The organism is Pseudomonas sp. 02C 26, assembly GCF_002843585.1.
GTDB classification, from domain to species: Bacteria; Pseudomonadota; Gammaproteobacteria; order Pseudomonadales; family Pseudomonadaceae; genus Aquipseudomonas; species Aquipseudomonas shirazensis.
On the sequence record NZ_CP025262.1, the window covers coordinates 2555369 to 2613039 of the forward strand.

Genomic DNA, 57671 nt, shown 5'->3' on the forward strand with positions numbered 1-57671 from the left:
AATTGCGGGGTGATCAACTGGGCGGTAGCAAACTCCAGCACCAACGCCTCACTGCGCAGCTGGCCGCTGAGCACTGTGATCAACGCGCCAACGGCCAACACCGCCGCCACCGCATAGCGGGGCTGCAAGCGCCGCATCAGCACATAAGTGATGAACATCGCCACGACCAGCGTCGGTTGCACCGGCAAGGCGCGAAACACTTCAACGCCAAAGCTGAACAGAATGCCGGCCTGCATGCCTGCCGCAATCGAGCCCGGCAGGCGTGCGATCAAGCCGTCGAACGCACCACTCAGGCCAATCAACAGCAAGATCAGATTGGCCACCAGATAGGCGCCGACCGCTTGCTCGAGACCAATCTGCGGCAACGCAGTCACCAGCAGTGCCGAGCCTGGAATCGACCAGGCGATAACTACCGGCACCCGATAACGCAGGGTCAATACCGCGCCAAGCACGGCGCTGCCCATCGACACGGCCCACACCCAAGACGACAATTGGCCGTGGGACAGGCCCGCAGCCTCGGCAGCATGGAAGATGATCACCAGCGGGCCGGCGTAGGAAATCATCGTCGCCAGCAGGCCGGCGACGATGGCAGACAACGAACAATCCTTGATCAGGTCTTTCATGGGACCTCTGGCCAGACCGGGGCCGGACGGGATGTCCGGCATGGGTTGTTCAAGCAACGTCAATTGAGGGCGATTACGCCTGCTGCAATGCCCGCGGCCGACCGCTGCGTTGCTCAGCCTCGCTGTCCGGCGCGCGCTGCAGCTGGAAGTCGAAGCGCAGCTCGGCATAGCGCCCGCTCACGCCCCGCGTGCCGTCTTCGCGCATCTGCACTTCGCCGACCAAGCCGTCACGGGTGGCGTAGGCGAAGTCGTCCCACAGGTACTTGTCGCCAGCCAGGTTGATCTGCGTGGTCAGGTGCCGATAGCCCGGCGCCGAGATGAAGAAGTGGATGTGCGCCGGGCGTTGGCCATGCCGGCCGAGCAGGTCCAGGCACTCCTGGGTTGGGCCTTGCGGGTCACAGCCGTAACCCGATGGCACGATCGAGCGCGCGCGGTAATAGCCCTCGGCATCGGTGACGATACGCCGACGCAGGTTGTATTCGGACTGGCTTTGGTCGAAGAACGAGTAAGTGCCACGGGTGTTGGCATGCCACAGGTCAACCGTGGCGCCGGGCACAGGCTGGCCAGCCGGATCGAGGACCTGGCCTTCGAGGAACATCACCGTGGCTACGCCCTCCTCGCTGCCATCGTCCATGCGCACCTGGCCCGCGGCAATCGGCGCGCCGGCGACATACAACGGCCCTTCGATGGTGCGCGGAGTGCCACCGGCAAGGCCGACGGCGGTGTCCTTGGCGTCCTGCAACAGGTCGAGGAAGTGCTCGATACCCAGGCCCGCGACCAGCAACCCGGCCTCACCACGACCGCCCAGGCGATTGAGGTAGTCAACGGCGTGCCAGAACTCGTTCTCGCTGATCTCAAGGTCCTCGATCAGGCGCGCGCTGTCCTGCAGGACGCGCAGGATGATCTGCTTGAGCCGAGGGCTGCCTTCATCGTTACCAAACCCTGCGGCTTGTTCGAAGAACTTGGTCAGTTCGTCAGTGTGGGAAATTTTCACGGTCATGTTTGCTTACCTCTAATAATTGTTCTTGGGTGAGTCAGGCTCGATCAACGGTCGTCGCTGTGGACTGACGAGGGATGCCGGCACAGGCCGGTCACTTCGATGGCCATATACGGGAACAGCGGCAACTGCATCAGGGTGTCGTGCAGCGCCTCGACACTGGGCACGTCGAACACGCTGTAGTTGGCGTAGTGCCCGGCAATGCGCCACAGGTGACGCCAGGTGCCGTCGCGTTGCAGGCGTTGGGCCAGCTGCTTTTCGTCAGCCTTGAGCTGGGCGGCCCGGGCCGGGTCCATGTCAACGGGCAGGTTCACGGTCATCTTCACGTGGAACAGCATGGGTTTCTCCTTGGGTAGGGTCGCAATCAGCGCCGGGCGAAACGCGCCAGGCGGGCTTCATCCAGCTTCAGGCCCAATCCGGGCGTGCGTGGTACATGCAGTTGGAAGTCGCTGTAGCGCAGCGGCTGCTCGACGATGTCTTCGGTCAGCAGCAGCGGCCCGAACAACTCGGTGCCCCAGGTCAGCTGGCGCAGGGTCAAAAAGGCGTGGGCCGAGGCCAGGGTGCCGACCGCGCCTTCGAGCATGGTGCCGCCGTACAGGGCGATGCCGGCGGCTTCGGCGATCTGCGCGGTACGCAGCACGGCGCGGGGGCCGCCGTTTTTGGCGATCTTCAAAGCGAACACGCTGGCAGCGCCATCGGCGGCGAGGCTGAAGGCGTCTTCCACGCTTTCGATCGACTCGTCGGCCATGATCGGCGCCGGGCTGCGCTGGTTAAGACGGACTTGCCCGCTGCGGTTGATCCGCGCTATTGGCTGCTCGATCAGGTCGATGCCGTTGTCGCCAAGCACCTGGCAGGCACGCAAGGCTTGCGACTCATCCCAGTACTGATTGACGTCGACACGCACGCTGGCGCGCTCGCCCAGCTCACGCTTGATTGCCACCACATGGCGCAGGTCCTGCTCCAGCGGGTTGGCGCCGATCTTCAGCTTGAACAGCCGATGGCGGCGGATCTCCAGCATGTGCTCGGCTTCAGCGATGTCGCGGGCGGTGTCGCCACTGGCGAGGGTCCAGGCCACTTCGAGGCTGTCGCGCACCCGGCCACCGAGCAGCTCGCTGACCGCCAGGCCCAGGCGTTTGCCCTGCGCGTCGAGCAAGGCACTTTCGATGCCCGACTTGGCGAAGGTGTTGCCCTTGGCCAGCTTGTCCAGCTTGAGCATGGCGGCATTGATGTTGTCGGCTGGCAGGCCGACCAGCGCCGGGGCCAGGTGCGCGTCGATGTTGGCCTTGATCCCTTCCGGGCTCTCGTAGCCGTAGGCCAGGCCACCGATGGTGGTCGCTTCGCCAATGCCTTCGACGCCGTCGCTGCAGCGCAGGCGCAGCACCACCAAGGTCTGCTGCTGCATGGTGTGCATCGCCAGCTTGTGCGGGCGAATGGTCGGCAGGTCGACGATGATCGCCTCCAGCCGGTCGATAGTCGGGCTTGTCATGCAAGGCCTCCAGTTACGTCAGTCAAAGGGTTACGCCTGTGCCAGCGCGGCCAGGCCGTGGCGCCGGCTGCTGGCCAGGTGCACGGCCATGGCCAGCGCGGCAACCGCGCCGGGGATGGCAAAGGCGATGAAGTTGAGTTGCAGCGGCAGGTTGATGCCCATCAGCGCGCCGCCCAGCAGCGGGCCGACGATGGCGCCGTTGCGGCCGATACCGGACGCCCAACCAAGGCCGGTCGAGCGCATCGACAGGCCATAGAGCTGGGCCGCGCCGGCATACAGCAGGATTTGTGTGCCGATGGTGGTGGCGCCGGCAATGAAGATCAGCAGGTACAGCACGGGCATCGGGCTGTTCACCCCAAGCAGGCTGATCGACAGCGCCGCGGCGACAAAGAAAGCGATCTTGACCTTGACCAGGTTGTAGCGATCACCCAGCCAGCCGCCGAGAATTGCCCCGGCCATGCCGCCGAAGTTCAGTGCCAGCAGGAACGACAGGCTTGAACCCAGGCTATAGCCGGCGTTGGCCATCAGTTTTGGCAGCCACGAGCTGAGCGCGTAGACCATCAGCAGGCAGCAGAAAAACGCCAGCCACAGGGCCAGGGTGCGCACTGCCAGGCCGTCGCGAAACAGCTCCAGCACCGAAGCGCCCTTGCCTTTGCGCTCGCTCGCCTGCAACACATCGTCGGCCTGCACGTCGCAGTCCGGATCAAGCCGTTTGAGCAGGGCACGGGCTTCGTCGCTACGGCCCTGGCGCACCAGAAAACCAATCGACTCGGGCAGGTAGTAGAGGATCACCGGCAACAGCAGCAACGGCAGCGCTGCGGCAAAGAACATCGACTCCCAACCAAAGCGCGGCAGCAAGAAGATGCCGACACCTGCCGAAAGCATGCCGCCCAGCGAGTAACCGCTGAACATGATCGCCACCAGCGTGCTGCGCAGGCGTTTGGGCGCGTACTCGTTCATCAACGCCACGGCATTGGGCATCAAGCCGCCGCAGCCAAGCCCGGCGATGAAGCGGTAGATGCCGAACTCGCTGGGGCTGCTGGCAAAGCCATTGAGGATGGTCGCGCCGGAGAACAACGCGAAACAGATGGCGATGCCCTTCTTGCGCCCGATCCGGTCCGCCAGGCTACCGAACAGCAGCGCACCGAACATCATGCCGAACAGCGCGTAGCTGCCCAGCGCGCCGGCTTGCAGCGGGGTCAGGCCCCACTCCTTCATGATTACCGGCAGCACTACGCCATAGATGAACAGGTCGTAGCCGTCGAATACCAGCAGCAGGCCGCACCAGGCCATGACCATCCAGTGGAATGGTGAAAAGCGCGCGTTATCAATGATCGGGTGAACATCCAGGGTTCGCATGGCATCGGTCTCTGTTGTTTTTGTTGTGAGAGGTAAACGCAGGCTGGGCGACTGTCAGCCGAGGTCGCCGCCGCCGACCGGCAGGGTCACGCCGGTGATGTAAGAGGCCTCGTCGGAGGCGAGAAAGAGAATCGCGTTGACCTGTTCGTCAATGCTCGCGTAGCGCTTCATCAGGCTGCTGTCCAACGTCTGGGCAACGATCTGCTGGTACCAGGCCTTGTCCTGCTCGCTCTGCGCATCGCTGTTGCGCGGCACCCGCCGGGGTGGCGCTTCGGTGCCGCCGGGCGCAGTGGCGTTGACCCGAATACCGCGTTCGGCGGTCTCGAAGGCCAGGCAGGCAGTGAGTGCGTTAACGCCGCCCTTGGCTGCGCCATAGGGAACGCGGTTGATGCTGCGGGTGGCAATCGACGACACGTTGACGATGGCGCCGGCGCCACGCTCGAGCATGTACGGCAGCGCTGCGTGGCAGCACCACAGGGTCGGGAACAGCGAACGGCGCACTTCGGCCTCGATCTGTTCCGGCTCATAGTGCTCGAACGGCTTGGCCCAGATGGTCCCGCCGACGTTGTTGACGAGGATGTCGATCCGGCCAAAGCGCTCGACCGCGCTGGCCATGACCCGGGCGCACTCGGCGTGCTGCTCGAGGTCGGCAATCAGCGTCAGCGTGCCCTCGCCGGCCAGTTCATGAACCAGCTCGGAACGGTCTACGGCTACCACTTGAGCGCCTTCGGCCTTGAGCCGCCAGCACACGCCGCGGCCAATGCCTTGGGCCGCGCCGGTGACCAGCGCGACCTTGCCTTGGAATCTGTTGCTCATCTCTGCTCTCCCCAGCGCCGCCTTCGTCTGCACGCGGCGACGCTGCTGCCATTGGCAATAAAAAAGAGGCCAGCCGCACCCGCACGATGCGGCCAGCCCCCAAGGAAACTCAGGCCGCGGCGGCGAACTTCTCGTAATAGAAGTTGGCCGGGGTGATGCCTTGTTCGCGGATGTACTGGCTGACCGCCTCGACCATCGGCGGCGGGCCGCACAGGTACACGTCGACATCGCCGTTGTTCAGGTGCGCCGGTTCGATGTGCTGGGTGACGTAGCCCTTTTGCGGGTACTTACTGTCGGGGTTGGCAACGCAGGCGCTGTAGGTGAAGTTGCTGATGCGCGCAGCCAGCGCCTGCAGGCGGTCGAGCTCGACCAGGTCGAAATCGTTGGTCACGCCGTAGATCAGGTGCAGTGGATGCGCGCTGCCGACTTCGGCGATCTTTTCCAGCATCGCCGTGAACGGCGCCAGGCCGGTGCCGCCGGCCAGTAGCAACAACGGCCGCTGGATCGGGCGCAGGTAGAAGCTACCCAGCGGGCCGGCCAGGCTCATGCTGTCGCCGGCCTTGGCCAGACTGGTAAGGAAGCTGCTCATCAGGCCGCCGGGAACGTTGCGGATGAGGAAGCTGACCTCGCCATCCTTGGGCAACGAACTGAACGAATACGCGCGGCTCTGACCGCTGCCCGGCACCTGCAGGTTGACGTACTGGCCTGGCAAGAAGGCCAGGCTGCTCAGCGCTTCACCCTTGATCGACAGGGCAATGGTGCTGGCCGACAGCTGGCGCACATCGCTGATCTCGGCCTGGAAATTGCCCTGCTCGGCTTTGCACAGCTGCGACGATGCCGGGATGCGCAGCACGCAGTCGGATTCGGCGCGCATCTGGCAGGTCAGCACGTAACCCTGGCTGATTTCTTCTGCGCTGAGGGCGTCTTCGATGAAGTCCTCACCCAGCGCATAGCTGCCCGCCTCGGCCTTGCACTTGCAGGTGCCGCAGGCGCCGTCACGGCAGTCCAGGGGGATGTTGATGCCTTGCCGATAGGCCGCATCGGCAACGGTTTCGTGGCCTTCGGCATTGATGAAGCGGGTGATTCCGTCTTCAAAATTCAGTGCGATCTGGAAGCTCATGTTGCACCTCGCGGACGAGCCTGCCCGCAGCGCGCCCTGCGGCACGCTGCTCAGTACTCGTCTTGACCAGAAGTCAGATGTGGTAGATGTCGATGACCTGGCGAACGTAGTCGTTCTTCAGCACCACTTTCTTGGCCTTGATCAGCGGCTGCGCGCCGCGCAGGTCAAGGGTGTAGAAGCTGCTGCCGAAATAACTGTCGGTGGTCTTGTAGCGAAAGCTCAGGGTGTGCCAGTTGAAGCGCACCTGACACTGCTCGCCACTGTGCTCGACAATCTCGATATTGCTCAGGTTGTGCGAGGTGCGGGTATCCGGAACTGTGGCACTTGAGCGCTCGGTCTGGATGCGGAACACGCGGTCCTCCAGCCCTCCTCGGTTGCCGTACCAGATCAGGGAAATCTCGCTTTGCGGGTCTTCGGTGAGCTGGTCGTTGTCATCCCACGATGGCATCCAGAAGGTCGCATCGCTGGCATACAGCTCCAGCCACTGCTCCCACTGGCCATCGTCGAGGTAGCGCGCTTCGCGGTAGAGGAAGTCGCGCACGGTGTCGTACAAAGCGCTCATCGCACGGCCTCCACTGGGATCAGCTGCGGCTCCTGCTCGAGTGCCTTGAGCATGGTTTCCTGCCAATACTTGTGCTGCAGCACGAACAGGCCTTCATCTTCGGTGCGCACGCCTGACAGCAATGGCTTGAGCTCGATCTCGCGGGCGGCCTCGTCGGCCCCTTCGACCCAATGCTCGGCGCCGCGCGACATATCGTTCCAGCCAGTGCCACCGCCGTAGCCGGTCTGGCACGAGCGGAACTCTTCGAGGTCATCCGGGGTGGCCATGCCACTGACGTTGAAGAAGTCTTCGTACTGGCGGATGCGCTTGGCGCGGGCCTCGCTGCTCTCGCCCTTGGGTGCGATGCAGTAGATGGTGATTTCGGTCTTGTTCACCGAAATTGGCCGGGCGATGCGGATCTGCGAGCTGAACTGGTCCATCAGGTACACGTTCGGGTACAGGCACAGGTTGCGCGAGTTCTCGATCATCCAGTCGGCACGGGCCTGGCCGAAATCTGCCGCCAGTTGCTCGCGGCGCTCGTAGGCCGGGCGGTCTTCCGGGTTGGCCCAGCGCGTCCACAGCAACAGGTGGCCGTGGTCGAACGAGTAGAAGCCGCCGCCCTGTTTGGCCCAGGCACCGGCGCTCATGGTCTTGATCTCGGCAGCGCTTTCGCGTTGCTTGCGCTGGTTCTGGGTAGCGGCGTAGTTCCAGTGCACCGAGCTTACGTGATAGCCATCAGCGCCGTTTTCAGCGGTGAGCTTCCAGTTGCCTTCGTAGATGTAGGAGCTGGAGCCACGCAGCACTTCCAGGCCCTCGGGCGACTGGTCGACGATCATGTCGATGATCTTGGCCGATTCGCCCAAGTGCTCGAGCAGCGGTTTCACATCGGCATTGAGGCTGCCGAAGAGGAAGCCGCGGTACGACTCGAAGCGCGCCACCTTGGTCAGGTCGTGCGAGCCGTCGCAGTTGAAGCTGGCTGGGTAACCGGCATTGCTCGGGTCTTTGACCTTGAGCAGCTTGCCGCTGTTATTGAAGGTCCAGCCGTGGAACGGGCAGGTGTAGCTGGCACGGTTACCGCGTTTGTGCCGGCAGAGCATCGCCCCGCGGTGGCTGCAGGCATTGAGGAAGGCGTTCAGCTGGCCGTCCTTGTTGCGCGCGATGAACACCGGCTGGCGGCCCATGGTCAGCGACAGGAAGTCGTTCTTTTCAGGGATCTGGCTTTCGTGGGCCAGGTAGATCCAGTTACCTTCGAAGATGTGTTTCATCTCCAGGTCAAACAGGCGCGGGTCGGTGAACATCTCCCGCTTACAGCGGTAGACGCCCGATTCCCGGTCGTCCTCGAGCATGGCATTGAGGTAGTCGAATCCCAGGAACATGGCCAGGGTCTCCATTGTTATTGTTCAGGCCAGGTCAGGTTAGGACGAGCGCGGCGGGGGCAATATCCGGATTGTGCAGAGTGCTATCCGTTTTCTGCAGGCTTGCTGGAGGGGCTGAGGGTGCGGCGCCAGAACGGCGCCAGCGGGGGTTCAGGTGCGGCGTTTGAAGGTTTCCGAAGGCAATTCGGCGAATTGCTGGCGGTAGCTCTCGGCAAAGCGGCCCAGGTGCATGAAGCCGTAATCCATGGCCAGCTCGGTTACGCTGCGTACCGAGCAGCTCGGGTCGGCCAGACACTCGTGCAGGCGCTGCAGCTTGCGCTGGCGTACATACTGCTTGGGCGTGGTGCCCAGATGCCGATCGAACAAGGCATATAACGAGCGCAGGCTCATGCAGGCCTGCTCGGCCAACGCCTCCGCCGGCAGCTCAAGCTTGAGGTTGCGTTCGATGTAATCGAGGATGCGCTCCAGGCTGGCGCCCGGCGCGCCGAGGTTCTCCCGCTGGACATTGGTGCTCATCAAGGTCAGCAGCTTGCTGGCGACGATCTGGCTGTAGTGGCCCTGCACCCGCGGCAACGAGTCACTAACCTCCGCCTCATGGCAGACCATACCCAGCAGGTTGACGAAGCCGTCCAGCTCATCCAGCCGGTAATGATTGCGCAAAAACCGCACGCCACCGCTGGGCCGCTGCCAACGCTGCTCGTCGCAGATCGATTCGAGCAGCCGGGTCGGCACCTTGAGGATGAATTTTTCGCAGTCTTCCGAGTAGGTCAGGTCGACCGGATCATCCGGGTTGATCAACAGCAATTCGCCCGGCACCAGGTGGTGCTCGCGCTGTGGCCCGCGCCACAGGCAATTGCCGTGCAGCAACACCTGCAGATGGTAGATCGTTTCAAGCGCTGGCGAAGTAACCCGCACGCTGCCGCCATAACTGATGCGGCACAGGTCCAGCTCGGCCAGTTTGCGGTGGCTGAGGCTGGCTTGCGGATGGGTGGTGCGCGACAGGCCGATGCAGTGCTGGCCTACATGCCGGTTGACGTAATCGGAGACGGCATACGGATCAGCGTGGTGAAACACACTGCTACGCTCGCTCAACAGGCGGTTTTCCATAAGCAAGGCACTCGGCTCATTCTTGTTATCGTCGCCGCTTCCTACTGCCTCAACGGCGAGTGGTCGCGGTCGTACACGCTCAGTCTATCGGGCCGGTCGCCGGGTACAGCAGGCAAGTGACAACCGGTGGCTTGGCTACACACTACGCAATGCAAGGGCTGCCAGGCAATGCGACCTCAGTAACGGCCGGGCGAACAGCGCGCTCTTGCGGCCAGCATTTGTCCGATTATCGAACGCAGGGGATAGGCGCAGGCTCTAGATCAGTCTTCGCCTAGGGTTGATAGCCCTTTTTACTGACACAGCTTGCAATCATCCGACTACACCGCTCGGTTACTTTCCTTACACCGCAATCGGCGCTTCTGCTAAAAACGCCTGCATGCCCTCTTCTCTTTTGCTTCACCTCAAACGTCGCTGGCTCAGCTGGCTGTGCATGGCCGTGCTCCTGATCGGCCTGCCGGCCGGCTGCAGCGTACTGCAACACAAGGAGCGCGAGCTGGTGTTTCGCATCGAGCCCGGCCAGGCCAGCTGGTTCCGTGGCTTGCCCGCAGGTGTGCAGGAACTCGACCTGCGCCCGCGCAGCTTCACCGCCAACCAGAGCCTGCATGCCTGGTGGTGGCCAGCCCAGCGCGCCGACGCACCGGCCATCCTGTACCTGCACGGCGTGCGCTGGAACCTCACCGGCCAGCTGTTTCGCATCGAGCAACTGCATGCCATGGGTTACTCGGTGCTGGCCGTGGACTACCGCGGTTTCGGCCAGAGCCGCGGCGACCTGCCGTCCGAGGCGACCGTCTATGAAGATGCGCAGGTGGCCTGGGAGCGCTTTGCCCAGCTGCAACCGGACCGCAACAAGCGGCTGATCTTCGGTCACTCGCTCGGCGGCGCGGTGGCTGTGGAGCTTGCGGCCGAGCTGAGCCGCCAGGCGCAAAAAGACGGCAGCCCGAGCGCCGCGCGCGGCTTGATCCTGGAATCGACCTTCACTTCGCTCGGCGATGTTGCGGCAGTGGTAGCCGATACCGCCTTGCCAGTGCGCTGGCTGCTGTCGCAAAAATTCGATTCGATCGACAAGATCGACCAGGTCGGCATGCCGGTACTGCTGGTGCACGGCCAGAACGACCGCTACGTGCCGCCACGCTTCAGCCAGCAATTGTACGAGGCCGCGCAGCAGCCCAAGACCCTGCTGCTGGTGCCTGGTGCCAGCCATAACAACAGCATGAGCCTGGCCGGCCCGCGCTATCGCCAGGCGATCAAGGCACTGCTCTAGCGCGGCCTATTGCACCGGCAGGAAGTTCATCAGCAGCAAGCTCTGCGCGTAGTTCAAGCCAATCCGCCGGTAGCGTTCATCGAGCATCTGCGCCAACAGGTCGAGCCGGGCGACGATCTTGCCGAATTCGACCGCGAAGCTGAGGTTGCTGCCCTCTTCGGAAATCTCGTTGGAGAACAGCAACAGCACGCCATTGGCGTCCTGACGCTGGCTGAGCATCCAGGTGGCTTTTTCGATGTTGCGCGCGGCGTTGTTGACGAACAGCGGGTCGATCGCATCGGTCATGTAGAACTCGCTGCGTCCGCCGTGGGCGGTGATCAGCATACTGCCGATGGCATAGATGAAGGCGCCGACCCGATCGCCGCGAAATTCCGGGCTCAAGGCGTAGCTGAGGGCTGCCAGATCGCGCCGCTGACCGAGCTGCGGCAGCGGCTGGCGTTGCTCGATGGCCAGGCGGATCTGCCGCTCGGCGGTAGCGGCGTCAAGGTAGCCAGACTGCTTCCACTGGTTGGGATTGCGCGCATACAGCTTGTTCATCAGCAGGTACAGGCTTTGCAGATTGTCGCGCATCGCCAGGGTGGCCATGCGGTCGACACTGGTCTGGAACAGCTCGCTGGGTTTGCCATCACTGAACTGGCTGACGATATCGCGGCCCTGTTGCTCGGTGCACGCGCACAGCAGGGTCAGGGCGCCGGCCAGCAGCAGGCGGGGGCAGGTTCGCAGTACGGGGACAAGCATCGGCACCGGGGTCTTGATCAACGACGGGGCCGGGGATCGGCTCTGCCTGACCAGACATAGAGCGCGAAATGGCGAAAAAGTGCAGTTGCGCAGGCCAGCGAGGCCTGCGCAACGGTATTGCAGGGGCTCAGCCGGTCACATGGCGTGACGCAGCAACTCGATCATTTGCGCATGCAACGCAGGGTCACCGCAGGCCACGACACAGCCGCCGTTCTGCGCCGAGCTGCCATCCCAGGCGGTGATCACCCCGCCCGCCCCTTCGATGATCGGCATCAACGCCTGCACGTCATACGGCTGCAGGCTGGCCTCGACGATCACATCGACAAAGCCACTGGCGAGCATGCAATAGGCGTAGCAGTCGCCGCCGTAGCGCATCAGCCGCGCCTGGCCGGCAACGGCTTCAAAGGCGGCCTTGCGCGCCTCGCTATCGAACATGTCCGGCGTGGTGCACATCAGGGTGGCTGAGGCCAAATCGCTGCAGGCACGGGTCTTCAGCGGCGTGCTGCCGAGCCAGGCTCCCTCTGGGGTACCGATGAAGCGCTCGCCGGTAAACGGCTGGTTCATCACCCCGACCACCGGCTTGGTGCCGTCGTTGAGCGCGATCAACGTGCCCCACAGCGGCAGCCCGGTGATGAAGGCGCGGGTGCCATCGATCGGATCAAGCACCCAGGTCAGCGGGCTGCTGCCAACCGCCACGCCCTGCTCTTCACCAAGGATGCCGTGGCTTGGATAGCGTTCCTGAATCAGCGAGCGCATGGCGTCTTCGGCGGCCTTGTCGGCCACGGTCACCGGGTCGTACAGGCGCCCGCCCTTGTCCTCGACCGCCAGGTTGGCGCGAAAATACGGCTGGATCGCAGCCGCAGCGGCCTGCGCCAACTGCTCGGCAAATGCACGGTATTCGCCGATCTGTTCAGCGTTCAAGGTCATGGTGGCGGGCCTCTGGCAACGATAGGGGTTGGCATCATACCCGAGCCTGCCGGGTGATGGCGTACCGCCTTGCGTGCGCCAGTGATGCTGGGGTTAAGGTAGTCTAGCGGCCAGACCGATTCCTCATTTGCCACGGGACACCCTCAGGATGCCATGTACCGTAACCGCACTGGTACTCGCCGCCGGCCATAGCCGCCGGTTTGGCAGTGACAAACGCCAGCACCTGCTGAGCAGCGGCCAGACCCTGCTGCAGGCCAGCCTGCAACTGCCGTGCGCGCAGTTGGGCGAAGTCTGGCTGGCGCTGCGTGACGACGACCCTGCCCCGGTCGGCCTGGCTGATAACGTGCGCATCCTGCAATCGAGCAGCAGCCGGCTTGGACTTGGCCACAGCATCGCTAGCAGCGTCGCGCAGATCAGTACCGCGTCCAATGCTGAGGGCTTGCTGGTGATGCTGGGTGACATGCCGTTCATCCAGCCCGCCACCCTCGCCGCGCTGCTGGCCAAGGCGGACCGTCGCCTGATCATCCGCCCGACGTATCAAGGCAAGCCCGGCCACCCGGTGCTGTTCGGTCGCGCCTGGTGGCCGCAGTTGTGCACCCTGACCGGCGATGAAGGCGCCCGCAGCGTGCTGCTGGGCAATCCGGAGGCGGTGCGCAATATTGAGTTGGGCGATCCTGGGGTGTTGCTGGATATCGACCGGCCGGGTGATGTGCCGGATCTGGATGAATAGTAGGCTGCCGAGCGACTGCGGGTGGTTCGAGTACGTCGGGGCTGCTTTGCAGCCCTTTCGCGACACTAGGCCGCTCCTACAGGCACTGCGTCGTCCTTACGTGGCACGGTCGGTGTAGGAGCGGCCTTGTGTCGCGAAAGGGCCGCGCAGCGGCCCCGGCTATCTCAAGGCTGAAAGCGACCCTAGGCAGCCCGCCGCTCCTCCAGCAGCTTGATAAACATACTCAAGCTGCGCGACACAGTACCGCGCCGCCACACCAGCCAGGTCTGCAAGTACCGAAAGTCTTCCGACAACGGCCAAACGCTGACCGTGCTCAAGCCCGGCATGCTGTCGAGCATGCTGCGCGGCATCAACGCCAGGCCGGCACCTGCGCTGACGCACGCGAGCATGCCGTGATATGACTCCATCTCATGGATCTTGCCGGGCACGGCCTGATCCTGGACAAACCAGTTCTCGAAATGATGGCGGTACGAGCAGTTGGCGCGAAAGGCGTAGATGCTCTCGCCGTTGACGTCGCGGGCGCGGCTGATTGCGGCATGGTTGAGTGGCGCAATCACTACCATCTCTTCATCGAACACAGCCATGCCTTCCAGCGTTGGGTGCAATACCGGGCCGTCGACGAAGGCTGCGACCAGGCGGCCGGACAGCACACCTTCGAGCATGGTCCCCGAGGGCCCGGTCGACAGGTCCAGATCGACCTTGGGAAAGCGCTGGTTATAACTGGCCAGCAAGGCCGGGATGCGCACGGCGGCGGTGCTTTCCAGCGAACCCAGGGCGAACGTGCCCTGCGGATCTTCGCCGGCCACGGTCAGCCGCGCTTCGTGGACCAGGTCGAGAATGCGCCGGGTGTACTCGAGAAAATTCCAGCCCGCCGGTGACAGGCGCAGGCGGCTTTTCTCGCGGATGAACAGCTCGACACCGAGGTCTTCCTCAAGCTGCTTGATCCGCGTGGTGAGGTTCGACGGCACGCGGTGAATCTGCTGGGCAGCGGCGCTGATGCTGCCGTGCTCTGCCACTGCCTTGAAAATTTCCAATTGCACCAGATCCACAGTCATTCTCCAAACGTGAACGTTGCGCTCATTATTATTCAGTTTTCAATACGGTTGCACGCCACTAGTCTGAGCTTCGTCAACTTATAACAACGAGGACCTCCGCCATGAGCGAGATCAGCAGCCTGACCCACGCCATTTCTGTCGACCCGTTCAGCGGTGAGCAGATCGGCCACTATCCGTTCGACACCGACGCCGCACAGGAAGCGGCGCTGCAACGTGCCAAGGTTGGCTTCAACCAATGGCGCCAGGTGTCACTGGGGCAGCGCAGCGAGTATCTGAACGCCCTGGCCGATGCTCTGCAGGCCAATCACGAAGCATTGGCGGTGATGATCAGCCGCGAAATCGGCAAGCCGATCAGCCAGGCACGTGGCGAAGTGACCAAGTGCGTTGGCCTGTGCCAATGGTACGCCGAGCACGGCCCGGCGATGCTGGCTGCCGAGCCTACGCAAATCGCCACCGCGCGCATCGAATACCGCCCGTTGGGGCCGATTCTGGCCGTGATGCCGTGGAACTTCCCGCTCTGGCAAGTGCTGCGCGGCGCGGTCCCGGCACTGCTGGCGGGCAATACCTATGTGCTCAAGCATGCCCCGAACGTCATGGGCAGCGCCTATCTGCTGCTCGACGTGATCAACCAGGCTGGCCTGCCAGCAGGCATCTTCGAAGTGCTCAACGTCACCCCGGACGGCGTGACCCGGGCGATCAATGACCCGCGTATTGCCGCCGTGACCCTGACCGGCAGCGTCCGCGCCGGCATGGCGATTGGTGCTCAAGCCGGTGCTGCGCTGAAGAAATGCGTACTGGAACTGGGCGGTTCCGATCCGTTCATCGTACTGGCGGACGCCGACCTCGATGCAGCGGTCAAAGCAGCGGTGATCGGCCGCTATCAGAACACCGGCCAGGTCTGTGCAGCAGCCAAGCGCCTGATCGTCGAAGAAAGCATCGCCGAGGCGTTTACCGCGAAGTTCGTCGAAGCCACGCGTCTGCTCAAGGTCGGCAACCCGCTTGAGGCTGACACCTACATCGGCCCGATGGCCCGCTATGACCTGCGCGACGAGCTTGACGGCCAGGTGCAGGCAACCTTGGCTGAAGGCGCGGTGCTGCTGCTGGGTGGCAAGAAGGCTGAGGGCGTCGGCAACTTCTACGAGCCGACCGTATTTGCCGGCGTTACCCCGCAAATGACCGCGTTCAAGCAGGAGTTGTTTGGCCCGGTGGCAGCGATCATCAGCGCCCGTGACGCCGACCACGCCGTGGAACTGGCCAACGACAGCGAGTTTGGTCTGGCCTCGACCATCTACACCGCCAACCTCGAGCTGGCTGAGCGGATGACCTCGGCGCTGGATACCGGTGCGGTGTTCATCAACGGCTACTGCGCCTCTGACCCGCGGGTAGCGTTCGGCGGCGTGAAGAAGAGCGGCTTTGGCCGTGAGCTGTCGCACTTCGGTGTGCGCGAGTTCTGCAACGTGCAGACAGTGTGGCTGGATCGCAATTGACAGCAGCGTGAGTAAAAGGGGCAAGTCGCTTGTGCGGCTTGCCCCTTTTTTTGCCAGCTAGTTGTCGCGCACCTGGTCCTGCACCCAGTCGAGCATGCCACCCGGCACAATCAGCTCATGCCTGGCCCGCGAACAGGCGGTGTACAGCCCCGCGAGCATGCGCGCTCGCTCATTGCGGTTACCGGCGGCGGCAGGCGCAACCATCAGCTCTGGCGAGACCATGACCCGGGCGAACTCCATGTTCTTCACGTCGCGCACCCTGGCCAGGAACAACTTGGGCGCCTTGTCCCAGCGATAACGGCTCTTGGCCTTGGCGAAATCTTCCGGCGTATAGCCCCTGCGCAGCAGGTTGGCCACAGCAGCAAAGGCCTTGTCGTCGCCCTTGTCCTGTTCCAGCGCCTGCCAGCTGGCATAGCGGAACAGCATGTTGTGCCGCGGGCGCGTGCCGTAGCGGTACAACTCGATGCAGTCTTCGACAAACAGCTCGAACTCCTTGCGCGCACCTTTGAGCAAAACAAACGGTACGCCCTGATGGGTCAGGCGCTGGAACCAGCCGAACAGACCCCATTCGTCATCCACCAGCAGCGCCGTAGGTTGCTCGGGCACCGTCACCGTGTCGAAGAAACTGACCCGGGTGTAGTGCTCGGCGCTGCCGGTAAAGGCCGCCTGCACTGCGGCCGGGTGGGCCAGGATCAGCGGGTTCAGCACGCCCTCCATGGCCGGCCCGGCACGCAGCGAGTGATCGATGCAGCGCTGGCGGATGAACTTGCCGTGGTGCGGGCTGAGGCCGTTGAGGTTCTGCAGGTCGTCGCCCAGGGTAATGATTGCCTGCGGGCTGCGGTCGAGCACGGCGAGCATGGGCGCCGACAGTTCGTGGGCTTCATCGACGATGACATGGCTGAACTGGCTGTCGATCACTTCCAGCGTCAGCGACAGCAGCTTGACCCGGTGATAATCGCGCACCGGCAGCTGAATCTCGCGCGCCGAGGGGCGGATCAGCTGTTGCCAGTACAGGCGCGCCTTTTCCAGCAGCACCTCCTGATCCAACGGCGAAAAGCCGTGGCCCATCCACGGCAAATGATGCAGTTCGATGGCGGTGTCTGCGCTGCGGCAGAAGCTGCGTACCGCCTTGATGCACAGGGCGACCACTTCGCGCGCCGCCAACGGGCCGATGTCCGGCACTGCCAGCCACTGTACGACTTGCGCCTCCTGCGGGCGCCACGACAGTTTGCTGCGGTAGACGTCGCGCAGGCGCCAGCCGTTGCTGGTCAGGTCGCGGTCAAGAATCTCGTCGGCCAACTGGCCAAAAGTGCGCGCGGTAAACGCCGAGGCGTCCTTGATCCGCGCCTGCAGGGCGCGGAGCTGGCCTTCGGTCATGGCCAGCAGCAAGGTCCGCTGCGGGTCGAGCAAACGGGCGAACTGGTTGATCAGGAAGGTCTTGCCGGTGCCGGCAAACCCCTGCACCGCCACCGACTCGTCAACCCCCGAGAGAAACTCGCGCAGCAAGCGGTTCTGCTGGTCACTCAGGCGCAGATTGCTCGGCAACGACGGCAAGCTGACCGGTCGCAACGGCGTTACCTGCTCGCGATAGGCATCGGCAAAGGTAAAGCTCCAGCCACCTTCGCTGTCGCGCAGGTCGGCAACATCGACCTGCTGCTCGGCCGCCAGCAGGCCGATGCCGTTCTCGCCGAGCATGCCCAGGCCCATGCCGAACACTTCTGGGTCAAAACGGCTGGCGACCTGCTGCTGGAAGCGCGACGGCGCCGCCGCTTCAACCTCATCGGCAATCCGCACGATCTCGGCAAAGCGCCGCTGCTGCGCTTCGACCGAAGGCGCACCCTGCTGGCGCGGCACATTCTGGATAAACAGCACCGCAGCGCTTTCCAGCAGGCTGGCCTGCACAAAGAACTCGCTGGCGTGTTGACTGGCCAGGCCGTCGGCCTGTTCGCTGGTCAGGGGCAGATAAAACATCAGGACCTCGGTACATTACTGCCGCGCACGATACCAGCAATGGCTCTGATCTGCAGAACTGTACCGGGCTACCTGACCCGCTTCAGCGTCTCGCTGGGCAGCTCGGCAAACAGTTGCCGGTAACTCTCCGAGAAGCGCCCCAGGTGCCAGAACGACCACTGCATGGCCACCTCGGCCACGGTCGCCCCCGCGCCACGCAACAAGTCACGGCGGGCGCCGTTCAAGCGGCGCAGGCGCAGCCAGTGCGCCGGTGGCATGGCGGTGAAGGCCTTGAAGATCTGCTGCAACTGGCGCACAGACACCCCGGCAACTTCGGCCAGCTCGACGAGGTTGAGCGTTTCGTCGGGGCAATCGGCGGCCCAGTCGCTGACCCGGCGCATGACCGCGCGCGCCTCGCTACGCCGGCCATGGGCATCGCCCTGCAGGCGTTGGCTGGCATTGTCGAGAATGAACAGGCAATCCTCGAGCAGCTGTTCGCCCAACGCCCTGCCCTGCAATGGGCTGTCAGCCTCGCCCAGCCGGGTCAGGGTCGCGCTCAGCCAGCTGCCGAACAGGTTGTTCTGCACCGAGTCCAGCGGGGTCATGAACAAGCCTTCCAGGCGGGCGACATCCAGCCCATGGCGCTGGAGAAAGTCGCGGCTGAACACCACCGCCACTTCCTGATAGTTCTCGGGCGTGATCCAGATATTGCGGCTGTCTTCATTGAGCAGGTACAGGCTGTTCTCACTGCGGTCAAAACAGAACGTCAACGAGCCACTGGGCGCGCTGAAAAACTGCTCGACGCGGGTATTGAGCCGCTCTTCGTAGACTTCAACGCCTTCTAGTTCCAGGCTGCGCAACTGGCCATTGAACAACCCCGGCGACATTTGCCGGTATTGCTGCTGCCAGCCGGGCGTTGTGCGCACCTGTTCACTGACATCACTGGTCTGGAAAGCCTGAACTTGCAAGCCGTTGGCGCTGGTCACGCGGCATCCTGTATGCACTATTTTGGTGCATTTGCTGACGGAAGAAGTGGATAGATCAACCCTGCGGGCTGCGCCCAAGATAGCCCCCAGCGCAGCGACTGGGAAGATCCCTTCGCATGGCGCGATCAAAACCCAACCAAGAGGTCTGTATGAACGCCCCCTTCGATCAGCTTTCCACCTGGCTGAAAGAACACCGCATCACCGAAGTCGAATGCGTGATCAGTGACCTGACCGGCATCGCCCGCGGCAAGATTGCACCCACGGCCAAGTTCCTCCATGAGCGCGGCATGCGCCTGCCTGAAAGCGTGCTGCTGCAGACCGTCACCGGCGACTATGTCGACGACGATATCTACTACGACCTGCTCGACCCGGCCGACATCGACATGATCTGCCGCCCCGACCCGTCGGCGGTGTACCAGATCCCGTGGGCCATCGAACCCACCGCCATCGTCATCCACGACACCTTCGACAAACAAGGCAACCCGATCGAGCTGTCGCCGCGCAACGTTCTCAAGAAAGTCCTCAAGCTCTACGCCGACAAGGGCTGGCAGCCAATCGTCGCGCCGGAGATGGAGTTCTACCTGACCAAGCGCTGCGAAGACCCGGACTTGCCCCTGCAAGTGCCGATGGGCCGCTCCGGGCGCGCTGAAAGTGGCCGTCAGTCGTTCTCGATCGATGCCGCCAACGAATTCGACCCGCTGTTCGAGGACGTCTACGACTGGTGCGAGATCCAGTGCCTGGACCTCGACACGCTGATCCACGAAGACGGCCCGGCGCAGATGGAGATCAACTTCCGCCACGGCGACGCGCTGGACCTGGCCGACCAGATCACGGTGTTCAAACGGACCATGCGCGAGGCCGCGCTCAAGCACAACGTCGCCGCAACGTTCATGGCCAAGCCGATCACCGATGAGCCCGGCAGCGCCATGCACCTGCACCAGAGCGTGGTCGACATCGCCACCGGCAAGCCGATCTTCGCCAATGACGACGGCAGCATGAGCGAGCTGTTCCTGCACCACATCGGTGGCCTGCAGAAGTACATCCCCAAGGTGTTGCCGATGTTCGCGCCGAACGTCAACTCGTTCCGCCGCTTCCTGCCGGACACCTCGGCCCCGGTCAACGTCGAGTGGGGTGAAGAAAACCGCACCGCCGGCCTGCGCGTACCGACCTCAAGCCCCGAGGCCATGCGCGTCGAGAACCGCCTGCCGGGCGCCGATGCCAACCCTTACCTGGCCATTGCTGCGAGTTTGCTCTGTGGCTACCTGGGCATGGTCGGCAAGATCGAGCCGAGCGCTGCAGTGCAAGGCCGCGCCTATGAGCGCCGCAGCCTGCGCCTGCCGATTACCATCGAAGACGCGCTGCAGCACATGGAGGAATGCGAAATCATCCAGGACTACCTGGGCAAGCAGTTCGTCCAGGGTTATGTCGCGGTGAAGCGCGCCGAGCACGAGAACTTCAAACGGGTGATCAGTTCGTGGGAGCGCGAGTTCCTGATGATGAGTGTCTGATCATCTGCGGGGCGCCGAGCGCCCCGCCTTATGCAACATCACGACCCAGAATAAAACCAGAGAGGTGTCGACATGCGTCATTTGCAGTCCGTGATCCCCGCAGCATTCGCCCTGATGTTCGGCGCCGCCGCTCAGGCCCAGCCGAGCGTCAGCGTGTACAACTGGACCGACTATATAGGTGAAACCACCCTGGCCGACTTCCAGGCCAGCAGCGGCATCAAAGTGATCTATGACGTGTTCGACTCCAACGAAACCCTGGAGGGCAAGTTGCTTGCCGGGCGCACCGGCTACGACGTGGTGGTGCCGTCCAACCACTTCCTGGCCCGCCAGGCCAAGGCCGGCGCCTTCCTGCCGCTGGACCGCAGCAAGCTGCCGAACTTCAGCAACCTCGACCCCAAGCTGCTCATGCAGCTGGAGCAGAACGACCCCGGCAATAAATACGCAGTGCCGTACCTGTGGGGCACCAACGGCATCGGCTACAACGTCGACAAGGTCAAGGCGGCGCTGGGCATCGACAAGATCGATTCGTGGGCAGTGCTGTTCGAGCCAGAAAACCTGAAGAAACTGCAAAAATGCGGCGTAGCCTTCATGGACTCGCCGGATGAACTGTTCCCGGCCATGCTCAACTACCTGGGCATGAACCCGCGCAGCGAAAACGAAGCCGATTACAAGAAGGCCGAAGCCAAGCTGGTGGAAATACGGCCGTACATTACCTACTTCCACTCCTCCAAGTACGTTTCCGACCTGGCCAATGGCGATGTCTGCATTGCTTTCGGTTACTCGGGCGACGTGTTCCAGGCGGCCAATCGTGCTGTTGAAGCGAAAAACGACGTAAAAATCGCCTACAGCATTCCCAAGGAAGGCAGCAATCTGTGGTTCGACCTGCTGGCCATTCCCAAGGACGCCAGCAACCCTGAACAGGCCCTGGCCTTCATCAATTACCTGCTCGACCCTGAGGTAATCGCCAAAGTAAGCACCACCGTCGGTTATGCCAACGCCAACCTCGCGGCCAAGGCGCACATGGATCCGGCGCTGGTCAACAATCCCGAGATCTACCCGCCGCAAGAGGTGCTCGACAAGCTCTATGTATCGAGCACACCGAGCCCGAAAATCATGCGGGTCATGACCCGTTCCTGGAGCAAGATCAAATCCAACCGCTGAGCCGAGCCTGTGCCATGTCATTAGAGAGCCAACACGCTGCCTCGTACTACGCCGCCACGGCGCGCAGCAGCGCGCCCTACCCTGCGCTGCAAGAACAACTGAGCGCCGACGTCTGCGTGGTCGGTGGCGGCCTGACCGGGGTCAATACTGCGCTGGAACTGGCCGAGCGCGGTTTGTCGGTGATCCTCCTCGAAGCCCGGCGCATCGGCTGGGGCGCGAGCGGGCGCAACGGTGGCCAGCTGATTCGCGGCATCGGCCATGATGTCAGCGGTTTTGCCCGCTATGTCGGCCAGGACGGCGTGCGATATCTGCAACAGGCCGGGATCGACTCGGTCGAGCTGGTGCGCCAGCGCATTACCCAGTACGCCATCGACTGTGACCTGCGCTGGGGCTTCTGCGAGCTGGCCAACACGCCCGCCCAGTTTGCCGCGTTCAAGGACGAGCAAGCACAACTGGCCGACCTCGGTTACCGCCATGCCACGCGCCTGGTTGATGCGGCACACATCGGTGAAGTGGTCGCCAGCGAGCAGTACGCAGGCGGGCTGATCGACATGGGTTCAGGCCATCTGCACCCGCTCGACCTGGTCCAGGGTGAAGCGCGCGCTGCGGCAAAGTTGGGCGTGCGTATCTTTGAACAAAGCCCGGTGCTGCGCATCGAGCATGGCCCGAGCGTGACCCTGCACTGCGCCCACGGCAAGGTGCGCGCGCAGAGCCTTGTGCTTGGCTGCAATGCGCACCTGGACGAACTCGAGCCGCGCCTGAGCGGCAAGGTGCTGCCCGCTGGCAGCTACGTGGTGGCGACCGAGCGACTGCCTGAACAGGTGGCACAGGCGTTGATTCCGCAGAACATGGCTTTGTGTGACCAGAAGGTCGGCCTTGATTACTACCGCCTGACCGCCGACAACCGCCTGCTGTTTGGTGGTGCCTGCCACTATTCGGGCCGCGATCCGAAAGACATCGCCGCCTACATGCTGCCCAAGGTGCGCAAGGTGTTCCCGCAACTGGCCGATGTGCGCATCGACTATCAATGGGGCGGCATGATCGGCATCACCGCCAACCGCTTCCCGCAGGTGGGCCGCTTGAGCCAATACCCCAACGTCTACTATGCCCAGGGCTATTCCGGGCATGGCCTGAACGTGACGCACTGGACTGCCAAGCTGCTGGCCGAAGGCATCGCCGTCGGCCACAGCCAGGGCCTGGATGTTTTCAGTGCGGTGCCGCACCTGACCTTCCCGGGCGGCAAGGCCCTGCGCTCGCCGCTGCTGGCAGCGGGCATGCTCTGGCATCGGCTGCGCGAAGTACTGGGCTGAGCCCACGGATGCAGGCCCCGCGCCGAATCGGCGCGGGGTTGAGCTGGGTCAGGCGAAGAAGCTGTAGAAGATCGCCGACAAGGTGATCAAACCGATCAAGGTAACGAACACATTGGACAGCTTGCCCGAGTACTTGCGCAGCGCCGGCACCTTGCGTACGGCGTACATCGGCATCAGAAACAGCAGGCAGGCAATCACCGGGCCGCCCATGCTTTCGATCAGGCGCAGGATGCTCGGGTTGAGGGTGGCGACCGCCCAGCACGTCAGCACCATGAACAGCGCGGTAACACGCTCCAGACGCTTGGCCGGCCAGGCTTTGCCGCGCCCGCGCAGGCTCTTGACGATCATGCCCTGGAAGCCCTCGCTGGCGCCGATGTAGTGGCCGAGGAACGACTTGGTGATTGCCACCAGGGCAATCAGCGGTGCCACGAACGCGATCACCGGGGTCTGGAAGTGGTTGGCCAGGTACGACAACACCGAGATGTTCTGCTCCTTGGCGGCCGCCAGGTCGGCCGGGCTCAACGCCAGCACGCAACTGAAGCAGAAGAACATCACCGTCAGCACCATCATCACGTGCGCGGTTGCCAGCGTGCGGCCGCTCTTGCGGTCAGCGTCGGCGCCATAACGGTGCTTTTGGTCGACGGCAAAGGCCGAGATGATCGGCGAGTGGTTGAACGAGAAGACCATGACCGGGATCGCCAGCCACAACGTCAGCAGCAATTTGTTGACGCTGATGCCTTCACTGGCCTGGGCGAGGAAGGCGCCGTTCCAGTTCGGGATCAGGCTCAGGGCCAGCAGCAACAGTGAGGCGACGAAGGGATAGACCAGGATGCTCATGGCCTTGACGATCATCTGTTGGCCGCAGCGCACGATCACCATCAGGCCGCAGATCAGCAGCAACGACAGCAGCACACGCGGCGGCGCCGTCACGTGCAACTGATGCTCGAGAAAACTGCTCAGGGTATTGGTCAGGGCAACGCTGTACACCAGCAGGATCGGGAAAATCGCCAGAAAGTACAGCAAGGTGATCAGCTTGCCGGCGCCGGTGCCGAAGTGCTCCTCGACCACCTCGGTGATGTCCTCGTTGCCGTTCTTGCGACCGGACAGGACAAAGCGGGTCAAGGCCCGATGTGCATAGAAGGTCATCGGCAACGCCAGCAGCGCGAGGATCATCAACGGCCAGAAGCCGCCGACCCCAGCGTTGATTGGCAGGAACAACGTCCCGGCGCCAATCGCCGTGCCATACAGGCCCAGGGCCCAGGTGGTGTCATGGCGGTTCCAGCGGGTTGCATCCACCGCCGCAGCCGCAACGGCCGCATCCGCACGAACAGTCGTGGTGCTATGTACATCGGTCATCAGATATCGCCTTGTAGTTATTTTTGTCGCTGATACAGCGGGTAGTGCCTTGGAGCTGAATGCACACTGCCTTGGCAGATGCGCATTCAGCCCCGTCGAGTACGGGTCAGCACTCGACGTACGCCACGGCGAGGCCGCCGCGTGAGGTTTCCTTGTAGTTGGCGTGCATGTCGGCGCCGGTGTCGCGCATGGTGCGAATCACCCGGTCGAGGGAGATGAAGTGCTCGCCGTCGCCGCGCAGGGCCATCTGCACAGCGTTGATGGCCTTGACGGCGGCAATCGCGTTGCGCTCGATGCAGGGAATCTGCACCAGCCCGCCGACCGGGTCGCAGGTCAGCCCGAGGTTGTGCTCAAGGGCAATTTCGGCGGCGTTTTCCAGCTGCGGTGCGGTCGCGCCGAGCACCTCGGCCAGGCCCGCGGCGGCCATTGAACAGGCCGAACCGACCTCCCCCTGGCAGCCCACTTCGGCGCCGGAAATAGATGCGTTTTTCTTGCACAGAATGCCCACTGCCGCCGCCGCCAGCAGAAACGCCACGACATCGTCGTCGCAGGCGCTGGGGTTGAACTTCATGTAGTAGTGCAACACGGCGGGGATGATGCCGGCGGCGCCGTTGGTAGGCGCGGTGACCATGCGCCCGCCAGCGGCGTTCTCTTCATTGACCGCCAGGGCAAACAGATTGACCCACTCCATCGCGCTCAAGGTCGAGCCGATCACGTTGGGCTTGCCCACCTCCTGCAGGCTGCGGTGCAGCCGCGCGGCACGGCGCTTGACGTTGAGCCCACCGGGCAGGATGCCGTCATTGCGCATGCCGTTGGCCACGCACTCGCGCATCGCGGCCCAGATTTTCAGCAGCCCAGCGCGGATGTCATCTTCACTGCGCCAGGCGCGCTCATTGGCCATCATCAGTTGACTGACGCTGAGGTCGTGCTGTTTGCACAGGCTGAGCAGTTCGGCAGCGCTGGAAAACTCGTAAGGCGGCTTGACCTGCTCGGCGCTGCTCTGTGGCGCATCGATCTCGGCTTGCTCGACGATGAAGCCGCCACCGACCGAGTAATAGGTCTGGCTGAACAGGCAGCCCTGCTCGCCCTCGGCATTCAGCGTCATGGCATTGGGGTGGTACGCGAGGCTTTCGTCCAGCAGGAGCATGTCGCGGCCATAATCGAAGTCTACCGGCTGGCGGCCGTCGAGCATCAGGCAGCGCTCCTGCAGCAGCTGGGCGATACGCGGCTCGATACTGTGCGGATCGATCTGGTCAGGCCACTGCCCCATCAACCCCAGCAGGCAGGCGCGATCAGTGGCATGGCCGACGCCGGTGGCGGACAGCGAACCATACAGGCGCACCTCGACCCGCTGTACCTGAGCCAGTAGCCCGCGCTCGCGCAGCGCCTGGGCGAAGGTTGCGGCGGCGCGCATCGGCCCTACGGTGTGGGAGCTGGAGGGGCCGATGCCAATCTTGAAAAGGTCGAAAACACTGATAGCCATGCTAATGCCTGACCGTGGCGGCCTTGAACACCTGCGCACGGCTCTCTGGAAAAATTGAACGGTGTTGCCAAGTTGGGCGATACTGCCGCGCCACCACGGCAATGACCAACGAAAGTTTCTAAGCTAGCCTTTAGCAGGACTAAACGATGAGAAGGCAAATTACTGGCCAGTTCTATGTCTGGCTGCATGTGTTTTCCTGTGCGGCGCGGCACTTGTCGTTCACCCGCTGCGCCGAGGAACTACACATCACGCCCGGCGCGGTCAGCCAACAGATGCGCCAGCTCGAAGAGCATCTGGGCTACCGTTTGTTTCTGCGCAAGGCCCGTGGTGTCGAGCTTTGCGCCGAAGGCCAGCGCCTGGCGCTGACGGTCGCCGAAGCCTACGGCAGCATCGAAGCGGAGTTGCTGCGGCTGGACGCCGGCGATATTCGTGGCACCTTGCGCCTGCGCTCGATCCCGTCATTTCTGGCCAAGTGGCTGACCCCGCGCCTGCCGCGCTTTCAACAGCGCTACCCGGACCTTGAGCTGCGGCTGGTGGCCGAAGACAGCAACCAGGCCCTGCACCCGGATGATTTCGACCTGGCGATCGACCTCAATGACGGCAGCTATCCGGGCATGCTGTCGACGCCGCTGCTCGACGAGCAGATATTCCCGGTGTGCTCACCTGCCCTGCTCCGTGGCCGGCCGCCGCTGCATGGGCCGGCTGACCTGGTGCATTACCCATTGCTGCACGACATGACCGCCTGGCGCGGCAGCTCGGAGTACGCTGAGTGGGAGTTTTATCTGCAGGGCATTGGTGCCGGTGAGTTGAATGTGCGCCGCGGGCACACCTTCAACCGCAATCACCTGACCATCGAAGCCGCCATTGCCGGGGTTGGCGTGGCGATAGCGCGGCGCACCCTGCTCAATGATGAGCTCGAGCGCGGCGCGCTGATCGTGCCGTTCGGCGTAGCGCTGGCCAACCACAAGCGCTACGTGCTGCATTACCCGCCCGGCGGCTTGAACCAGCCGGGCGCGCGTGCCGTGCATGACTGGCTGGTGGAAGAAGCGCAGGCGTTTCGCGCGCTCCACCCGCTGGCATTGGATGTGTGAGCCGGCTCAGTACGCCTGTTTGCCGGTGAACGCATTGAGCGTGCGCACCAGGATCACGAAGTCCAGCCACAACGACCAGTTGTTGATGTACTCGATGTCCGAGTCGACCCGCTGGATCATCTGGCCGATGTCCTTGGTTTCGCCCCTGAAGCCACGGACCTGGGCCAGCCCGGTCATCCCCGGCTTGATGTTGTGGCGGGCGAAGTAATCGACGATGTCTTGCGAATACAGCGTGTCGTGATGCAGCGCATGCGGCCGTGGGCCAACCAGCGACATTTCACCAGTCAGCACATTGAACAGCTGTGGCAACTCATCCAGGCTGGTACGCCGGATAAAGGCGCCGACCTTGGTAATCCGCGGGTCGTTTTTCTGCGCCTGCTTGACCACGCCGTTTTCCAGCGGGTGAATGTGCATGCTGCGAAATTTCCAGATGCGGAACGATTCGCCGGTCCAGCCCATGCGTTCCTGGCGGAAGAACACCGGCCCCGGGCTGTCGATCTTGATCGCCAGGGCGATCAGCAGCAGCACCGGCGAAGCACAGAGCAAGATCAACGCGGCCAGCACGCGGTCTTCCAGGTTCTTGAGGAACAGGCTCATGCCGGTCAGTGGGGTTTCCGACAGAGTCAGCACCGGGATCCCAGCGATTTCCCGCACGCTGTGGTTGATCAGCCGCAGCGAGAAGATATCGGGCACCCAGTTGACCGCAATGCACTTGTCGAGCAGCTTCAGGTAGACGTCGTTGATGACCTCCGAGCCGCCCAGCGGCGTCACCAGATACACCGTGCGGATCGCATGCTTGGCTACCAGCCCATCGAGCTCGGAGATGTGCCCCAGCACCGGCGGTTTGCCGTCACCGGTGACGCGGCTTTGCTCGTCGGGCTTGTCGATCCACACGCAGCCCACCACACGCTCGCCAAACCAGGGGTTGTTGCTGATCTTCAGGTAAAGAAAGTTGGCAAGATCGCCCGTGCCGATGATCAGCGCATTGTCGGTACGCAGCGCATTGGCCATGAAGCGCTTCTGCACTTCGCGCACTGTGTAGTGCAGGAACAGCTGCAGGAAATAGCCGCTGACGAACAGTTTGCCCACCAGCAAGCGTGAGTAGGTTTCGCTCTGCTTGGTCAGAAACGCCATCACCATCAAGAAACAGAACGTCGCCGACCACGCCTTGAACAAGCGAAACGCCTTGATCGACAGGCCGACGTTGCTGCGGTAGATACCGTAGTGGTCATAGATCACTGCCAGCGCACCGATCAGCAACAGCAGCATGATCACGTAGTCGGAAGTGATGTAGCCGAACTGATCAACGATCAGGTACCAGGCGATGCCAGTCACCGCGATACCGTCAAGCCCAGCCTGAATGGCGTTGCTCACGCCACTTCTGCGCTGGAGCAAGGAACGACTGCTTCGGGGCTCGAAAACCATCATCAGACCTCATCAAATGTGAGCGCAGCGAAACATCACTGCTTACAACTTTGGTATTACACCCAACTGACTGATCACACTGCCAAGCCAATGCTGCACGCACGCCGACGATTGAATTCGGCGTAGTTCCGGGGGGGTTATGGGGCATTTGATATCACTGTAGCAGTACCACGGAGAGGCGACGCGGCGAATCATCGCGGCGACGGTTTTTGGCAGCTTCGCAGTGTCCAGCACCACCCTCAGCAGGTCGTTTCAGATGCGCTTTGGCGCGCTGCGCAGGGCGCTCGCGGCAGCTTTTCGGTAGCGCAACGCACGCAGCATGAACAGCGGATTGCCGATCACATACCGCTTGAACAGACGCCTGGGCTCACGCAGCAAGCGGTAGGCCCACTCCCCTTTCAAGCGGCGCACCCAGTGCGGCGCGCGGGTGACTTTGCCTCCGAGAAAATCCAGGATGGCGCCGCCGCAGATGATCAGACATGGTCCAGTGACCGTAGCCAGTTGCGCGGCGATAGCCTCCTGTTTGGGCATGCCCATGCCCAGCACAATCAACTGCGGCTGATACTGCCTGGCGAGCTCAAGGTAATGTTCAGCGTTGGCAAACCCGTGCTCGACCGAGACCAGCTCGATTGCAAACTGCGCCTGACAGCGAGCACCGGCCTGGCTCACGAACGGCTCCTCGGTGCCCCACAGCGCAACCCGTTTGCCCCGGTACGCCGCGATCAGTTTGGGAATCAGGTCGGTCCCGTTCATGTTCAGGCCTGGCTCGAGTGCGAGTTGGCGATACAGCAGGCCCATGCCGGCGCCATCGCGCAGCAGCAGGTCAGCCGCGCTCAGCGACGCACAATAGCCCTCGCTGGCAGCCACCAGATTCAGCGCATGAGCATTGACGAAGCCCAGCACCGTTGCCTGGTCGGGCGCCGCAAGGGTCGCAATCAGCTGTTGCTCGGCAGCCCCATCGACAACCACCTGTAGCTTGCCGAGGATAGCGTCCCAGCGTTGTTGCCATGGCCGCTCATTCATTGACTGTCATCCCGCTTCGAACGCACCCATTCCACCTGACGCTTGAGCAAAAAACCCACGTACAGGGGGATTTTTTTCGCTGCGTAGAATGGCGCATAGAGCAACACCGAGAACGGTATCAGCTCGCGTGAGAAGCGCGCCCAGGCCAGCACCACTGCTGCGCCCATCAGCACCAGCGCAAGGCTGGCGATGGCTGCGGCAAACGCCACGCCGAGCAGTGCCAAGGCCAGCCAACTGACGACGAAGATGGCCATCAGGGCCAATACCAACAAGGCCAATGGTGGCACCAGCAGGTCCAGCGCCATGGCCAACAACGGCCCGTTGCGTTGCAGCAAAGCGGCGCCCAGCAGCTTCGGCCCTTCTGCCAGCAACACGCCTAGATGGCCGTGTTCCCAGCGGGTGCGCTGGTTGCTGAGGCCGTCGTCGCTGGTGGGGAACAGGCTGGTGACCTGGGCCTGCGGGCAAAACAACGGCGGCTTGCCGTCACGGCAAAAGTCCAGGCCCAGCTTCAGGTCTTCGACCAGGTGACCGGTGGCCAGATTGGCCTTCGCCAGATCAGCCCAGGCGAAGGCCATGCCGGTGCCCATCAACTGGCATGGCAGCCCGATCCGGGCCCAGCCGCGTGGCCGCACCAGATTCTTTACTCGCCAGGCGAACTCGGCGACTTGCACCTTGAGCCCAGCCCCGGCAGGCGCGCACATCAGGTCAAGGGCCTGCACCGGGCGGCCGGTGGCGAGGCTGCAACGCGCCAGAGTTTCAATCGAGCCAGCACTCAACAGGCAGTCGGCGTCGATGATGATCACCACCTCCGGCGGCGCCGCGGCCAGCTGACGCACGCCGTAGTCCAGGGCATAACCCTTGCCACGCAGGTGCTGATGCTCGCGCTCGACCACCTCGGCGCCGGCCGCGCGAGCCAGTGCTGCGGTGCTGTCAGTACAATTGTCGGCGACTACCAGCAGGCGATCACTGTCGAGCAATTGCTGACCGATGCTGGCCAAGGTGGCGCTGATACCCCCTGACTCATTGTGCGCCGGCACCAGCACTGCCACCCGCGGCCTGGGGCCGGCAGCCAAAGGCACCGGCCGCGCCGGCAGGCACGCCAGCACGACCTGGGCAAACAGCACCAGGACCGGCAGCAGAATCAACAGCGCCAACAGCGCCAGCAACCAACTTGTCAGTGTGATCATGCGCCCGCCCTGAAATAGCTGGCCAATTTGGCCGCTTCGGTATCGATGTCGTGGCGCTCCAGCACCCGCTGATGGGCCGCATCGCCCATACGTTGCAGCACCTCGTACGGTTGCCCAAGGCAGTCGGCCATCGCCGCTGCCAGCTCCTGTACCGCCCCTGCTGGGAACAGCCAGCCATTCTCGCCAGGGCGCACCAGTTCAGGGATGCCCGCCACATAGGTGGTCAGCACCGGGCGGCGCAAGGCCATGGCTTCCATGATCACCACTGGCAGGCCTTCGGCAAAGCTGGGCAAGACCAGGGCGCGAGCGGCGAGTAGCTCCTCGCGAACCTGGCCGCTGCTGATCCAGCCAGTAATACGCACCTGCCCCTGCAGCCCATGGCGGGCAATCAGGGTCTCGATCTCTGCGCGCATCTCGCCATCGCCGGCCAGCACCAACTCGAACGTCGTGCCTTGCGCGGCCAACTTTTGCGCCGCCTCAAGCAACAGCAACTGGCCCTTCTGCTCGCACAAGCGGCCGACACACACCAGCCGCGGCACTGCCGGAACCGGCACCGGCGGGCCTGCATGGAAGGCCGCTTCCAGCCCGCAGTGCACGACCTTGACCTTGTCCCAATGGGCGTGCGCCACCCAGCGATACAGCTGGCTGCGGCCGTAAGAACTGACGGCGGCGACAAACGCCGCACGGCGGACCTTCTCACCGATATGCAGAAACTGCGGTTTGTCGAATTCCTCCGGGCCGTGCACGGTGAAGCTGTAGTGCGGCCCGCCCAAGGCATTCGCGAGCATCACCACCTCGGTCGAATTGGTGCCGAAGTGAGCGTGCACATGCTCGGCGCCGAAAGCCTGCAACCACTGCACCACGCGGCACGCCTCGGCCAGGTAGATCAGGTGATAAGGCCAGCTGCGGTCAGCCCGTCGGCCCATGCCCAGGGCCAGCCACAGCGCACTGAAAAACCGCCGCGGCTGAGCGCGCAGAACTTCAAGCAATGGCTTGAGCAGCCCTTTGACGCCGTCCTCAAGGACATAGCGGGTCTTGCTCCGTTCAGCGATATCGTCGTTGTCCTGCAACTCGCCGTCCCAACCACGCAGGGCGATCCGCTGTACTTCAATGCCCTGGCGCTCCAGCGCGAGGATTTCGCGGCGAATGAAGCTGTGGCTGACCTTCGGGTACTGATTGATGAAATAAGCTATGCGCATAGGCAATCGATCAATCCCTGAATAATTAAATGAACCGCGCCTGCTACTGGCAGCTGCCTAATGCCGAGGGCTCGCGGGCAGCCGCATCGGCCTCGCTGAGCACCTCGTCATAGAAGCCCAGCAACTCGCTAGCCTGGTCGCTGAAGACAATGATGTTGTCCTTGAATGGATTGCGGTGCCGAGCGAAGCGTGGCTGATCATCGAGAATCGCCACGATTGCCTGGCGCAGGTAGGTCTCATCGCCGCTCAAGGGAATGATCGTGCCGTTGACCCCCTCGATGATGTCCTCGACCGTGCCGCCGGAGTGAGTACTGATCACCCAGACGTCGCGAACCAGCGCCTCGCGGACTGCCAGGCCGAAGGTTTCTTTGCATTGAGTGGGGAACAGCAGCACATCGATGCCCGAGAAGAACGCATCCATGGTGGCCTGGGTGTAACCAGGGATGATGCTCACCGTGCCGGGGATCTTGATGCTGTGCCGGTTGAACGAGCGAAAGCCCATGTTCAGCAGGTTGTCGACCACCTTCAACTCGTAGTCGGACCGGTCCAGGCCGCTGAAGGCGCGGATGATCACGTCGATGCCCTTGACCGTCGAATCACCGCCGACAAAGCCAAAGCGAATGGTCTGCCCCGGCTGCTTCTGGTAACCGGGCGCCGGCGCCATGATGCCGTTGCGGTTGACCTGGATGTGCTCCGGATCGAAGCCGTTGGCAGCGTACAGGTCCTTGCAGAAGCGGCTCGGTGCAAGCAACAGGTTGGCTTGCTTGAGCGTGTCCGCCAGGAGCTTTTGCCGATGTTCATTGAGCGCCGCGTCGTCGACGCAGGTGGCGCACACCGCCAGGTCAATGCTGGTCTGCCCGCAGTAACGGCCTTGATCGTTGATCATGAACTGGCGCCCGCAGATCCACCAGGCGTCATGCAAGGTCACCACAAATGGGATACCGGCGCGTGCGCAGCAATCGGCCAGCTGCGCGCCGAGGCCCTGGATCGAATGCAGGTGCACCAGGTCCGGGGCGACGCTTTTGAGTACGGCCTCGAAGATCGGCACGGTGGAATGGTTCTCGAACATGTCCCGGTCGGATATCTGTTCCGACAAGCCCATACCCAGCACTGCCGCGCCCTGTGCCTCATAGCGATACAGGCTGTAGCGTGGCACGTCGGTATCGGGGATGGCCGTGAACACGAACTGCTGCCAACGGCCGGTAGCGCCAGTCAGCCGCGACATCTGTTCGGCGATGACCGTGGCGCCACCAAAGCTGCGTGGCGCAAAAAAGATATTGGCCGAGAGCAGACGGCGCACACTCTTGCTGGGCGGCGCGGCAAACACTTGCCCCAGCTGCTCTGCGGTCTCTACCAGACACACCTGGCTCGCCCCTGCCTCGCGCATGGCCGTGGCCAGCGGCGGGCTTGCCGCCAGCGCCTGGTCACAGGCCAACAGGGCCTGGCGATGCTGGTTTACGGCGGCCAGCAGGCGGTTGATGGTGTCTTCGCTATGCCCGACAACATCGTCGCGTTGGCCATAAGCCACCGGGTCGAAGATCAGCTCGTCGCTGTCCCACCAGCAGTTGACCTGGAGCCGCTTGGCCTCGGCAAACAGCGGGGCCAGTTCGGCTACTGCCGGTAACTGGTGGAAGATCACCACCGAGCAGGTTTGCAAAGCAATCTGACAGGCGCCAGCATCGCGCCAGTCAAGCGAAACGCAGTGATGACCCAGGTCTTGAAACATGCGTTGCAACTGCGCCGGGCGGCTTTTCGGCTGCTGGTCGGCGCTGAATTCGCTGAGCAGCAGAACATCCCGTGGGAACAGCTCGCTGGCAGCCACCGCCGGCGCGGCCAGCGGCACTTTGGTGCGGGTCGCCGCCGGGCTCTTCCAGAGCAGCCGCGGCCCTTGCTTGAGCAGCTCGCGAACGATCTTGCGCAAGGTCGGGTAGACACCCGCCTTGCGCAGGTAAGCTCGCAAGCGCTGATCTGCGCGCGGCTCGGTGGTCAGCAGGCGGATCAACTTGGCGACCTTGGTGCTGAAGGTTCGAGAACCGATCGCCGGCTCATCTTCAGGCAGCCTCAGTGCAGAGCCAAGCCGCTGCCGGTGGCTGTGCAACTGACGCTGGCCAACCCCGCCGGGAATGGCCGCCTCGATGCTGGCAAAGACCTGATCCAGCAGCGCGTGGCGGCGGCGATACATGGCCCGTTTCTTCGCAGCGATGTCGTCGGCCGAGCGTCGCGCCGCGGCCACAGGCAGGCTGTAGAAGTCCTGATGCGCGGAGGCTACCGCGCCATGCTCAAGCCAGATGACGTCGTAGTTGGCGGCCAGGTCTTCACCTTTGTCTGCCCCGAAATAGGCATGCCGGTGATGCCGGTAGGCGTCGGCCACGGCATAGATCCGCGTCACGCCAATGGTGCGTGCCAGGCTCTTGAGCGCTTCGATCAGGAAGCTTCTGGGGCGCATGCCTTCGAAGTCCTTGGTCAGGTCGCGATAGATTGCCAGCGAGCGTTCGCTGTCGATGCCTTTGTGGATGCCCTGCACCGCGCCGATTACCAGGTTCAACTGGCTGTCCATATGGCACAGGGTGAATGCCAGCGACGCGACCCGCAGATCCCCCTGGAACAGATTGAGCACCAGTTCGCCTTCGCGTTTGAACCAGATCGGCCGGTCCAGCACCAGGCTACAGCCCGGCGAAAAGGCCGACAGGTCGCACAGTTGCAGCGACTCGTCGCGCCCCAGCAACAATAAGGTGGGCAGGTAGCGGCTGACCACCTCATAGTGCGAGGCCAGCACACTCAAGCGCAGCGGCGCCTTCCAGGACTTGCTGATGTAGGGCCATTGCACCACACCGATGCAGTCCACTCCGAGACGGGCCATGCGCTGCTTGCCCAGCACCGACGAGGTGCGCTGCATGAAGGCGCTCAGCTCAGGCCACTGCCTGGCCATCGCCAGTACCAGCTTGAATTTGTTGTTCAGTGCCCGCAGCGAGTAGCCCGGTTGCAACACGAGCACGCTTTTCGCTAACGATCTAACCATCATCGGCATCTCACTTGTACTCGATCAAACCCGACTTGCCGGCGGCAAACCTGTTCAACAAAAACTTGACCTGGCCGAGCATCTCGGGGAATTTCGCCAGCACCAGAAACACCGCCTGCAGCCAGTTCTCACGCGGTGAGCGAGCGCCGCGACGGGCCAGCCGCAGCGCTTGTAGCGGATAGATCAACAGCAGCAGCAACCACACCGGCCCAAGCACCAGGCTGAGCAGGATGATCAACAGCGGAATCAGCAGGCCCCACAGCCAGGCTCGGCGAGACTCGCGCCGCCAGTGCCGCTCGGGCGCCGCGCCATGCAACCAGGCGCCCTCGGCAAAGGCATAGCCGCCGCGCAAGGTGCGCTGCCACCACTGGCTGAAACGGGTCATGGCCGCATCATGCAAGGTCATTTCCGCGTCCAGCCGCCAGATCTTCCAGCCCCGCTTGCGCAGGCGTACGCACAGCTCCGGCTCTTCGCCGGCAATCAGCTCCGGGCGAAAGCCCGACACCGACAAAAATGCCTCGACGCGCATCAACGCATCGCCGCCGCAGGCCTTGGCCTGGCCGATCGGCGTGTCCCACTCAAGGTCACACAGCAGGTTGTACACCGAGTGCTCAGGGAAGCGCTCACGGCGCCGCCCGCAGACCACCGCGACATCGCCTTGGGCATCGAGAAAAGCCTGCGCGGCGGGCAACCAGCCACGGGCCACTTCACAGTCCCCGTCAACGAACTGCACGTAGCGCATCCCGGGCATCAGCCGCTGCAAGCAGGCGAAACCTTCGTTGCGCGCTCGCGCCGCGGTGAACGGTATGGATAGATCCAGCGCCAGTACTGCCACACCATGATCAGCAGCGCGTTGCAGCGAACCGTCGCTGGAGCCTGAATCGACATACACCACCTGCTCCGCTGACCCTGCAAGCGAGGCCAGGCAACGCTCCAGTCGCAAGCCCTCGTTCCGACCAATCACCACTACGCCGATACCTGTCACCATGAGCCTCACTCGCCAAACCGGAGCGCAACCGCGCGCACCTGCTCACTCTGCTGTCATCAATCCTGCGCCAACAATGCAGGTTTTTTCAGTTTGACGGTTGCTGGCACTCCGACCGCCAGGGCGTCATCCGGCACATCGATCAACACCACAGCGTTGCAACCGATCACCACGTTGTTGCCAATGCGGATGTTGCCCAGCACTTTTGCACCCGCACCGATATCGACGTTGTTACCGATGATCGGCGCAATCGGCTCGCTGACGTTTTTCAGCCCCACTACTACGCCATTGCGAATTCGGCAGTCGTCACCAAATCGAGCATAGCCACTGATGACGATGCCGCCGAAGTGATCGATGACGAAATTGCGCCCGACCACGACTTCGCAAGGCAGCTCGATGCCGGTAATGATCTGGACAAACTTGAACAGCACTTTGTAGATCAGCGAAAACAACTTGCGTAGCAGCGCCGGGCGCACGCCGTAACGCCAGCGGCCAAAACGGTAGACCAGCATCACCCAGAAGCCCTGGGCGCCCCAGTCGCCGCCGTAGGCCTGCAAGTCAGCGCGAATTTTGTCGAACATGGGCTCTCCTAGCGTGTCGGTTGGCTGGCCAGGCGCGTGGCAAACAGCAGCTTCCAGGTTGCCACATTGTGCTGCCAGCACGCCTTGATCGCTGGCCAGCCGCGGCCTTTGAGCAAGGCCTTGAGGGCCAGGACCAGATCGCCCACGCACACCAGCAGCATATGCAGGATCAGCCCCAAGACGCCGTGGTGCTTGCGAAAATAGAGCAGTTCGCTTTCGATCTGATAAGCCGAGATCTGCCGGCTGGCAGCCTCGAGCTTGGCCACTGACTTGGAGCTCTCGCCGCCGATGTGCACCACCGTCGTGTGCGGATAGAACACCACCTTCCAGCCAGCCTGCTTGACCCGCTTGCAGTGGTCGACTTCCTCGTAATAGAGGAAGTAACGCGGATCGAACAAGCCGACCTGATCAAGCACTTCCCGCCGTACCAGGTAGTAACAGCCCGGCAGCCAGTCACATTCGCGGACCGAGTCATGGTCCCAGTTCATTTCATCGACCATCTTCACGCCCGGGAACAGGCGTTTGAGGCCGGTACGCGCAATGAACACGTTCAAGGGCGTGGGAAAGTAGCGGCAGCACGGCTGCAGGTCGCCCTCGCGTCCTTCCAGGCGCACGCCGAGCACGCCGCAGTCCGGGTGCTGGTCCATGTAGGCGATGGTTTTTTCAAGGGTGTCGCTGGCGACGAAGGCGTCGGTATTGAGCAACAACGCATAGCGGCCCTGCAGGTGCTCGAGCAATTGATTGTTGGCGCGGCCAAAACCGACGTTGTCGCGATTGCTGACCAGCAGCGCCTCGGGACAGACCTCGGCCAGGCGTTCCAGCGAGTTGTCGACCGAGGCGTTGTCCACCACCAGATAGCTGGCCAGGGTTTCGCTGTCGGCGCGGCGCAGGGCATCGAACATCGGCTGCAACAAGGCGCCGGTGTTGAAGTTGACGACCATGACGTCGACCGGCTTGCTAGCCATTGTTGTTGTCTCCAAAGAAGTACTGGCGCCTGACCTCGGCCAGCATCGGTTCCAGTGCCGGGTCGTAGGCGCCCTCGCGCTTCTTGATCAGGTCGATCCAGGGGTAGGCATTACAGCGTTCCTCGACGCGCTGGATCATCTCGGCAGTGGTGCAGATGAACCTGGCCGGGTTACCACCCACCACCGTGCCGGGTGGCACGTCTTTGGTCACCACCGAGCCTGCCGCCACTACCGAGTCGGGGCCGATGGTCACCCGCGGCATGACGATGGCACCGTGACCGACAAAGCAGTTGTCCTTGATATCGATGAAGCCCACCGAATCGAGCTGTTTGCCGTAGCACACCTCGATCAATGCCACCACGGCATCGTGGCCGATCAGGGTGCAGTCGGACAGGCCGACATTGCTGCCCAGGCGCAACAGCGCCGGGTCGGTGATGTTGCAGCCTGGGTTGATGTGGATATTGGTACCGACCGAATAGAACTTGCCCCAGCGCGCCATGTACGCGCCCCAGTCACGGGCATTGGGGTTGCAGATTTTTTTATAGGCCGCGCCACCGCGCCCGGTCGAGTACACAAACGACGTGATTGTGTTGCGTATCCATCCATACATGCTGCTTGCCTCGCCAATAAAGCAATCCCTGGACTGTTGCTGAGGCGTCTGCGGTCTCGTTTTGTCCTTGCGACCGTTTGCGCACCCAACCCGTTATCAACCGCAGTGAAGCAACTACTCGTTCAAACAACCGCACCGCTTGCTGCCCGGAGCCTGGCGTTGAGGTGATCGGCCAGGCGCAGGGCAAACTGGATCAGCGGCATGGTCGGGTTGGAGGCGCCGCCCTTGGCGAAAATACTGCTGCCGGCGACATACAGATTGTCGGTCGCGAACACCTTGCAGTCAGTATCCACCACGCCGAACTCAGGCGAAGCGGCCATGCGCGTGGTGCCCATGTGATGCGCATGCGGGGCCATCTTCAGTGGCACGCTGCTCTCGTAGACAAAATCGTTGAGCTTGACGAAGCCCAGGCCCATTTCGGCGAACTGCTTGGCCATCTCGGCGCCGATGCACTTGATGGTATGCCGGTCGTCTGCACTCACCACCCAATTGACATTGACCTTGGCCACGCCCAGCTCATCCTTCTCGTCGAGCAAGGAAATACGGCTTTGCCGGTTGGGAAACTGCTCGATCATGGTGCCGATGATGCCGTCGCCAGGACAACTGAACTTGGCGATGAACTCGACCTTGCTGGCCACGCCCATTTCACAGGCGAGGTTTTCCAGAAAGTGCTTCACCTCGGCAGTTCTGCCGTAGGTCTGTACATCGGCCAGCACCGCCGTGGAAACATTGCCCTTGCCCGCCTGGTACTCGGCAACGAAGGCGTCGGTGGTGTAGTACTGGCGTGACTCAGTATCCTCGCCGTCCTTGAGGATAAAGGTGCCCATATCGACGTTCAGGTGCTCCATGAAGCAGCGGCCGACCGGGCCGTCCTTGCTGACCACGCCAGCGGCGCGCAGCGACTCGCTGTTGAGCAACTGCCGGGCGTTCTCGATCGCGCCAGTGGCGAGGATGAAGTGCCTGGCCTGCAACCGCGCGCGCTGGCCGTTGTAGTCGGACACCAGTACAGCCCCGACGCGGCCAGTATCCTGAGCGAATTCGATATCGACGCAGTTGCAGTTGATGAACACGTCCAGGCCAGGGGTGTCGTTGAGCGCTGCTGCGTATTTTTGCGCAAAGCGCGTGGGCGGGCTGAGCAGAAACCGGTCTGCTTCGAACTCGCCGCCCTTCAGCCCGGCATTCATGGTGTGAAATTCGGCGCCTGCGGGCAGATCGACGATGTCCATGGCAGCAGCAAGGTACTGCTCGATTTCCGCATAGGCGATTGGCCAGCCGGGCATTTCGCCGGGTGGTGCCACAGAGAAGTCCGATGCGGTGAAGGGGCGGCAGCGCCCTGCCCAATGGTTTGAGGTGCCGCCCAGATAGCGCAGACGGGTTTCTTCAGCGTACAGCTCAAGGCCGGTCGAGGTGCATTTGTAGAATGCCTGCGACTGCGGGGTGTATTCATGACCGCCCGCTTCGAGCAGCACCACCCGCCAACCGCCGGCGGCCAGGCGCAGGGCCAGGGTGATGCCGGCTGGGCCGGCACCGACGATGCACACGTCGTAATCATCGCGCAGCGTTTTGTCTGCCTGATAGTCCTTGATCATGCTGGCCCGTCCCGAAAATAGTCAGCAGGCAATACCCAGCCGTTTATCACCACGAACCCGGCCTTTTTCTCGGCAGGCTTTGCCACCGCGCTGGCACCCACGCCAAACATCGCCCCGCCGATCCCCAACACCACACAACCCCGAAGAAAGCCTCTACGACCGGACAGCCGACTGCAAAATTCAAGCTTCCCCATAATTCCAAGACCTGTGCCCGTGGATTATTGACATCTTAGTAGCTGGCCCGACAAGCGTCAGAGCCAGGCGAAAAAATGCGTGACCGCAACGCCGAACAACGCCCCGACCGCCAGCATGGGCAGCACCACCAGCTCGCGCTTGAGGCTGAACATGCCCAGCTTGCAGTTGACGCAGACCACCAGGATCAAAGTCGGCAAGGTGTGCAGGGCGACCCCCCAGATCGCGTATTCGACGCCGCCCAGGGCGAGCAACAGCGGTAACAAGGCCCACAGCGAAACCAGCCGGATGATGTTGTCCATGGCCTGATACTTGGTCAGGCCGAGGGCCACCCAGAGCTGATGCGACATGGTGTAACGCAGGGTGAAGAACGACAACGACAGAATCGCCAGCATCGGGCCGGCTTCGGCATAGCGCTCGTCATACATCCAGCCGATCAGCAACGGGCTGGCAGTCAGCAGTACGCCGCAGGTAAACAGCATGGCCAGGTCGACCAGCAGCTTGAACCGGTAATACAGGCGCTTGAGCCGCTCCATGTCGCCTTCCCGGACTGCCTCGCTGAACGCGGGCAAGGCCACCGAGCCGCCCAGGCGCAACAGCCCGGTCTGGATCGCGCCTAGAATCAACACTGCAATCGAGTACACCCCCAGTTGCGCCACCGTCATGCTCGCGCCGAACCACATGCGGTCGCCGTACATCGCCAGCACACCGACCATCGACGACAACAGGATCCAGCGGCCGAACACGATCAGCTCCTGCAGTGCGTCGCGGTCCCACTGCAGGCGGTTGCCATGGCCATGCATCGCCAGGTGGCCAAGCAAGGTGCCTGCCAGCGCCGAAATCAACCCGGCCAGCACCAACGACCAGATCGAACGGGTGAAGTAACCAATCAGCAACATCGCCAGCAATCCGATGAACTGCGACGCCAGTTCGATCAAAACCACGCGCTTCTGTTGGAAAGTTCGCACCGCCACATCTATCTTGGTCGACTGAAAGCCCCAGATGATCGCCGACAGGCCAGTGGCAGCCAGCACCATCGGCAGCTCGGGGGCAGCGTAGGCCGACTCGGCAGGCCACAGGTCAGCCCGCTGGGCATACCAGGCGGCCAGTGCCAACAGCAGGGTCAGACCAAACAGCACGAAACCGCGCACGATCTGCACGGTCCAGGCGGTATTGAGAAACAGCGGATCGTCGCCGCGCGTGCTCTGGATGATGTTTTGCCGCAGACCGACGTCGGACAGCAAATGCAGGAGCATCGAAACCGTGCCGGCAATGACCATCACACCGAACATTTCCGGCAACAGCAGCCGCGCCATGATCAGGTTGCCGCCCAGCCGCATGCCCTGTGAAGCCAACAGCGACACCAGGTTCCAGGCTCCGGCCCAGATTGCCCTGGAGCGCAGGCTCACGGCAGCGGACGCTTCAATCGACGGCATGACTTCAATCTCTGACTGAATGGCTAGAAGTCACTATAGTTTCAATTAGCCATGATGCGAGTCTCAATAATCCAGGGATAGGTGCCCTAGCCAATGCCAGAACATTTTCGTGCACTGATCGTTATTTTGTTCGTGGCCAGCGTGGTGTTTGTGATGGCGCGCAAACCGGCACTGGATATCATTCCGCCGGCGGACTTCAAGCGCCGCCGCAACCTCTGGTTTGGCCTGACCCTACTGGCGTTTTTTTCCCACAGCTTCTGGCTATATGCCGCCGCCACCGCAATGATCCTGTATGTGGTGCGGCGCCGTGAACACAATGTGCTGGCACTGTTTTTTATCCTGCTGTTCCTGATCCCGCCGGCGTCGGTGGAAATACCCGGCTTCGGCGTGGTCAATTACCTGTTCGAGATGAACCACATCCGCCTGCTGTCGCTGTGCCTGCTGCTGCCCACCGCACTGGCCCTGAGCAGACAAGGCGACACCCTGGCCTTCGGCCGCACCCTGCCGGACAAGCTGCTGGCGGCCAGCCTGATTCTGATGGGCCTGCTGTACCTGCGCGAAACCACCCTGACCGATACCTTGCGCCAGAGCTTCTATCTGTACACGGATGTGTTTCTGCCCTACTACGTTGCCAGCCGCGGCCTGAAGCAGATCAGCGACTTCAAGGATGCGCTGCTGGCGTTCGTGCTGGCGGCGTTTCTGCTGTCGTTGATTGCCGTGGCCGAGTTTTCCCGCCACTGGCTGCTATACAACGCGCTGACCGATGCCATGGGCACCCAGTGGGGCATGTCCGGCTACCTCAGCCGCGGCGGCTCGCTGCGGGCCAGTGCTACCACCGGCCAGGCGATTGCGCTGGGCTACGTGATCAGCGTGGCGATAGGCCTGTTCCTGTTCCTCAGTAGCTATGTACGCAGCCGTTTGCAGTGCCTGCTCGGCGCATTGCTGCTGGCGGCCGGGCTGATCGTGCCGCTGTCACGCGGGCCGTGGATCGGTGCGGTGATCATTGTCGGCGTATTCATCGCCACCGGGCGCAACGCGGTCAAGCGCCTGAGCCTGCTGGCCATGGCCGGTGTGCTGGCGCTGCCGCTGCTGAGCGTGATGCCTGGCGGGGAAAAGGTGCTCGACCTGCTGCCGTTCATTGGCAACCTGGAAAAAGAGAACATCACCTACCGCGAGCGCCTGCTGGACAACTCATGGATCGTGATCCAGCGCAATCCGCTGTTTGGCTCGTTCGACTTCCGCAATACCCCGGAAATGCAGTCGATGATCCAGGGCGAAGGCATCATCGACATCGTCAATACCTATATCAACCTGGCCCTGCGGGTCGGGCTGGTCGGGCTGACGTTGTTTGTCGGCTTCTTCGTCAGCATCCTGTTCGGCCTGCGCAAGGCGCTGCGCGCCTTCCCCGACCGCAACGAAGAAGGTCGCCTGCTCGGCCGCGCCCTGTTGGCGACGTTGCTGGGCATTTTGGTGATCATCTTCACCGTCAGCAGTATTACCGTGATCCCTGTCGTGTACTGGTCGATTGCCGGGGTAAGCGTGGCTTACATACAGATGGTGCGCCGTGCCCGCCAGGCCGAAGCCGGTAGCGCATTCGCCAGCCTTCAATCCAGGTAATGACAATGACCTCACTGCGTATGCGCCCCCTCATGCGGGCCTCGGCCCTGCTCGCTCTGGTGCTGCTGCCGCTGCCGGCGTGGACGGCAGAGTGGTCAGTCAGCGTCGACCAAAGCAATGGCCTGCCGAGCCTGACCCGTGGCGGCGGCCCGGTCATGGCGTCACGCTTCGACTTCTGGGGCGCGGACTGGAGCTGGACCGGCTTCTACACCGCGCTCAAGGTCAATGCGCCCTATGCCTACAGCCTGATGGGCAAGAGCAAGGACCTCGACTTTGATCTGACCGCAAGCATCGCCAAGCCGCAGGCACAGACCCTGAGCTGGGACATCACCCTTGACGCCCACAGCAGGAAAACCGACATCATGGGCGGCGGCATCGTGTTCAACTTCGACCCGGCGCTGATTGCCGGCGAGATGGGCAAGCCGGTGTTGCTGCCGGGCAACAGTGGCTGGTCATGGGGCAACGATGCCCAGGGCCGACGCATCGAGATGCGCTTCCAGCCCGCCTTGGCCAGAGTGTTCATGGAACGCGGCGACCCCAGTGAAATACGTGCGTTTTTCTATGAGGACCCGATTGTACCCGGTCGCCAGCAGATCAAGGCGACGCTCACGGTCAGCGGCGATATCGACATTGGCCAGACCACGGAAGAACGTTTTGGCCTGGCCGACCCGAACAGTTGGCCGGATGACCAGCTCGACTGGCGCACCGCTCCGGTCGACCTGTCATTTCTCAATGCCGGGGAGAAACCGGCCGGCAAGCGCGGCTTCGTCAAGGCGGACGGCGAGCAGTTGGCCTTTGCCGACAACACCCCTGTGCGCTTCTGGGGGACCAATCTGTCTGCCTATGCGCTGTACAACACCCCCGACGACGAGATCAAGCAACAGGCCAAGCGCCTGTCAGCGTTGGGCTTCAACCTGATCCGCCTGCACCACCACGATTCGCCCTGGGTCAGCCCGAATATCTTTGGCGATGTCAGCAAACTGCGCGATACCCAACAGCTCAATGCCGAATCGCTGCGCAAGCTCGACTGGTGGATCAAGTGCCTGAAGGACGAAGGCATCTACGTCTGGCTGGACATGCACGTCGAACGGGTACTGACCATCAACGACCAGATCAGCGATTTCGCCGAGCTGGCCAAGGGCAAGAACTACATCGACCTCAAAGGCTATGCCTACGTCAACGCCTCGATCCAGCAAGCGATGAAGCGCTTTGCCGAGCAGTACGTCACCCATGTCAACGCCTACACCGGCATGGCCTACAAGGATGATCCGGCGATTGCTGCGCTGTTGCTGACCAATGAAAACGACATCGTCCAGCACTATGGCAACGCGCTGCTGCCGGACAAGGGCGTACCGCGCCACAGTCAGCGCTACATGGAGCTGGCCAAAACCTTTGCCCAGCGCCACGACTTGCCGGCAGACCGCACCTGGCGTGCCTGGGAACCTGGCCCGTCGAAGCTGTTTCTCAACGACCTCGAGCACCAGTTCAACGTCAGCCTGATCGAGCACCTGCGCGGGCTCGGCGTGAAAGTGCCGATCGTCACCACCAGCAGTTGGGGCGGCAATGGCCTGAGTACGCTACCGGCGCTGACCTCTGGCGACATGATCGATGCCCACAGCTACGGTGCCAGCGGCCAGCTGGAAAAAAACCCGCTGACCAGCGACAACCTTGTTAACTGGCTGGCTGCGGCGCAGGTTGCCGGCCTGCCGATGAGCGTGACCGAGTGGAACGCCCAGCCGTTCCCCAGCCCCGATCGTCACTCGCTGCCGTTGTACATTGCCGGCACCGCCAGCCATCAGGGCTGGGACGCGATGATGCAGTACGCCTACAGCCAGCAGGCTTTCATCGCCCAGTGGATCCGCGCCGACAACTGGAACGCCTACAACGACCCTGGCCTGATGGCGACCATGCCCGCCGCCGCCCTGCTCTACCGGCGCGGTGATGTGCAGCCCGCGCAGACCCGCTACGTCTTTGCGCCCTCACCCGCCACCCTGTTCAACCGCCTGATCACCCCGGCCAACTCGGTCCTGCTGCGCAGCGCAATGGAAAAAGGCCAGTTGCAGATCGCCCTACCGGCCTCCCCCGAGCTGCCCTGGCTGCGGCCCAGCCCCATTGCTGCGGGCGCGCAGGTGCTGCAGGACCCGGACCAATCGTTGCTGGCAGCCGATGCCAGCGAGTCCAGCTCTGACACTGGCGAGCTCAAACGCAACTGGCAGCAAGGCGTGTATACCATCGACACCCCGCTGACCCAAGCGGCGACCGGCTGGTTGGGCGGGCGTTCGATGAGCCTCGCGCAACTGGGGCTCGACCTGCAAACGCCATACGCGAGCGTGGCCGTGCAAAGCCTGGATGGCAAACCGTTCAGCCAGTCACGCGAGCTGCTGATCTCGTTGGCCACCCGCGCGGTGCCGCGCCCGGATGACATGACGCCGTTTCACGTCGAGCCGCTGCAAGGTCGCGTCAGCATCAAGGCTGGGCCAGGTTTGAAGCTGTATACCGGCAAACAGCAGCAGTTGCCCGTCAGCTACGAGGACGGGCGCTATGTGATCACTTTCGATGGCCAGCACATGAGTAATTGGCTGTTCTTGAAATAGCCTTTTTTGCCACCTACCCTCTCAGAAGTCAGCTTTAGTCCGCGTTTGCTCGACCCGCCTTAGATGCACCTGTTTGACCCACCCAGGAGTGGACGGAACAACTACAGATTCCAGGAGAATTGGATGAAGTTTCTGGTTGTCGGCGGCGCAGGCTACATCGGTTCACATATGGTCAAGCACTTGCTGCTGGCGGGGCATCAAGTTGTGGTCGCCGACGTCATGCCGGCCCACAGTGGGGTCGTCTGGGTCAATCTGGACATCGCCGACCGGCCAGCACTGGATGCGCTGTTTGCCTCTCATCGCTTCGATGCGGTGTTTCACTTCGCCTCGTTCATCCAGGTGGGCGAATCGGTCAGTGACCCCGGCAAGTATTATCAGAACAACGTCGCCGCGACGCTCTGCCTGCTCCAGGCGATGATGCAGGCAGACGTCAGGCAGCTGGTGTTCTCGTCGACCGCCGCAGTGTACGGCGACCCCCAGTATGTGCCGATCGACGAGGCCCATCCAAAGGCGCCGATCAACCCCTATGGACGCAGCAAATGGATGGTCGAGCAGATGCTCGAAGACTTCGATCGCGCCTACGGGCTGCGCTCGGTGTGCCTGCGCTACTTCAATGCGGCTGGGGCTGACCCCGATGGCATGCTGGGCGAGTGTCATGAGCCGGAAACCCATCTGATCCCATTGATCCTGCAGGCGGCCTCAGGTCGGCGCCCGGCAGTGACCGTGTTTGGCCGCGACTACAGCACCTCGGATGGCACCTGCATCCGCGACTATATCCATGTCAACGACCTCGCCTCGGCGCACGCCTTGGCGATCGACTACCTGCAGGCCGGCGGCGCCAGTACGGCGTTCAACCTGGGCAATGGCGAGGGCTTTTCCGTGGAGCAGGTGATAGCTGCCGCTCGCGGTGTCACGGGGCGGTCAATCAATGTCATCGAGGCAGGACGCCGTGCCGGCGACCCGCCGAGCCTGGTGGCCGACGCGAGTAAAGCTCGACAGATCCTCGGCTGGCACACCCAGTACCCACTGCTTGATGACATCCTTGGCCATGCCTGGAACTGGGAGCAGCAATACCCCTGGCGCTAAACACCAAGGGTTGGTCAGGGTTGAACACTACTCAGTAGTAAGAGCGAGTCTGCGCTTCGGCCTTGTTCAGCACGGCACCAATCAGGTTGGCGGTGGCCAGGTGGTACAGGCAGTCTTCGATTTCCTTTTTGCTGTTGTTGCCGTTGGCGACCACCAGCAGCACGCAGTCGAACTTGGGCAGCACGGTGATTGCATCGTCGGAGCTGAGCAACGGCGGCAGGTCGAAGATGCAGATGCGTGACTCGTAACGCTCGCGCAGGTCATGGATCAGGTTGTTCACCTTGGGCGAGGACAGCACCTCGGTGGACAATGGCACCGGCTCACGGGTCGGCAGCACGACAAAGCGCGGCAGGGTCGGGTTGACCAGCACCTCCTCCAGCCCAGCCTGATTGTTCAGGTATTCGTTGAGCGCCTTGCCCATCGGCAAGCCCAGGCTGCTGCCGACCCGCGGCCGGCGCAGGTCGAAATCAACCAGCAGCGCAGTCTTGGTGGTGTGGTGGGCGATGCTCATGGCCAGGTTGATGGCCAGCACGGTCTTGCCGGCCTCAGGCGTTGGCGAAGTGATCGCCAAGGTCCGCCAGCCGTTCTCTTCCATGGTTTGCAGCACTTGCGTGCGCAACAGGTCGAAGGCCCAACTCATGTTCGAGTTCTTGTTGTAGGCGACGATTCGATGCCGCTCCAGGTGCTCCGCGCGCAGTGGCACCACCGTGGTGTTGACGTAATCGAACTGGCCCAAGGCCTCGGGCTGCTGCAGCACCGGTGCTGGTTGCGCGGCACTCGCTGTTACAGGATGAAGGTTGCTTCCAGTAGCCGGCGTACGTCTGTCCATCGCTGCTTTCCCTATTCAAACCGAGCCATAGCTTTATAAAGCAGAAGGTCCAATGGCATGTAGAACAGGTGGACCATGAGTAACATGATAGCCACCAGTGCCAGTGCAGCAAGCACCGCCAGTACTCGCCAGCGCCTGCGTTTGGCCAGTTCAGCCTGGGTGGCGATGAACGGCACCGCAACCAGTACCCGCTTGCCGACCACGCTTTCCAGTGCGCCAACTCCGCGCACGCGCTGGTTGAGCATTTCCATCAGCATCACCAGTGCCGCGCCGCCAGCCGGTGCCAGTACCGCGCCGAGGGCGACGATCTTCTTGCGATTGGGCTTGACGGGTTTTTCCGGCAACAGCGGCGGCTCGAGCAGAACAAAGCGCTCGGCCTTGTTTTCCTGCTCCAGGCTTTCGGTGATTTTTGCGCCCATTTCCTTGGCGCGGATTTCCTCGTACTTCTTGCGGGCGTTGTCGTGGTCGCGCATCAACGTGACCAGGCCGCGTTCGACCTGCGGCGCCTCGAGGATCTCCGCCTCGTAGCCTTCGATCTTGGCCGAGAGCTGACGCTTTTGCTCAACCAGCGAGGCGATGCGCTGCTGCGCGGCGCCGATTTTGGTACGGGCGCGGGCAACCTCGAGGCTGACGCCCGAAGACGCTTTAGGACCGCCACCTGCCGCCTGCAGCGCATCGATCTTGCGTCTGACGGCAATCACATCGGGGTGGGCTTCGGTGTACGTGGTCAGCAGGCGAGCGTATTCAGCCTTGAGGCTGGGCAGATCCTGCGGCAAGTCAGCTGCACCGCCGCGGCTGCCATCGGCTTTGCTGGTGACACCGGCGTTGGCGGCAGACAGCTCGACTTCAAGGTAGCGCAGCTCTTCCTGAGCGGCCTTGTAGTCACGATCGATCTCGCGGAATTCAAGCTCGGCGCGGGACAACATGCTCATGCGCAACGCCTGGTTCTCAGGCAAGGTGTTGGCGTGCGCCTGTTTGAAGTCAGCCAGCTGATTTTCCAGGGTGGCCAGTTCAGCGCCCAGCTTGTTTGCCTCCTGGGTAAGGAATTCGGTGGTTTCGGTGGCGCGCTCGGTGCGCTGCTTGACATTTTCATTGAGGAACAGCGTGACCAGCTCGTTGGCGACTTCCTGAGCCACCTCGGGACGCTTGTGCTCGAAGGACACGTTGAAGGCTACAGTGGTTTCACCGCGGCCTTTGACGAAGGTGCTGAGGGTGTTGACCACGATCGTGTTGCGCATCTGATCGATCTTGTCCGACTCGCTGAACTGGCGGCCCTTGTCGGCAAACAATTGGTACTTGTCGATGATCCGCAGCAAATTGTCGCGGGTCATCACTCGCTGGCGAATCACCTCGATGCGCTCATCGGCGAAGCTGCTGTTGTTGGCCGAAACCAGTTCGGGCGAGATCTGCTGCGACTCGACCAGAATGGTGCCGGTGGACTGATACAACGGTGGCACGCTCAGCGCGATCGCCACGCTGATGGCCAGAATGACCACGATGGTCACCCCGAGCAGCAGCGCACGGTCCTTGATGATGGCGATGTAATCCTTGAGGGACAGCTCGTATTCAGACTTCATAGTGGCCACCAGGCTGAACGTCAGAGGTCGGGGATTCGGTAAGTGAGGGTCAGGCCGACAATGGTGCCAACGGCGTCACCCAGGTCGTTCTGCTTGCGCTCGCGGTGCATCAGGGACAAGCGCACGTCCCAGAACTGCGAAAGCTCCCGGCTGGCCCACACGCCGTAGGTCTGCAAGGTATTCGGGGTCTGGCCCTTGCTGTCTTGCCAGGCCGCGTCGACGCCGACCCGGGTCAGCTCATCGACTGCATAACTCCAGCTTCCGCGCACGGCGTCGACTTCGGCAAAGCCGCCCTCGGCACTGGCCACCGTGCTGCGTTCGGCAGTCAACGTGGCGTCATGCCGTTCGCCGTTGTAGCGCAGCGATGCACCGCCTTCGCCGCGGCGCCCGCCGCCATCACCAGAGACCTGGTTGACGCCTACGCGCAGGGTGCCCTCGAGCCGCTCGGAGAACTGGTACTTGACCCCGACCACCGGCGCGTAGCTGTTGGAAGCGCTGGCGGTGGTGTCATCGTCAGGCTCGTAGCGCCTGGCGGTGATGCCGGTGAAGAACTGGGTCTGCGCACTCCAGGCGTAGGTCAGGGTCAGTTCGCTGGCCAGTTCGTCGTAGCCGGTAAGCGTGTTGATGTCGTAGCGGGCCCGGTTGTAGGTGGTTTCGTTTTCCAGGGTGGTCCGCTCGGTCAGCGCGCGGTTCCAGTTGCCGATCAGCGAATACAGCTTCTGGGTGCCGTCAGTGGTGACCACACCGGTTTCAAGCACTGTGCCGGAAAGTGTCGAGCTTTCGCTGTACAGGCCACGCAAGCCAAAACCACCGGTTTCGGTCTCACGCTGCCAGCCAATACTCAGATTAGGGTCTTCGCGGTCATCGACCACCGACTTGTCGGATGAGCGCAGCACCGTCAGACCCAGGCCGAAGCGCAGCTCATCGCGATCGTATTTGCCAACCAGGCTGTAATTGGGCGCAATGATGGTGCGCACCACGCTTTGCTCCTGGGAGCTGAGCAACAGCGGGTTGCTGTCGTATTCGACAGTGCTGGGCAATGTTGCCGAAGACTGCCAGACGGCAGCGTGGACCGAGGCCGAGTACGGCAACATGCAGATTGCCGTTACAACACCTGTTGCGCGAAGCAGCGGCACGGTCGATTTTGCGCTAACCAGCCCGCTCAAGGGACGACCAGCGTATCGCCAGCCTGAAGTTGGATATTGGTGGACAGATCACGCCCCGAAACCAAATCCTTGTAACGCACCGGCAAGACCCGCTCGGTATTGCCGACACGGCGGATCACCTTGATCGCGCTTTCATCGGCGAACTTGTCCAGGCCGCCGGACATGCTCAAGGCCTGCAGCACCGCTGTCGGCCCAGACATCTGTACCGGGCCGGGCTTCATCACCTTGCCTTGCACATAGACCAGGTTGCCGTTGACCTCAGTTACCACGACGCTGACGTTGGGGTCTGGCATGTACTTTTCGAGTTGGCGGGCGACACGGCTTGCCGCCGTGGTGACATCCAACCCAGCGACATCAACCCGGCCTGCCAGCGGGAAAGTGATGCTGCCGTCGGGCAGCACTTTGGTTTCCTGGCGCAGGCTGTTATCGCCCCACACCGAAACAGTGACCTTGTCGCCCGGACTCAGCAGATAAGGCGAACTCTTTTCATCGGCACTGACCGTACCGGACCAGACCGCAAGTACGCAGACCAGTGAACCTAACAAACGCACCATGGGGGTCCCTCCGGCCAGGCGGCCGTCAAAAGAGCACTGAATGAGAACTACGCACAACCTCTCGCTCTACTGCAAAGCTGCATTGCCACCGCTGCAGCGGCTCTGCGCTGCTTTACGGCCGTTGCCGCAATGCCCTGTCAATCACCCGGCGTTAGCGCCACTGGCATCTGGAATATAGCTAGGCTTTGAGAATTGACAAGCCGCTCCTAGCCAACCCTGCTGCTCTATCTTGATCGATCAGACCTGGCGCCCACCCACACAATTGAAACCAGCCAAACGCTTGAAGCCGATCAGATTTTTCTTCTATTGGCGACGGCGACAAAACCCACAACTGCAAACGCAAACAACCATGCCGCTGTCGTCAGCGGGATGACGCTGTTCTGGCTTACATATGAATCAGCGGCACGAGCAGCACCGCTTAACAGCACCAGCAGGAAAATCGATTTGATAAACAGGGTCGAACGCATAATCCCCTCCAGAAAGAGGAAGAACAGATGAGTTGGGTGCAGATCGCATGGGGTGTTGAAATGAGCTTATGGGCACAATGATATTACGTCAATGATCCGACACCATAATAAAACTCAATCGGGGGGCACTGTTTTCGTCAAAAACACGACAACTGAAATATGCTGTTTTGCCTAATCAGCTAACAACGGCCAAAAGCGCCTATGCTCGCTAATCTTCGCGGTAAAAGCGGGGCTTGATGACCACTTGAATGCGAACATTTCGCGTCAATGGACCATTACGCAGGCGCAAATCAGAGTTTAACTGGTTAGCAAACCCGGCGCGGTTATTCCGCTTGGCGATATATATGTTCTGCAGGTGTTTCATAAACGAGAAGGCAATGTAATCAATTGCATTTAACACGTGCCAAATAGACATCCACCTGCCCAATTGCCAGGCAATGGGGTATTAGCCTGCTGGCAGCAGGTCGAGAGTTCGGTCAAGTTCATCCCTATCGATAATAAAGCCGTCACCTTCCGGCTGACCGACGACAAACGCGAAATGTTGCCCATCGCGATCTGCCAAGTATTTGTAATAACTGACAAAACGGTTGGGCGGTTGCAGGGTGAGGATGGTCCCGCCCTCTCGCAATACGTTGACGCCGTGGACGAGCTGGCTGCCTTCGACACCCGCAACAATCCTGGCACCCGCGCACGCCGCCACAATGGTGGGCACATCGTTGCGCAGCGGGTCGATGACGCGAAAGCCGTACTGCGTGCGCAGGTGCTCGGCAATCGCCAGTTCGTTGCGCAGCAGGCGCAGCTCGCCAGCGCCGCCGCGCAGCAAGAACACACCCGGATGCGGCGCATGGCTGACATGGGATAGCAACTTGTCGCCCATGGCGCGATAGCGTGCATGCCGGCTGCGGTTGTGGCTCTGGTCATCGAACAGGACCAACTCGCGGAAGAAGGCCGTGTGCAGGCGCAGCGGGTTCATCCCCAACCAGGCTTCATAAGGCGGCGCCTGAGTGAACAGCGGCAAGCGTGCCGAGGGCGCAGTCGTTACCGGCACTCCCTCATCGCATGCCAGCGCATAGGTCACGCAGTCTTCCATCAGCCAGGTGCCAAACCACGAATTGCCATTCTGCGTGCAGTAGATCGCTGCGCGCTCGATCTCGTGCTCCACCGCGATCCCGGGAAGGGTGCGCGGCTTGGCCGACAGCCATAGGCTGGCGTTGTCCTTGTACAGAACGCCATCGATAAGCCAGACATCCTTGAGCAAATAGCCCCGGGTGGGGCCATGTTCGACCTGGATGCCGCCGGCCATGGTCGGGCCAGGATGCACATAGGGGAAAAAACGCGACTCCCAGCCGGTTACCCGCTGCATTTGATCAGGCAGGCAAATTGCCGGTGGCGTGATGGTGCGCTCACCCGGGGCGATGTCCCAGCTCTTTAGCGCAAGGCTCTGCAGGGATCTGGCAGCTGACCGCGCCAACTTTTGCCGGGCAATGTTCCGATATGCGGCAAGCGTCCAGGTGTGCTGGCGCGAGGCTGGCTGGCCACTGAAATTCGAGATATTGCTTGGCATGAAGCCTCCTCCCACAGGACGGGTTCAACACAGGTTGGTGCGCCAATTCGTCCTGACTAGCGGCCGTTAGGTGGACACAACCCGCTCCATCGTGGGGGGCGATTGCAAGCTGGCATAGCGGCTGCGCAGGGTCTGCAAAAACCCTTCGCCATGGCCGTGGCCGCCGTACAGGTAGATCTTGTGCAGCCCGCCGAACACCATCTCGTGGTAGCGGCTGGCGACCTCGTCATCACTGGGCCCGTCGGGCAACCCCAGGTGCAACGTCAATTTGTTGCCCTCGACCGCGAACAGGGGCGTATCCCAGAGAAACTGTGCGGCTCCCGTCTTGGGCAAGCGCACAAACATATAGGCATGGTTACCCAGCGAATCGACATCCCCGCCCCGCCGTCGTTTCCACTTGAGCAGACCATCATCCGGACGCGCCAGGCACAGGCCAATGTCGTAATAGTCATAACCATTGGCCAACGCCCATTCGAGGGCCATGTAGGTGGTGATGGAATTGACCTCACGCAGCTTCTTGGCATCGCTGAATATCGCTTCGCAGTAACCAAAGCGCAGGGTGCTCCAGTAGCGCTTGCCGCCGCGAGTGATTTCGCAGCCAAGATGGCAGGCGACCACGTCATCGCCCAGCGTGATCAGGTCCAGACGGCCGACACCCTTGGCGATGCGAAACACTTCCTCAGTAGCAAACTGGGCAGCATGAATACCCTGGCGAGCGGTGGCGTACGGACGCAACAGCTCACGGTCAGCCATGGCGATCTCAGCGTCATCGAGAGTCTGGCGCATCTGGTACAGCGGCCGGTGCTTGCGAATGCTGCGGCGTAGTTCGCTGTCATAGCGGGCGGTGATGTCTTCCAAGGGACGACCCAGCGGCACTACGGCGCTCAGATAATGCGGCACCGACAACGCGCCGCTGGTGGGCATTTCGCTGATCACCACGGTTTGATCGGCGCCACCTGACGGCGCCACCGCGTAGGTTTCGGCGACCGCGGCCTGGCCCTTGCCGGCAATCAACAGCTTGGCCATTTCGCGCTGCTGCTTTCTGCCGATGTAGAGGATCTGATAAGGGCTCTCTTGCTTGAGCCGAAAGCGGCTGACTTCCCAGCGCCAGACACAGGCACGGCTGAGCACATCACGTAACCGATTCGAGACATGCCGCATCTCGTAGCGCATTGAGGGAGAGATGAATTTTCGAGCAACTGCCTGCAGGTTCTCTTTCATGTCTTCTTCAATGTCCTTGGCAAAAGCCATCCAGGCAAAACGCAGGGTCATCATCAACGCGCAGGAAAACGCGCCTAACTTATTGAAAGTTAATGCAATAGCTGTATGACTTCGCACTCATAATTGGTAACAATTAAAGATGCAAGGTAGCCCCTTTGCAAGCGGCATTTTGACAGCATGGCGCATGCTTTTATGGCGTCAAATTTTATCTTTCAGGTTGTACTGACTGGGCTGCGTTGACGCGCTGCCAACCACGCCTGCAGGGCGGCTGCGGGCATCGGCCGCGCCATCAGATACCCTTGCCCCTGATCGCAACCTGCGTTGCGCAGGAAGTCGTACTGCGCCTGGGTTTCGATCCCCTCACCGGTGATCCGGAAACCCAAGGCATGGCCCAGGTCGATAATTGCCCGGGCAACGGCTACCGCGTCATCATCGTCAGGCAGGTCCTTGATGAACGCACGATCGATCTTCAGGTGATCGATGGGCAGCGAGCGCAGATAGGCCAAGGATGAGTAGCCGGTACCGAAGTCATCGACTGCAGTCGCCACGCCCATTGCCTGCAGTTGCGCGAGCACGGCGCAGGCCTGTTGTTGGCTCTCCATCAACAGGCTTTCGGTAATTTCCACTTCCAGCAACTGCGCTGGCAGCCCATGACTGGCCAAAGCGCCGGCCAGGCTGCTGACGTAATCACTGCGCTCGATCTGCAGCGCGGCAACGTTGATGGCCAGCGGTCCTGGCAAGCAGTCTGTGTTGCGCCAGCTGGCCAGCTGCGCGCAGGCCAGTTCCAGCACGCGCTCGCCCAGCGGGATGATCAAACCGGTCTGCTCGGCCAAAGGCACGAACTCGCCGGGCGCAACCAGGCCATGCACCGGATCACGCCAGCGCAGCAGCGCTTCAACGCCTTCTACCCGGCCGCTGAACAGGTCGATCTTGGGCTGGTACCACAACTCGAATTCATTGTGCTGCAAGGCGCGGCGCAGGTTGCGCTCCATCTCCAGACGCTGCTGCAGGCGTGCAGTCATGTCCGGATGGTAAGGGCGCCAGGCATTGCGGCCGTTTTCCTTGGCGACGTACATCGCGGTGTCGGCATGACGCAGCAGGCTGTCGACATCATTGCCCTGCTGCGGGCACCAGGCCAGGCCGATGCTGCCGGTGACCAGCGCCGCGCTGCCATTGAGATCGAAGGGCCGCTGCAACGCCCGCAGGATCCCCTGCACCTGCTGGCTGACCTGGCTCTGGCTGCCCTGCAGCATGAACACGAACTCATCACCGCCCATGCGGCAAACCCGATCGCCTTTGTTCAGCTCTTGCAGAAACCGCGCCGTTGCCTGTTGCAACAACAGGTCGCCCATCGCGTGGCCGAGGCTGTCGTTGACCTGCTTGAAGCCGTCGATGTCCAGCATCAATACAGCCAGGCCATGGCCTTGATTGATGGCAGCGGCCAACTGCTGCTGGAACAACACTCGATTGGGCAGCCCGGTAATGGTGTCGTAGTGGGCCAGCCGCACAAGCTGCGCCTGCGACTCGCGCAGCTCGCGGTTACGCCGTTGCAGCAGACGCCGGCTACGGTTGAGCTGAGCAACGAACAAGCTGAACAAGCCGGTAAAACTCAGGGCGAACAGGAACAGCGGCGAAGTGAACAAGGCCAGCGCAGGCCAACCTTCGCGAGGTTCGGCGACCAATTGCCAACGGCCACCCGGCACCTCGACGGTCTGCGTCAGCAGCGGCTCTTTGAACAGCCCGGCATTGCCCCAGATCATGCCGCCTTCGGCACCTTTACCGTCGCTGCCGCGCACGGCCAGGTCAATCGGCAGCTCCGGGCCGATACCGGCGGCCTGCAGCAAACGCTCGATATCGGCAACGGTAGAGACATTGCCCCAGTAGAATTTGACCCCACGCTTGCCGTTGACGAACACCGGGCGCCGGTAAATCAGCGCTTCACCGCCCTGGTGGAGCTTGACCGGGCCGGCCAGTACAGGCTGTTGCCGTTGCCGGGCGAGCTCGAGCATGGCGTATTGGTCAGGCAGGGTATGGTAGTCCAGGCCAATGACGGACAGATTGCCCCCACGTGGGTGCACGTCATTGATCACATCGCCTGGCGCCAGGGCTACATGCCGCATGTACGGCACCGAAGCCAGCGCCTCACGCGCCATGCCGCGAAAGTGCTCGGCGCTGATCACGCCATCGGCCGTGATCAGCTGGGCGATGCCCTCGGTCTCGCCAAACGCAGCGCGCAACTGCGCCTCAAGAGCGACCCTCACCCCCGATAATTGTGTAGCCACATGCGCCACCTGCTCGAGCTGCTGGCGCTGCATGTCTATGCGGCCCAGCAAAACTGACAGACCAATACCGATCAAGGCAAAGCCTACCGGCAACAGGCGGTTGATACCGCGCCGCACCGGGTTGGCGGCGGGCACTGAGGGATCTTGGTCGAGGAAAGCACTGATCATGAATGCGCGGTCGCAGGTCGATGGATTGTGTATCGGCGCAGGTTGGGCAATGTTGAGCCAGACTGGTGTTTTTCCTCGTGCGAGCGCATGCTCGAACAGCTGAAGCGTTTCACCCATACACTAATCGTGAGGTGCAGTATTCATGGACAGTCTGCTCGATTCGTTGTTTCCAACCGCCGATGACATCCCCGAGGCCTGGCGCCTCGGGCCGCCGCTGGAGCAACGCGATTATCTGGTCAATGGCGAACTGCGCCAGTGGCCTGGCCCGCTGGCCACCGTGCGCAGCCCGATCTGGCTCAAGCATGGCGATGAAGAGCAGCAAGTCATCCTCGGCAGCGCACCGTTGCTGGACGCCGACACTGCACTGACGGCGCTGGACGCTGCAGTCCATGCTTACGACAAAGGCCGCGGTGCCTGGCCGACCATGCGTGTGGCCGAGCGGATCGAGCATGTGCAGGCGTTCCTTGACCGGATGCGCGAGCAACGCACGGCGGTGGTCAAGCTGCTGATGTGGGAAATCGGCAAGAACCTCAAGGATTCCGAGAAGGAGTTCGACCGCACCTGCGATTACATCGTCGATACCATCAATGCTCTGAAAGACCTCGACCGACGCTCCAGCCGCTTCGAGCTCGAGCAAGGCACGCTCGGCCAGATCCGGCGCGCACCGCTGGGCGTAGCGTTGTGCATGGGGCCCTACAACTACCCGTTGAACGAAACCTTCACCACGCTGATCCCGGCGTTGATCATGGGCAACACCGTGGTGTTCAAACCGGCCAAGTTCGGCGTGCTTCTGATCAGGCCGCTGCTGGAAGCGTTCCGCGACAGCTTCCCGCCGGGGGTGATCAACGTGATCTACGGCCGTGGGCGAGAAACCGTCAGCGCGTTGATGGCCAGCGGCAAGGTCGATGTGTTCGCCTTTATTGGTACGCACAAGGCCGCCAGCGACCTGAAAAAACTCCACCCGCGCCCGCACCGCCTGCGCGCAGCATTGGGCCTGGATGCCAAGAACCCAGGCATCGTGCTGCCCCAGGTCGACCTCGACAATGCAGTCGACGAAGCCGTCACCGGCGCGTTGTCGTTCAACGGCCAGCGTTGCACCGCGTTGAAGATCCTGTTCGTGCACGAAGATGTGGTCGACGCGTTCCTCGACAAGTTCCAGCGTAAACTGGCTGCCCTCAAGCCTGGCATGCCGTGGGCCCCGGGTGTGGCGCTGACGCCGCTGCCCGAGCAAGGCAAGGTCGACTACCTAAACGGCCTGGTTGCCGATGCCACTGGCAAAGGTGCACGGGTGCTCAATGAAGGTGGTGGCCAGAGCCGCGGTTCGTTCTTCTTCCCTGCCCTGCTCTACCCGGTCAGCGCCGACATGCGCGTCTATCAAGAAGAGCAGTTTGGCCCGGTTGTACCGGTGGTGCCGTACCGCGACCTGGAGACGGTGATCGAGTACGTGCTCGACTCAGACTACGGTCAACAGCTCAGCCTGTTCGGCAATGACCCGGCCACCATTGGCAGCCTGGTCGATACCTTCGCCAATCAGGTTGGCCGGATCAACCTCAATGCGCAGTGCCAGCGCGGGCCGGACACCTATCCTTTCAACGGGCGCAAGAACAGCGCTGAAGGCACCTTGTCGGTGCACGACGCACTGCGGGTATTCTCGATCCGTACCTTGGTAGCCACCAAGTTCCAGGAGGCCAACAAGGAGCTGATCAGCGAGATCATCCGTAATCGCCAGTCGAGCTTCCTGACCACCGATTACATCTTCTAGCCGCCTGCAAGGGGTCGGCCTCCAGCTTCAAGTTGAAAGCAGCCGCGCTTTGCTTGAAGCTTGGGGCTTGTAGCTGGGAGCTGCTCCACATGCGAATCATCGAAA

The 57671-nt window shown here is 62.3% G+C and carries 48 protein-coding genes and 1 pseudogene (2 of these 49 running past the window's edge); 12 read left to right on the forward strand and 37 right to left on the reverse strand.

Going from position 1 to position 57671, the window contains the following annotated elements; all coding sequences use genetic code 11:
• From CXQ80_RS11575 to CXQ80_RS11620, 10 genes are all read right to left on the reverse strand, one after another.
• Positions 1–623: the 5' portion of a benzoate/H(+) symporter BenE family transporter gene (locus CXQ80_RS11575; RefSeq protein WP_101319523.1), read on the reverse strand. 577 nt of this gene lie to the left of the window's left edge; the window shows 623 of its 1200 coding nt (coding positions 1–623); its start codon is at positions 621–623; its stop codon lies off the left edge, out of view.
• A gap of 73 nt (positions 624–696) precedes the next feature.
• Positions 697–1623, reverse strand: coding sequence for a catechol 1,2-dioxygenase (gene catA, locus CXQ80_RS11580; RefSeq protein WP_101319525.1), 927 nt, complete (start codon positions 1621–1623; stop codon positions 697–699).
• A gap of 44 nt (positions 1624–1667) precedes the next feature.
• Positions 1668–1958, reverse strand: coding sequence for a muconolactone Delta-isomerase (gene catC, locus CXQ80_RS11585; RefSeq protein WP_101319527.1), 291 nt, complete (start codon positions 1956–1958; stop codon positions 1668–1670).
• Positions 1959–1984: 26 nt separating this feature from the next.
• A complete protein-coding gene (locus tag CXQ80_RS11590; RefSeq protein WP_101319529.1) occupies positions 1985–3106 on the reverse strand; it encodes a muconate cycloisomerase family protein in 1122 nt (373 codons plus the stop codon).
• A 30-nt stretch (positions 3107–3136) separates the two neighbouring features.
• The gene (locus CXQ80_RS11595; RefSeq protein WP_101319531.1) at positions 3137–4465 is read right to left on the reverse strand and encodes an aromatic acid/H+ symport family MFS transporter; all 1329 of its coding nucleotides are present in this window, start codon (positions 4463–4465) and stop codon (positions 3137–3139) included.
• Positions 4466–4519: 54 nt separating this feature from the next.
• Positions 4520–5281: a 1,6-dihydroxycyclohexa-2,4-diene-1-carboxylate dehydrogenase gene (locus tag CXQ80_RS11600; RefSeq protein ID WP_101319534.1), complete on the reverse strand. Its 762-nt coding sequence runs from the start codon at positions 5279–5281 to the stop codon at positions 4520–4522.
• Positions 5282–5390: 109 nt separating this feature from the next.
• The gene (gene benC, locus CXQ80_RS11605; RefSeq protein ID WP_101319536.1) at positions 5391–6401 is read right to left on the reverse strand and encodes a benzoate 1,2-dioxygenase electron transfer component BenC; all 1011 of its coding nucleotides are present in this window, start codon (positions 6399–6401) and stop codon (positions 5391–5393) included.
• A gap of 73 nt (positions 6402–6474) precedes the next feature.
• The gene (gene benB / locus CXQ80_RS11610; protein WP_101319538.1) at positions 6475–6963 is read right to left on the reverse strand and encodes a benzoate 1,2-dioxygenase small subunit; all 489 of its coding nucleotides are present in this window, start codon (positions 6961–6963) and stop codon (positions 6475–6477) included.
• Positions 6960–8318, reverse strand: coding sequence for a benzoate 1,2-dioxygenase large subunit (gene benA, locus CXQ80_RS11615; protein WP_101323026.1), 1359 nt, complete (start codon positions 8316–8318; stop codon positions 6960–6962). The genes benB and benA overlap by 4 nt, the downstream gene beginning before the upstream one ends.
• A 150-nt stretch (positions 8319–8468) precedes the next feature.
• The gene (locus tag CXQ80_RS11620) at positions 8469–9425 is read right to left on the reverse strand and encodes an AraC family transcriptional regulator (RefSeq protein WP_101319540.1); all 957 of its coding nucleotides are present in this window, start codon (positions 9423–9425) and stop codon (positions 8469–8471) included.
• Between the two features lie 376 nt (positions 9426–9801).
• Between CXQ80_RS11620 and CXQ80_RS11625 the strand changes: the two genes are divergently transcribed.
• A complete protein-coding gene (locus tag CXQ80_RS11625) occupies positions 9802–10686 on the forward strand; it encodes an alpha/beta hydrolase (protein ID WP_101319542.1) in 885 nt (294 codons plus the stop codon).
• Positions 10687–10692: 6 nt separating this feature from the next.
• Here CXQ80_RS11625 and CXQ80_RS11630 read toward each other — a convergent pair whose 3' ends face one another.
• Both CXQ80_RS11630 and hisN read right to left on the reverse strand, forming a co-directional pair.
• A complete protein-coding gene (locus tag CXQ80_RS11630; protein WP_101323027.1) occupies positions 10693–11424 on the reverse strand; it encodes a hypothetical protein in 732 nt (243 codons plus the stop codon).
• Positions 11425–11559: 135 nt separating this feature from the next.
• A complete protein-coding gene (gene hisN, locus CXQ80_RS11635) occupies positions 11560–12351 on the reverse strand; it encodes a histidinol-phosphatase (protein WP_101319544.1) in 792 nt (263 codons plus the stop codon).
• A 148-nt stretch (positions 12352–12499) separates the two neighbouring features.
• Here hisN and CXQ80_RS11640 point away from each other — a divergent pair, with 148 nt between their 5' ends.
• Positions 12500–13081: an NTP transferase domain-containing protein gene (locus CXQ80_RS11640; protein ID WP_101319547.1), complete on the forward strand. Its 582-nt coding sequence runs from the start codon at positions 12500–12502 to the stop codon at positions 13079–13081.
• A gap of 182 nt (positions 13082–13263) precedes the next feature.
• Here CXQ80_RS11640 and CXQ80_RS11645 read toward each other — a convergent pair whose 3' ends face one another.
• A complete protein-coding gene (locus CXQ80_RS11645) occupies positions 13264–14130 on the reverse strand; it encodes a LysR family transcriptional regulator (RefSeq protein WP_101323028.1) in 867 nt (288 codons plus the stop codon).
• A 107-nt stretch (positions 14131–14237) separates the two neighbouring features.
• Here CXQ80_RS11645 and CXQ80_RS11650 point away from each other — a divergent pair, with 107 nt between their 5' ends.
• On the forward strand, positions 14238–15623 hold the full coding sequence (locus tag CXQ80_RS11650; RefSeq protein ID WP_101319549.1) for an aldehyde dehydrogenase family protein: 1386 nt from the start codon (positions 14238–14240) through the stop codon (positions 15621–15623).
• 57 nt (positions 15624–15680) lie between these two features.
• Here the strand turns inward: CXQ80_RS11650 and CXQ80_RS11655 are convergent, their stop codons facing one another.
• The gene (locus tag CXQ80_RS11655) at positions 15681–17594 is read right to left on the reverse strand and encodes an AAA family ATPase (RefSeq protein ID WP_101319551.1); all 1914 of its coding nucleotides are present in this window, start codon (positions 17592–17594) and stop codon (positions 15681–15683) included.
• Between the two features lie 68 nt (positions 17595–17662).
• Positions 17663–18559, reverse strand: a complete 897-nt coding sequence (locus tag CXQ80_RS11660; RefSeq protein WP_101319554.1) for a helix-turn-helix domain-containing protein — start codon at positions 18557–18559, stop codon at positions 17663–17665.
• Between the two features lie 149 nt (positions 18560–18708).
• On the opposite strand from CXQ80_RS11660, the gene CXQ80_RS11665 reads away from it, so the two are divergent.
• The 3 genes from CXQ80_RS11665 to CXQ80_RS11675 all read left to right on the forward strand — a co-directional run bounded on the left by CXQ80_RS11665 (position 18709) and on the right by CXQ80_RS11675 (position 22538).
• The gene (locus tag CXQ80_RS11665; protein ID WP_101319556.1) at positions 18709–20067 is read left to right on the forward strand and encodes a glutamine synthetase family protein; all 1359 of its coding nucleotides are present in this window, start codon (positions 18709–18711) and stop codon (positions 20065–20067) included.
• A gap of 72 nt (positions 20068–20139) precedes the next feature.
• Complete coding sequence (locus CXQ80_RS11670; RefSeq protein ID WP_101319558.1) at positions 20140–21228, forward strand: polyamine ABC transporter substrate-binding protein; 1089 nt, start codon at positions 20140–20142, stop codon at positions 21226–21228.
• Between the two features lie 14 nt (positions 21229–21242).
• On the forward strand, positions 21243–22538 hold the full coding sequence (locus CXQ80_RS11675; RefSeq protein ID WP_101319560.1) for an FAD-binding oxidoreductase: 1296 nt from the start codon (positions 21243–21245) through the stop codon (positions 22536–22538).
• Positions 22539–22586: 48 nt separating this feature from the next.
• Here the strand turns inward: CXQ80_RS11675 and CXQ80_RS11680 are convergent, their stop codons facing one another.
• Both CXQ80_RS11680 and CXQ80_RS11685 read right to left on the reverse strand, forming a co-directional pair.
• Positions 22587–23894 carry a serine/threonine transporter gene (locus tag CXQ80_RS11680; protein ID WP_101319563.1) on the reverse strand — a complete coding sequence of 436 codons (1308 nt, stop codon included), beginning with the start codon at positions 23892–23894 and terminating at the stop codon, positions 22587–22589.
• 106 nt (positions 23895–24000) lie between these two features.
• A complete protein-coding gene (locus tag CXQ80_RS11685) occupies positions 24001–25377 on the reverse strand; it encodes an L-serine ammonia-lyase (protein WP_101319565.1) in 1377 nt (458 codons plus the stop codon).
• A gap of 146 nt (positions 25378–25523) precedes the next feature.
• Here CXQ80_RS11685 and CXQ80_RS11690 point away from each other — a divergent pair, with 146 nt between their 5' ends.
• Positions 25524–26468 carry a LysR substrate-binding domain-containing protein gene (locus CXQ80_RS11690; RefSeq protein WP_101319567.1) on the forward strand — a complete coding sequence of 315 codons (945 nt, stop codon included), beginning with the start codon at positions 25524–25526 and terminating at the stop codon, positions 26466–26468.
• Between the two features lie 6 nt (positions 26469–26474).
• Here CXQ80_RS11690 and CXQ80_RS11695 read toward each other — a convergent pair whose 3' ends face one another.
• The 12 genes and pseudogenes from CXQ80_RS11695 to CXQ80_RS11750 all read right to left on the reverse strand — a co-directional run bounded on the left by CXQ80_RS11695 (position 26475) and on the right by CXQ80_RS11750 (position 40679).
• Positions 26475–27893: an undecaprenyl-phosphate glucose phosphotransferase gene (locus CXQ80_RS11695; protein WP_101323029.1), complete on the reverse strand. Its 1419-nt coding sequence runs from the start codon at positions 27891–27893 to the stop codon at positions 26475–26477.
• A gap of 252 nt (positions 27894–28145) precedes the next feature.
• Positions 28146–28916, reverse strand: a complete 771-nt coding sequence (locus CXQ80_RS11700; protein WP_101319569.1) for a WecB/TagA/CpsF family glycosyltransferase — start codon at positions 28914–28916, stop codon at positions 28146–28148.
• On the reverse strand, positions 28913–30103 hold the full coding sequence (locus tag CXQ80_RS11705; protein WP_101319571.1) for a glycosyltransferase family 2 protein: 1191 nt from the start codon (positions 30101–30103) through the stop codon (positions 28913–28915). Before CXQ80_RS11705 ends, CXQ80_RS11700 begins: the two co-directional genes overlap by 4 nt.
• Complete coding sequence (locus tag CXQ80_RS11710) at positions 30100–31302, reverse strand: glycosyltransferase family 4 protein (protein ID WP_101319572.1); 1203 nt, start codon at positions 31300–31302, stop codon at positions 30100–30102. Before CXQ80_RS11710 ends, CXQ80_RS11705 begins: the two co-directional genes overlap by 4 nt.
• Positions 31303–31345: 43 nt before the next feature.
• Complete coding sequence (locus tag CXQ80_RS25320; protein ID WP_371918929.1) at positions 31346–33028, reverse strand: glycosyltransferase family 4 protein; 1683 nt, start codon at positions 33026–33028, stop codon at positions 31346–31348.
• Positions 33029–33421: 393 nt separating this feature from the next.
• A pseudogene (locus CXQ80_RS25325) lies at positions 33422–34324 on the reverse strand (DUF535 family protein); the annotation flags it as partial.
• 7 nt (positions 34325–34331) lie between these two features.
• Entirely contained in the window at positions 34332–35309 is a 978-nt protein-coding gene (locus CXQ80_RS11720; protein WP_101319574.1) for a glycosyltransferase, read from the reverse strand.
• A 56-nt stretch (positions 35310–35365) separates the two neighbouring features.
• On the reverse strand, positions 35366–35887 hold the full coding sequence (locus tag CXQ80_RS11725) for a serine O-acetyltransferase (protein ID WP_101319576.1): 522 nt from the start codon (positions 35885–35887) through the stop codon (positions 35366–35368).
• A gap of 8 nt (positions 35888–35895) precedes the next feature.
• The gene (locus CXQ80_RS11730) at positions 35896–36852 is read right to left on the reverse strand and encodes a glycosyltransferase family 2 protein (RefSeq protein WP_101319578.1); all 957 of its coding nucleotides are present in this window, start codon (positions 36850–36852) and stop codon (positions 35896–35898) included.
• Positions 36845–37462: an acyltransferase gene (locus CXQ80_RS11735; RefSeq protein WP_101319580.1), complete on the reverse strand. Its 618-nt coding sequence runs from the start codon at positions 37460–37462 to the stop codon at positions 36845–36847. Before CXQ80_RS11735 ends, CXQ80_RS11730 begins: the two co-directional genes overlap by 8 nt.
• 122 nt (positions 37463–37584) lie before the next feature.
• Positions 37585–39051 carry an FAD-dependent oxidoreductase gene (locus CXQ80_RS11740; RefSeq protein ID WP_101319582.1) on the reverse strand — a complete coding sequence of 489 codons (1467 nt, stop codon included), beginning with the start codon at positions 39049–39051 and terminating at the stop codon, positions 37585–37587.
• Positions 39052–39302: 251 nt separating this feature from the next.
• Positions 39303–40679: an oligosaccharide flippase family protein gene (locus CXQ80_RS11750; protein ID WP_101319586.1), complete on the reverse strand. Its 1377-nt coding sequence runs from the start codon at positions 40677–40679 to the stop codon at positions 39303–39305.
• Positions 40680–40772: 93 nt separating this feature from the next.
• Between CXQ80_RS11750 and CXQ80_RS11755 the strand changes: the two genes are divergently transcribed.
• The 3 genes from CXQ80_RS11755 (at position 40773) to galE (ending at position 45976) form a co-directional block, all read left to right on the forward strand.
• The gene (locus CXQ80_RS11755) at positions 40773–42296 is read left to right on the forward strand and encodes an O-antigen ligase (RefSeq protein WP_101319589.1); all 1524 of its coding nucleotides are present in this window, start codon (positions 40773–40775) and stop codon (positions 42294–42296) included.
• 5 nt (positions 42297–42301) lie between these two features.
• Positions 42302–44890 (forward strand): cellulase family glycosylhydrolase, encoded by a 2589-nt coding sequence (locus CXQ80_RS11760; protein ID WP_101319591.1) that lies wholly within the window; start codon positions 42302–42304, stop codon positions 44888–44890.
• 123 nt (positions 44891–45013) lie between these two features.
• Positions 45014–45976, forward strand: coding sequence for a UDP-glucose 4-epimerase GalE (gene galE / locus CXQ80_RS11765; protein ID WP_101319593.1), 963 nt, complete (start codon positions 45014–45016; stop codon positions 45974–45976).
• 31 nt (positions 45977–46007) lie between these two features.
• Here galE and CXQ80_RS11770 read toward each other — a convergent pair whose 3' ends face one another.
• The 8 genes from CXQ80_RS11770 to CXQ80_RS11800 form a co-directional block, all read right to left on the reverse strand.
• Positions 46008–46805, reverse strand: a complete 798-nt coding sequence (locus CXQ80_RS11770) for a CpsD/CapB family tyrosine-protein kinase (protein ID WP_101319595.1) — start codon at positions 46803–46805, stop codon at positions 46008–46010.
• Between the two features lie 11 nt (positions 46806–46816).
• On the reverse strand, positions 46817–48382 hold the full coding sequence (locus CXQ80_RS11775) for a Wzz/FepE/Etk N-terminal domain-containing protein (RefSeq protein WP_101319597.1): 1566 nt from the start codon (positions 48380–48382) through the stop codon (positions 46817–46819).
• A 20-nt stretch (positions 48383–48402) separates the two neighbouring features.
• Positions 48403–49518: a hypothetical protein gene (locus tag CXQ80_RS11780; RefSeq protein WP_101319599.1), complete on the reverse strand. Its 1116-nt coding sequence runs from the start codon at positions 49516–49518 to the stop codon at positions 48403–48405.
• Between the two features lie 26 nt (positions 49519–49544).
• Positions 49545–50102 (reverse strand): polysaccharide biosynthesis/export family protein, encoded by a 558-nt coding sequence (locus CXQ80_RS11785; RefSeq protein ID WP_101319602.1) that lies wholly within the window; start codon positions 50100–50102, stop codon positions 49545–49547.
• Between the two features lie 290 nt (positions 50103–50392).
• Complete coding sequence (gene eppA, locus CXQ80_RS24810) at positions 50393–50569, reverse strand: EPS-associated small membrane protein EppA (RefSeq protein WP_178080767.1); 177 nt, start codon at positions 50567–50569, stop codon at positions 50393–50395.
• 445 nt (positions 50570–51014) lie between these two features.
• A complete protein-coding gene (locus tag CXQ80_RS11790) occupies positions 51015–52133 on the reverse strand; it encodes a glycosyltransferase family 61 protein (RefSeq protein WP_101319604.1) in 1119 nt (372 codons plus the stop codon).
• A 66-nt stretch (positions 52134–52199) separates the two neighbouring features.
• Positions 52200–53354 (reverse strand): hypothetical protein, encoded by a 1155-nt coding sequence (locus CXQ80_RS11795; RefSeq protein WP_101323031.1) that lies wholly within the window; start codon positions 53352–53354, stop codon positions 52200–52202.
• 212 nt (positions 53355–53566) lie between these two features.
• Complete coding sequence (locus tag CXQ80_RS11800) at positions 53567–55921, reverse strand: bifunctional diguanylate cyclase/phosphodiesterase (RefSeq protein WP_256585755.1); 2355 nt, start codon at positions 55919–55921, stop codon at positions 53567–53569.
• 25 nt (positions 55922–55946) lie between these two features.
• On the opposite strand from CXQ80_RS11800, the gene CXQ80_RS11805 reads away from it, so the two are divergent.
• Both CXQ80_RS11805 and CXQ80_RS11810 read left to right on the forward strand, forming a co-directional pair.
• Positions 55947–57566 (forward strand): NADP-dependent glyceraldehyde-3-phosphate dehydrogenase, encoded by a 1620-nt coding sequence (locus tag CXQ80_RS11805; RefSeq protein ID WP_101319606.1) that lies wholly within the window; start codon positions 55947–55949, stop codon positions 57564–57566.
• Positions 57567–57655: 89 nt separating this feature from the next.
• Positions 57656–57671, forward strand: the 5' end (the start) of a protein-coding gene (locus CXQ80_RS11810; protein ID WP_101319609.1) for a hypothetical protein. It continues 1178 nt past the right edge of the window; 16 of the gene's 1194 nt are visible here — the first part of the coding sequence; its start codon is at positions 57656–57658; the stop codon falls past the right edge of the window.

Bases quoted from the DNA above. Each gene is read 5' to 3' on its own strand.
- catA (WP_101319525.1), bottom strand. From the start codon at position 1,623: ATGACCGTGAAAATTTCCCACACTGACGAACTGACCAAGTTCTTCGAA.
- catC (WP_101319527.1), bottom strand. From the start codon at position 1,958: ATGCTGTTCCACGTGAAGATGACCGTGAACCTGCCCGTTGACATGGAC.
- CXQ80_RS11590 (WP_101319529.1), bottom strand. From the start codon at position 3,106: ATGACAAGCCCGACTATCGACCGGCTGGAGGCGATCATCGTCGACCTG.
- CXQ80_RS11595 (WP_101319531.1), bottom strand. From the start codon at position 4,465: ATGCGAACCCTGGATGTTCACCCGATCATTGATAACGCGCGCTTTTCA.
- CXQ80_RS11600 (WP_101319534.1), bottom strand. From the start codon at position 5,281: ATGAGCAACAGATTCCAAGGCAAGGTCGCGCTGGTCACCGGCGCGGCC.
- benC (WP_101319536.1), bottom strand. From the start codon at position 6,401: ATGAGCTTCCAGATCGCACTGAATTTTGAAGACGGAATCACCCGCTTC.
- benB (WP_101319538.1), bottom strand. From the start codon at position 6,963: ATGAGCGCTTTGTACGACACCGTGCGCGACTTCCTCTACCGCGAAGCG.
- benA (WP_101323026.1), bottom strand. From the start codon at position 8,318: ATGTTCCTGGGATTCGACTACCTCAATGCCATGCTCGAGGACGACCGG.
- CXQ80_RS11620 (WP_101319540.1), bottom strand. From the start codon at position 9,425: ATGGAAAACCGCCTGTTGAGCGAGCGTAGCAGTGTGTTTCACCACGCT.
- CXQ80_RS11625 (WP_101319542.1), top strand. From the start codon at position 9,802: ATGCCCTCTTCTCTTTTGCTTCACCTCAAACGTCGCTGGCTCAGCTGG.
- CXQ80_RS11630 (WP_101323027.1), bottom strand. From the start codon at position 11,424: ATGCTTGTCCCCGTACTGCGAACCTGCCCCCGCCTGCTGCTGGCCGGC.
- hisN (WP_101319544.1), bottom strand. From the start codon at position 12,351: ATGACCTTGAACGCTGAACAGATCGGCGAATACCGTGCATTTGCCGAG.
- CXQ80_RS11640 (WP_101319547.1), top strand. From the start codon at position 12,500: ATGCCATGTACCGTAACCGCACTGGTACTCGCCGCCGGCCATAGCCGC.
- CXQ80_RS11650 (WP_101319549.1), top strand. From the start codon at position 14,238: ATGAGCGAGATCAGCAGCCTGACCCACGCCATTTCTGTCGACCCGTTC.
- CXQ80_RS11655 (WP_101319551.1), bottom strand. From the start codon at position 17,594: ATGTTTTATCTGCCCCTGACCAGCGAACAGGCCGACGGCCTGGCCAGT.
- CXQ80_RS11665 (WP_101319556.1), top strand. From the start codon at position 18,709: ATGAACGCCCCCTTCGATCAGCTTTCCACCTGGCTGAAAGAACACCGC.
- CXQ80_RS11670 (WP_101319558.1), top strand. From the start codon at position 20,140: ATGCGTCATTTGCAGTCCGTGATCCCCGCAGCATTCGCCCTGATGTTC.
- CXQ80_RS11675 (WP_101319560.1), top strand. From the start codon at position 21,243: ATGTCATTAGAGAGCCAACACGCTGCCTCGTACTACGCCGCCACGGCG.
- CXQ80_RS11680 (WP_101319563.1), bottom strand. From the start codon at position 23,894: ATGACCGATGTACATAGCACCACGACTGTTCGTGCGGATGCGGCCGTT.
- CXQ80_RS11685 (WP_101319565.1), bottom strand. From the start codon at position 25,377: ATGGCTATCAGTGTTTTCGACCTTTTCAAGATTGGCATCGGCCCCTCC.
- CXQ80_RS11690 (WP_101319567.1), top strand. From the start codon at position 25,524: ATGAGAAGGCAAATTACTGGCCAGTTCTATGTCTGGCTGCATGTGTTT.
- CXQ80_RS11695 (WP_101323029.1), bottom strand. From the start codon at position 27,893: ATGGTTTTCGAGCCCCGAAGCAGTCGTTCCTTGCTCCAGCGCAGAAGT.
- CXQ80_RS11700 (WP_101319569.1), bottom strand. From the start codon at position 28,916: ATGAATGAGCGGCCATGGCAACAACGCTGGGACGCTATCCTCGGCAAG.
- CXQ80_RS11705 (WP_101319571.1), bottom strand. From the start codon at position 30,103: ATGATCACACTGACAAGTTGGTTGCTGGCGCTGTTGGCGCTGTTGATT.
- CXQ80_RS11710 (WP_101319572.1), bottom strand. From the start codon at position 31,302: ATGCGCATAGCTTATTTCATCAATCAGTACCCGAAGGTCAGCCACAGC.
- CXQ80_RS25320 (WP_371918929.1), bottom strand. From the start codon at position 33,028: ATGTTTCAAGACCTGGGTCATCACTGCGTTTCGCTTGACTGGCGCGAT.
- CXQ80_RS11720 (WP_101319574.1), bottom strand. From the start codon at position 35,309: ATGGTGACAGGTATCGGCGTAGTGGTGATTGGTCGGAACGAGGGCTTG.
- CXQ80_RS11725 (WP_101319576.1), bottom strand. From the start codon at position 35,887: ATGTTCGACAAAATTCGCGCTGACTTGCAGGCCTACGGCGGCGACTGG.
- CXQ80_RS11730 (WP_101319578.1), bottom strand. From the start codon at position 36,852: ATGGCTAGCAAGCCGGTCGACGTCATGGTCGTCAACTTCAACACCGGC.
- CXQ80_RS11735 (WP_101319580.1), bottom strand. From the start codon at position 37,462: ATGTATGGATGGATACGCAACACAATCACGTCGTTTGTGTACTCGACC.
- CXQ80_RS11740 (WP_101319582.1), bottom strand. From the start codon at position 39,051: ATGATCAAGGACTATCAGGCAGACAAAACGCTGCGCGATGATTACGAC.
- CXQ80_RS11750 (WP_101319586.1), bottom strand. From the start codon at position 40,679: ATGCCGTCGATTGAAGCGTCCGCTGCCGTGAGCCTGCGCTCCAGGGCA.
- CXQ80_RS11755 (WP_101319589.1), top strand. From the start codon at position 40,773: ATGCCAGAACATTTTCGTGCACTGATCGTTATTTTGTTCGTGGCCAGC.
- CXQ80_RS11760 (WP_101319591.1), top strand. From the start codon at position 42,302: ATGACCTCACTGCGTATGCGCCCCCTCATGCGGGCCTCGGCCCTGCTC.
- galE (WP_101319593.1), top strand. From the start codon at position 45,014: ATGAAGTTTCTGGTTGTCGGCGGCGCAGGCTACATCGGTTCACATATG.
- CXQ80_RS11770 (WP_101319595.1), bottom strand. From the start codon at position 46,805: ATGGACAGACGTACGCCGGCTACTGGAAGCAACCTTCATCCTGTAACA.
- CXQ80_RS11775 (WP_101319597.1), bottom strand. From the start codon at position 48,382: ATGAAGTCTGAATACGAGCTGTCCCTCAAGGATTACATCGCCATCATC.
- CXQ80_RS11785 (WP_101319602.1), bottom strand. From the start codon at position 50,102: ATGGTGCGTTTGTTAGGTTCACTGGTCTGCGTACTTGCGGTCTGGTCC.
- eppA (WP_178080767.1), bottom strand. From the start codon at position 50,569: ATGCGTTCGACCCTGTTTATCAAATCGATTTTCCTGCTGGTGCTGTTA.
- CXQ80_RS11790 (WP_101319604.1), bottom strand. From the start codon at position 52,133: ATGCCAAGCAATATCTCGAATTTCAGTGGCCAGCCAGCCTCGCGCCAG.
- CXQ80_RS11795 (WP_101323031.1), bottom strand. From the start codon at position 53,354: ATGAAAGAGAACCTGCAGGCAGTTGCTCGAAAATTCATCTCTCCCTCA.
- CXQ80_RS11800 (WP_256585755.1), bottom strand. From the start codon at position 55,921: ATGGGTGAAACGCTTCAGCTGTTCGAGCATGCGCTCGCACGAGGAAAA.
- CXQ80_RS11805 (WP_101319606.1), top strand. From the start codon at position 55,947: ATGGACAGTCTGCTCGATTCGTTGTTTCCAACCGCCGATGACATCCCC.